Here is a 56,079-nt window from a genome sequence, read left to right as displayed (position 1 = left end):
AGGCAGGCGGCAGCAGCCATCGACAACTCGACCTGGTTACGGTACGCGCGGCTGCGCCATCCGGTCAAACCAGGGTCCGGAGGGGGACACTTGTCCACAGCCTGGGGACAACAACTTGAACCGCACCGGTCGCCCTGACTACCGTGGCTGAACTCCGATTCATTCCCTTATCCCTGCCCGACCCGATTTACATCCCGACCCGTCCCCGAACCACACGTTCGAGGGACCTGTGAGAGAGCGTGCCCTGTGGCTGATGTACCTGCCGATCTTGCCGCAGTGTGGCCACGCGTTCTGGAGCAGCTCCTCGGTGAGGGTCGTGGCCAGGGTGTGGAGGCGAAGGACGAGCACTGGCTCCGGCGCACCCAGCCGCTGGCGCTGGTGGCCGACACCGCCCTGCTCGCCGTGCCGAACGAGTTCGCGAAGGGCGTGCTGGAGGGCCGTCTCGCCCCGGTCGTGAGCGAGTCCCTGAGCCGCGAGTGCGGCCGCCCGATCCGTATCGCGATCACCGTCGACGACTCCGCCGGCGAGCCCCCGGCCCCGCCGGCGCCCCCGGCCCGCCCCCAGCCGCGCTACGAGGAGCCCGAGCTCCCGTCCGCCGGCCAGGGCCGCGACGACTACGAGGGGTACGGCCGCCACCGCGCCGACCCGCTTCCCACGCCCCGTCCCGCCTACCCGTCGGAGTACCAGCGCCCCGAGCCGGGCTCCTGGCCGCGCCCGGGGCAGGACGACTTCGGCTGGCAGCAGCAGCGGCTCGGCTTCCCGGAGCGGGACCCGTACGCGTCGCCCCCGCAGGAGCCGTACGGACCGCCGTCCCAGGACGGCTACCCCCAGACCGGCCAGGACGGATACGCCCAGGACGCGTACGGGGCACCGGACTACCCGCCGTCGCAGGACTACCGTCCGCAGTCGCTGGAGCGTCCGTCGTACGACGCGCAGCGCACCGACTACGAGCAGCCGCGCGGCGACTACGACCAGCGTGACGGGCGCCGCGAGCTGCCCGAGCCGCCGTCCGGTTCCGGGCATGTGCACCGCGGCGGCCCGGTCGGCCCGAACCTGCCCACCACGGGCGCCCCCGGCCCGCTGGCCGCGCAGCCGGCGCCGGCGACCGGTCCGGGCGAGCCGACCGCGCGCCTGAACCCGAAGTACCTCTTCGACACGTTCGTCATCGGCGCTTCCAACCGCTTCGCGCACGCGGCCGCGGTCGCCGTCGCCGAGGCGCCCGCGAAGGCGTACAACCCGCTGTTCATCTACGGGGAGTCGGGGCTCGGCAAGACGCACCTGCTGCACGCGATCGGGCACTACGCGCGCAGCCTCTACCCCGGCACGCGCGTGCGGTACGTGAGCTCGGAGGAGTTCACCAACGAGTTCATCAACTCCATCCGCGACGGCAAGGGCGACAGCTTCCGCAAGCGGTACCGCGAGATGGACATCCTGCTCGTCGACGACATCCAGTTCCTGGCGGACAAGGAGTCGACGCAGGAGGAGTTCTTCCACACCTTCAACACGCTGCACAACGCCAACAAGCAGATCGTGCTGTCCAGCGACCGGCCGCCCAAGCAGCTGGTCACGCTGGAGGACCGGCTGCGGAACCGCTTCGAGTGGGGTCTCATCACCGACGTCCAGCCGCCCGAGCTGGAGACGCGGATCGCGATCCTGCGCAAGAAGGCGGTGCAGGAGCAGCTCAACGCCCCGCCGGAGGTGCTGGAGTTCATCGCCTCGCGGATCTCGCGCAACATCCGCGAGCTGGAGGGCGCGCTGATCCGGGTGACGGCGTTCGCGTCGCTCAACCGGCAGCCGGTGGACCTGGGCCTGACGGAGATCGTCCTGAAGGACCTGATCCCCGGCGGCGAGGACACGGCCCCCGAGATCACCTCCACGGCCATCATGAGCGCGACCGCCGACTACTTCGGGCTCACGGTCGAGGACCTGTGCGGCACCTCGCGCGGCCGGGCCCTGGTCACCGCCCGCCAGATCGCCATGTACCTGTGCCGCGAGCTGACGGACCTGTCGCTGCCGAAGATCGGCGCGCTGTTCGGCGGACGCGACCACACGACGGTCATGCACGCCGACCGCAAGATCCGCAATCTGATGGCCGAGCGGCGCTCCATCTACAACCAGGTCACGGAGCTCACCAACCGCATCAAGAACGGCTGACGGCCGCCGTCCGCGCCGCCGAGGGCGCCTCTGGAGGAGATCCGGGGGCGCCCTTCGCATGTGCGGCGGCCGCGGACCGCGCCATCCGCTGTTCGAATTCATGCCGGGTCACGGCCGTCCTCCACAGATTTGGCGACTTTCTCCCGTCCACATCCTGGGGACCGGAAAGTTGTCCCGATGCTGTCCACAGGCAGAGCCGTTGAGAGATCATCGGGCCAGGTCATCCACGTGTGGATTGGTGGACAAACTTTTTCCACAGCCTGTGGACAACGAACTGGCCCACAGGGCGCGCGCCGAGTTGTCCACGGGCGACCCACAGGCTGGGGACGGTTGTCCCCAGCGATCCCCAGCTTCTCCACAGGCCTGTCCACTGTTCGGCAACGCCTCGCGCTTCCCCACTCCGTCGAGTGAAAGGCGTCACACCGAGGTGCAGGGTTGGGCTGTGGGAAAGAGGGGTAAAACTGGGGACGGCCCTGGGGAGAAGTCGCCCCACCCTGTGCACGGGGTGTGCAGAACTTTCCGTTCTCCACAGAGGGCCCCGGTTGTCCACGGCCGCCGCCCACAGGCCCCGTGGACAAAATCACCGTGCTGAGCTGGGCAAACGTGGTTATCCACGGTATCCACAGGCCCTACTACTACTCCCGACCAGAGAGAGCGCGGAATTCGCTTCGAAGTGGACCCTGTGCACAACTGGCCCTCGCCGGCTCGGCTGCCCCTCGTCACGACTTGACCCCGAGGGGCACCTACTGTCACTGCCGTGCGTCAGACTGGTTCCCGGTGTCCTTCCCTCCACAGGGACCGGCGGCACCGAGTCAGACGACGAAGGCGAAGCAGGGCGAGAACGCCGGCAACAGCAGGAGGCGGCTTACGGTGAAGATCCGGGTGGAACGCGACGTACTCGCGGAGGCAGTGGCCTGGGCGGCGCGCAGCCTCCCGGCCCGTCCGCCGGCGCCTGTCCTCGCCGGCCTGCTGCTGAAGGCCGAGGACGGCCAGCTGAGCCTGTCCAGCTTCGACTACGAGGTCTCCGCGCGCGTCAGCGTCGAGGCCGAGGTCGAGGAGGAGGGCACGGTGCTCGTCTCCGGCCGTCTCCTCGCCGACATCTCCCGCGCCCTGCCCAACCGACCGGTGGAGATCTCCACAGACGGTGTACGGGCGACGGTCGTCTGCGGATCCTCGCGGTTCACCCTCCACACCCTGCCGGTGGAGGAGTACCCGGCCCTGCCCCAGATGCCGAACGCGACGGGCGCGATCCCCGGCGAGGTCTTCTCCTCCGCCGTGCAGCAGGTGGCCATCGCCGCCGGCCGGGACGACACGCTGCCCGTCCTCACCGGTGTGCGCATCGAGATCGAGGGCGACACGGTCACGCTGGCCTCCACCGACCGTTACCGCTTCGCGGTCCGCGAGTTCCTGTGGAAGCCGGAGAACCCGGACGCCTCCGCGGTCGCCCTGGTGCCCGCTAAGACGCTCCTGGACACCGCCAAGGCGCTGGGCGCCGGTGACAGCGTGACGCTGGCGCTGTCCGGCTCCGGCGCGGGCGAGGGCCTGATCGGTTTCGAGGGCGCCGGCCGCCGTACGACCACGCGGCTGCTGGAGGGCGACCTCCCGAAGTACCGCACCCTGTTCCCGACCGAGTTCAACTCGGTCGCCACCATCGAGACCGCCCCCTTCGTGGAGGCCGTCAAGCGTGTGTCCCTGGTCGCCGAGCGCAACACCCCGGTGCGGCTCAGCTTCGAGCAGGGCGTGCTCGTCCTGGAGGCCGGCTCCAGCGACGACGCACAGGCTGTGGAAAGGGTCGACGCCCAGCTGGAGGGCGACGACATCTCGATCGCCTTCAACCCGACGTTCCTGCTGGACGGCCTGAGCGCGATCGACTCCCCGGTGGCGCAGCTGTCCTTCACGACGTCCACCAAGCCGGCGCTGCTCAGCGGCAAGCCCGCGGCGGACGCCGAGGCGGACGAGGCGTACAAGTACCTGATCATGCCGGTGCGGCTGAGCGGCTGAGTCCTCGGGACGGTTCCCGGTGGACGAGGCCGACGTGCGGGGACCGTTCCCCGCACGGCCGCGGCAGGCCGACGCGGCCGCCGTCCGGATGTCGCCGGGGGTTGTCCACAGGGTGAGGAAATCCGCAGGTGGGGGGCGTACGCCTGAGCGCGTATGCCCACAGCTGTGCATCGGCGCCCGGGTTTAGGCTCGGACGCGAGTACGAACGTGATCCGGCAGGCTTGCGCCGGGCGCGGACGTGCCGTCACGCCACCTCGGACACCTAAGGAACACAACTGATGGAGCTCGGTCTCGTCGGCCTCGGCAAGATGGGCGGCAACATGCGCGAGCGGATCCGCCGCGCCGGCCACACCGTCATCGGATACGACCGCAACCCGGACCTCGCCGACGTCCACAGCCTGCGGGAACTGGTGGACAAGCTCACCGGCCCGCGCGTGGTGTGGGTGATGGTCCCGGCCGGCGAGCCCACCCAGTCCACGATCGACGAGCTGGCCGAGCTGCTCCAGCCCGGCGACATCGTGGTCGACGGCGGCAACTCCCGCTGGACGGACGACGAGAAGCACGCCGAGCAGCTGGCGGCCAAGGGCATAGGCTTCGTCGACTGCGGCGTCTCCGGCGGCGTGTGGGGCCTGGAGAACGGCTACGCGCTGATGTACGGCGGCGACGAGGAGCACGTCGCCCGGGTGCAGCCGGTCTTCGACGCGCTCAAGCCGCAGGGCCCGTACGGCGCGGTGCACGCGGGCAAGGTGGGCGCCGGGCACTTCGCGAAGATGGTCCACAACGGCATCGAGTACGCCATGATGCAGGCCTACGCCGAGGGCTGGGAGCTGCTGGAGAAGGTCGACTCCGTGGAGAACGTCCGCGAGGTCTTCCGCTCCTGGCAGGAGGGCACCGTCATCCGCTCCTGGCTGCTGGACCTGGCGGTCAACGCCCTCGACGAGGACGAGCACCTGACGGGGCTGCGCGGCTACGCGCAGGACTCCGGTGAGGGACGATGGACGGTGGAGGCCGCGATCGACCACGCGGTGCCGCTGCCCGCGATCACCGCCTCCCTCTTCGCGCGGTTCGCCTCCCGCCAGGAGGACTCGCCGCAGATGAAGATGATCGCCGCGCTGCGCAATCAGTTCGGCGGCCACGCGGTCGAGAAGAAGTAAGCAGTCACCCGAACAGCTGGGGGAGGTCGGCGAAACGACCATGCACGTCACGCATCTGTCGCTGGCCGACTTCCGCTCGTACCCCCGGGTCGAGGTCCCGCTCGACCCGGGGGTGACGGCCTTCGTCGGCCCCAACGGGCAGGGCAAGACCAACCTCGTCGAGGCGGTCGGCTACCTGGCCACCCTGGGCAGCCACCGCGTCGCCTCCGACGCCCCCCTGGTCCGCATGGGCGCCGACCGCGCGATCATCCGGGCGCAGGTCCGGCAGGGCGAGCGGCAGCAGCTGATCGAGCTGGAACTGAACCCGGGCCGCGCCAACCGCGCCCGGATCAACAGGTCCGCGCAGGTCCGGCCCCGGGACGTGCTCGGCATCGTACGGACCGTGCTGTTCGCACCCGAGGACCTCGCCCTGGTCAAGGGCGACCCCGGCGAGCGGCGCCGCTTCCTCGACGAGCTGATCACCGCCCGCTCCCCGCGCATGGCCGGCGTCCGCTCCGACTACGACCGGGTGCTCAAGCAGCGCAACACCCTGCTGAAGTCGGCCGCGCTGGCCCGCCGCCACGGCGGCCGCGCCATGGACCTGTCCACCCTCGACGTGTGGGACCAGCACCTCGCGCGCGCGGGCGCCGAGCTGCTCGCCCAGCGCCTGGACCTGATCGCCGCCGTCCAGCCGCTGGCCGACAAGGCGTACGAGCAGCTGGCCCCCGGCGGCGGCCCGGTCGTCCTGGAGTACAAGCCGTCGGCGCCGGGCGAGGCGCACACGCGCGAGGACCTCTTCGAGCAGCTGATGGCCGCGCTCGCCGGCGCCCGCAAGCAGGAGATCGAGCGGGGCGTCACCCTCGTGGGACCCCACCGGGACGATCTGCTCCTCAGACTCGGCCAGCTGCCCGCCAAGGGGTACGCCTCCCACGGCGAGTCCTGGTCCTACGCGCTGGCCCTGCGCCTGGCCTCCTACGACCTGCTGCGCGCCGAGGGCAACGAGCCGGTGCTCGTCCTCGACGACGTCTTCGCCGAGCTGGACACCCGCCGCCGCGAGCGGCTGGCCGAGCTGGTCGCGCCCGGGGAGCAGGTCCTGGTGACCGCCGCGGTCGACGACGACGTACCGCATGTGCTGTCGGGGACACGGTTCGCCGTGTCCGAGGGGACGGTGGAACGCGTATGAACGACGACGGACCGGCTTCCGGGAGGACGCCGGAGCCCTCCGGGGTCGACCTCGCGCGCGTGGCGCTGCGGGCGGCGAAGGAGGCGGCACGCGCGCGGGGGGACGCGGCGTGGCAGAAGCGGCAGGCACGGCGCGGCGGCGGCCTGCGTTCCGGCGCGCGGGCCGACGGACGCGACCCCATGGCGCTCGGCGCGGCGATCAACCGCCTCATCACCGAGCGCGGCTGGGAGGCGCCGGCCGCGGTGGGCGGCGTGATGGGCCGCTGGCCGCAGATCGTCGGCGAGGACGTGGCCAAGCACTGCGTGCCGGAGAAGTACGACGAGGAGGAGCGCGTGCTGACGGTGCGCTGCGACTCCACCGCCTGGGCGACCAACCTGCGCCTGCTCGCCCCGACCCTGGTCGCCCGGCTCAACGAGGACCTCGGCCACGGCACGGTCCGGCTGATCAGGGTGCAGGGCCCCGGTGGTCCCGCCCGCCGCTACGGCCCGCTGCGCGCCCCCGGCAGCACGGGTCCCGGCGACACCTACGGCTGACCCGGCGCCCGGACCCGGTGACCGGACGTGACCGCGTCCGGGCGCCGGGTCCGGGGCCGCGCCCGGGTCCCGGAGCCGTGCGACCGGTCCCTCTCCCGCCCGTCACCGGGGCCTGGGAAGCCTTTATCCACACCTGTGGACAACAGGTGACTGACATCACATCAGGAGGTGTCGGCGGTGTTTCCGGACCGTCGGCGCCCTCCTCGCCGCGCCCTCGCACGCGGGTGCGAATCGTGCCCTCCCTCCTGATGGGCCACGGGTTGACGGCCGGAAGCGCTGAGTGCCGTCGTGAGCCTCTTGGGGCCCCCACCCGCATATCGGGAGTCGGCCGAGCACGGTTCAGGGCGGCACATGCGGACTCAGGTACCGGCAAACCCCCATCGATGTCAGTGCTACCGGTAGACTGGAAGACAATCCCGCCCCAATCGTGGGGACCGTCCGGGAAAAGCTGAGCAACGCTGATCAAGGCTTACCAACGCAACATGCCGCAGCCGCTCCGGCAACCCGCCGACGAGCCCGGCTCGTGCTGTGCCAGAAAGGGCGCTTCGTGGCCGATTCCGGCAACCCCAACGAGAACATCCCGTCCATCGACGCCGGTCAGAGCGGTGCGGTGACCTCGTCGAACGGTGAGGTCACCGCCTCGTACGACGCCAGTGCCATCACCGTCCTCGAGGGTCTGGACGCGGTCCGCAAGCGACCCGGCATGTACATCGGCTCGACCGGCGAGCGCGGACTGCACCACCTCGTGTACGAGGTCGTCGACAACTCCGTCGACGAGGCGCTGGCCGGCCACGCGGACACCATCGACGTGACGATCCTCGCCGACGGCGGCGTCCGCGTCATCGACAACGGCCGCGGCATCCCCGTGGGCATCGTGCCCTCCGAGGGCAAGCCGGCCGTCGAGGTCGTGCTGACGGTGCTGCACGCGGGCGGCAAGTTCGGCGGCGGCGGCTACGCGGTCTCCGGCGGTCTGCACGGCGTGGGCGTGTCCGTCGTGAACGCCCTGTCCAGCAAGGTGTCGGTCGAGGTCAAGACCGACGGTTACCGCTGGACGCAGGACTACAAGATGGGCGTGCCGACGGCGCCGCTGGCGAAGCACGAGGCGACGCAGGAGACCGGCACCTCGGTCACCTTCTGGGCCGACCCGGACATCTTCGAGACCACGGAGTACTCCTTCGAGACGCTGTCGCGGCGTTTCCAGGAGATGGCGTTCCTCAACAAGGGCCTGACGATCAGGCTCACCGACGAGCGCGAGTCGGCGAAGGCCACCGCCGGGGCGGACGAGGCGGGCGCCGACGAGAAGGGCGAGGCGAAGTCCGTCACGTACCACTACGAGGGCGGCATCGTCGACTTCGTGAAGTACCTCAACGCCCGCAAGGGCGAGGTCGTCCACCCCACGATCATCGACCTGGAGGCCGAGGACAAGGACAAGAGCCTGTCCCTCGAGGTCGCGATGCAGTGGAACAGCGGCTACAGCGAGGGCGTGTACTCCTTCGCCAACATCATCCACACCCATGAGGGCGGCACCCACGAGGAGGGCTTCCGCGCCGCGCTGACGTCCCTGATCAACAAGTACGCGCGCGACAAGAAGCTGCTGCGCGAGAAGGACGACAACCTCACCGGTGACGACATCCGCGAGGGTCTGACCGCGATCATCTCGGTCAAGCTGAGCGAGCCGCAGTTCGAGGGCCAGACCAAGACCAAGCTGGGCAACACGGAGGCCAAGACCTTCGTGCAGAGGGCGGTCTACGAGCACCTCAACGACTGGCTGGACCGCAACCCGAACGAGGCCGCGGACATCGTCCGCAAGGGCATCCAGGCGGCCACCGCGCGCGTGGCGGCCCGCAAGGCGCGCGACCTGACCCGCCGCAAGGGCCTGCTGGAGTCGGCGTCCCTGCCGGGCAAGCTGGCCGACTGCCAGTCCAACGACCCCGCCAAGTGCGAGATCTTCATCGTCGAGGGCGACTCCGCCGGCGGCTCGGCCAAGTCCGGCCGCAACCCGGAGTACCAGGCGATCCTCCCGATCCGCGGCAAGATCCTCAACGTCGAGAAGGCGCGCATCGACAAGATCCTGCAGAACCAGGAGATCCAGGCGCTGATCTCCGCGTTCGGCACGGGCGTGCACGAGGACTTCGACATCTCCAAGCTCCGCTACCACAAGATCATCCTGATGGCGGACGCCGACGTCGACGGCCAGCACATCAACACCCTGCTGCTGACCTTCCTGTTCCGCTTCATGCGGCCGCTGGTCGAGGCCGGGCACGTGTTCCTCTCCCGTCCCCCGCTGTACAAGATCAAGTGGGGCAAGGACGACATCGAGTACGCCTACTCCGACCGCGAGCGCGACGCGCTGCTGGAGATGGGCCGCCAGCGCGGCAAGCGCGTGCGCGAGGACTCGATCCAGCGCTTCAAGGGCCTCGGCGAGATGAACGCCGAGGAGCTGCGCGTGACCACGATGGACCAGGAGCACCGGGTCCTCGGCCAGGTCACCCTCGACGACGCCGCGCAGGCGGACGAGCTGTTCTCGGTCCTGATGGGCGAGGACGTCGAGGCCCGCCGCGCGTTCATCCAGCGCAACGCCAAGGACGTCCGCTTCCTCGACATCTGAGTCGGTCTCAGCTGACCGCACCAGGAAGGACCTTCACCAGCAATGACCGACGAGAACACCCCCGTCACGCCTGAAGAGGGCGGCCAGGCCGGCCTGCGCGTCGAGCCCGTCGGGCTCGAGACGGAGATGCAGCGCTCGTACCTCGACTACGCGATGTCCGTCATCGTCTCGCGTGCGCTGCCGGACGTCCGGGACGGCCTCAAGCCCGTCCACCGCCGCGTCCTGTACGCCATGTACGACGGCGGGTACCGCCCCGAGCGCGGCTTCTACAAGTGCGCCCGCGTCGTCGGCGACGTCATGGGCAACTACCACCCCCACGGCGACAGCTCCATCTACGACGCGCTGGTCCGCCTCGCCCAGCCGTGGGCGATGCGGATGCCGCTCGTGGACTCCAACGGCAACTTCGGCTCGCCGGGCAACGACCCGGCGGCGGCCATGCGCTACACCGAGTGCAAGATGGCGCCGCTGTCGATGGAGATGGTCCGCGACATCGACGAGGAGACCGTCGACTTCACGGACAACTACGACGGCCGCTCCCAGGAGCCGACCGTCCTGCCGTCCCGCTTCCCGAACCTGCTGATCAACGGCTCGGCGGGCATCGCGGTCGGCATGGCGACCAACATCCCGCCGCACAACCTGCGCGAGGTCGCGGCCGGCGCCCAGTGGTACCTGGAGAACCCCGAGGCCTCCCACGAGGAGCTGCTGGACGCGCTCATCGAGCGGATCAAGGGCCCCGACTTCCCGACCGGCGCGCTCGTCGTCGGCCGCAAGGGCATCGAGGAGGCCTACCGCACCGGGCGCGGCTCCATCACCATGCGCGCGGTCGTCGAGGTCGAGGAGATCCAGAACCGTCAGTGCCTGGTGGTCACGGAGCTGCCGTATCAGGTCAACCCCGACAACCTCGCGCAGAAGATCGCCGACCTGGTGAAGGACGGCAAGATCGGCGGCATCGCCGACGTCCGCGACGAGACGTCCTCGCGCACCGGCCAGCGGCTGGTCATCGTGCTCAAGCGGGACGCGGTCGCCAAGGTCGTCCTGAACAACCTCTACAAGCACACCGACCTGCAGACCAACTTCGGCGCCAACATGCTGGCGCTGGTGGACGGCGTGCCGCGCACCCTCTCCCTGGACGCGTTCATCCGCCACTGGGTGAGCCACCAGATCGAGGTCATCGTCCGCCGCACGCGCTTCCGCCTGCGCAAGGCCGAGGAGCGCGCCCACATCCTGCGCGGTCTGCTGAAGGCCCTGGACGCCATCGACGAGGTCATCGCGCTGATCCGGCGCAGCGAGACCGTCGAGATCGCGCGCGGGGGCCTGATGAGCCTCCTGGAGATCGACGAGATCCAGGCCAACGCCATCCTGGAGATGCAGCTGCGCCGCCTGGCCGCCCTGGAGCGCCAGAAGATCGTCCAGGAGCACGACGAGCTCCAGGCGAAGATCGACGAGTACAACGAGATCCTCGCCTCCCCGGTCCGCCAGCGCGGCATCGTCAGCGAGGAGCTGGCCGCGATCGTCGAGAAGTACGGCGACGACCGCAAGACGAAGCTGATCCCCTACGAGGGCGACATGTCCATCGAGGACCTGATCGCCGAGGAGGACATCGTCGTCACGGTCACGCGCGGCGGCTACATCAAGCGCACCAAGACCGACGACTACCGGGCGCAGAAGCGCGGCGGCAAGGGCGTGCGCGGCGCGAAGCTGAAGGAAGACGACATCGTCGACCACTTCTTCGTCTCCACGACCCACCACTGGCTGCTGTTCTTCACCAACAAGGGCCGGGTCTACCGCGCCAAGGCCTACGAGCTGCCCGAGGCCGGCCGGGACGCGCGCGGCCAGCACGTGGCGAACCTGCTCGCCTTCCAGCCGGACGAGGCGATCGCCGAGATCCTCGCGATCCGCGACTACGAGGCGGCGCCGTACCTGGTCCTGGCCACCAAGTCCGGCCTGGTGAAGAAGACGCCGCTGAAGGACTACGACTCCCCGCGCTCGGGCGGCGTGATCGCCATCAACCTCCGGGAGCGGGAGGACGGAACCGGCGACGAACTGATCGGCGCCGAGCTCGTCTCCGCCGACGACGATCTCCTGCTGATCAGCAAGAAGGCGCAGTCGATCAGGTTCACCGCCTCGGACGACACCCTGCGCCCCATGGGCCGTGCCACCTCGGGTGTCAAGGGCATGAGTTTCCGCGAGGGCGACGAACTGCTCTCGATGAATGTCGTCCGACCCGGTACGTTCGTGTTCACTGCCACTGACGGTGGATACGCGAAGCGGACCGCCGTCGACGAGTACCGCGTCCAGGGTCGCGGCGGCCTCGGCATCAAGGCCGCCAAGATCGTGGAGGACCGCGGGTCGCTCGTGGGCGCGCTGGTGGTCGAGGAGACCGACGAGATCCTCGCCATCACGCTGTCCGGCGGTGTGATTCGTACGCGAGTCAACGAGATCAGGGAGACGGGCCGTGACACCATGGGCGTCCAACTGATCAATCTGGGCAAGCGCGATGCCGTGGTCGGCATCGCACGCAACGCCGAGGCGGGACGCGAGGCGGAGGAGGTCGACGGCGACGTGGCCGTCGACGAGACCGCCGAGGATGCCGCGGCCACCGGCACGGACGAGGGTGAGGCGCCCTCGGCCGAGTAGCACGAGGAGTGAGTCAGCGTGAGCGGAGCCACGGGCGCCGGATCGGCCGGTACCTCGACGGGTACGGAAACGGACGGCGGCGGCCGTGGCTCCGCCGCGCAGGCGAGCGACCCGCACACGACCAACCTGAAGGCGGTCAAATCGCCGGCGAAGGGCTCGCCCTCGCCTGACACGCACGGATCCCAGGGGGGAACGGTGACGGACACCCGGGGCCCGCAGGCCCAGCAGTACGCGGCCGGAGCGGGCCCGGCCGCTCCGGGCGGCCAGCCGCAGGCCCCGGACCAGCCGGCCTCCCCGCTGCCCGGGGAGCGGCAGGCACAGCAGTCCTCCGGGCCCTACCACCCGCCGCAGGCCTACCAGACGTCCGCTCCGGCGAGCGGGGCGCGCCGGCCGCGCACCACCACCGGGGCGCGTACGACGCCCCGCGTCCGCAAGGCGCGGCTGCGGGTGGCGAAGGCCGACCCCTGGTCGGTGATGAAGGTCAGCTTCCTGCTCTCCATCGCCCTGGGCATCTGCACGATCGTCGCGGCCGCCGTGCTGTGGATGGTCATGGACGCCATGGGCGTCTTCTCCACGGTCGGCGGCACGATCTCCGAGGCGACCGGCTCCAACGAGTCGAACGGCTTCGACCTCCAGTCGTTCCTGTCGCTGCCCAACGTCCTGCTGTTCACGACGATCATCGCGGTCATCGACGTCGTCCTGGCGACGGCTCTCGCGACGCTCGGGGCGTTCATCTACAACCTGTCCGCGGGCTTCGTGGGCGGCGTCGAGCTGACGCTCGCGGAGGACGAGTGACGCGCCGCCGACGGGCGGGTTCCCGCCCGCCGGCGGTCCTCCCGACAGCCGATTTTGGGACTGCGCACGTCGTGCGCTAATCTTCAGGAGTCAGCGCGCGGGACACACACCGCAGAGCGCGGCGGGGCTATAGCTCAGTTGGTTAGAGCGCATCCCTGATAAGGATGAGGCCACAGGTTCAAATCCTGTTAGCCCCACCAGCGAAAAGACCCCCAGCCGGTACCGGCTGGGGGTCTTTGACATCCATGGCTGACATCAGCCGATGAGCGGATCTTCCAGAAGCTCGGCGAGCATGCCCACCGCTTCGCGCTCGCTGTCGCCGACGACGTGCGTGTAGACGTCCATGGTCATGCTGATCTGGCTGTGCCGGAGGATCGCCTGGGCGACCTTGGGGTGCGCCTTCAGGAAGGCGAGCAGGGTCCCGCAGGTGTGCCGGGCGAGACGGACCGTGATCCGGCGGACGCCGGCGCGCTTGACGAGCCGATCGAAGGTGCGGGAGAAGCCCACCGGGTCGATCATGCCGCCGTGCTCGGAGGAGAAGATCAGGTCATGATCCGGCTCCTGCGACCAGTGCTCACCGGCGATCTTCCGTTCCAGCTCTTGAAGCTCCCGGCGCTCCTCGAGGACGCGGGCGCAGAAGTCCGGGAGCGGGAGCACGGCCTGTGAGGACTCCGTCTTGAGGTCCTTGAGGACCAGGCCCACGCCCTTGACCCGCTGCACCTGCTTGACCGGAGTGAAGTGGCCGGCCTCGAAGTCGATGTCCTGCCGGCGCAGGCCGAGCACCTCGCTGCGACGGAGGCCGAGGACCAGGATGAGGACGCAGGCCGCGTAGAGCCGGTGGGCGCGGACCGAGCGGAGGAACGCGACCGCTTCCCGAGCGTTCCACGCCGTGCCCCTGTCCTTGGTCACCTTGGGCATGTCGACCAGGAGCGCGACGTTGCGCGTGACCAGCTCCTCGCGCATGGCCCGGTTGAGCGCGTTGCGGAGGACGCGGAGGACCTCGAAGCGGGCCGAAGCGCCGACTCTCTCCCGCGCCAGCGTGGCCATGAAGGCGCGAATCTGCGCCGGAGCGAGCTTGACCAGCGGTTTCTTCCCGAGGTGAGGCACCAGGTAGAGCCTCACCTTGGACTCGTACTTGACGTACGTGTTGTGCTCGCGTTCCGGCTTGACGATGTGCTCCAGCCAGTAGGCCAGCCACTCGCCGAGCGTCCAGGACCGGGACGGCACCGGGATGCCGTTGCGCTCCTGGTCCTGGAGCTTGCCGAGCTTCTCGTTCGCCTCGTCCCAGGTGGCGCCGTAGACGTACTTCCGGACGCGGTTGCCGTCGGTGTCGGTGACGTACGCGGCTCCGTGATACCGGCCGTCCTTGCGCTTGGTGATCGTTCCGCCGCCGTTGAGGCGTCGCTTGGCCATCAGGCGGCCTCCCCCGGCTCCATCTGGTTCCGTATGAAGTCGCGCAGGGCGTCGTCCGGGGTGCGCCGGCAGCCGTCGACCTTGAGGGAGGCGAGGCGACGGGTGCGGATCAGGTCGTAGACCTTGATCCGGCCGACCTCGAGCCGGGCCATGGCCTCGGGCACGGTGAGCAGTTCGGGCCGGGCAGTCATGCGGGGGTTCCTTCCAGGGCGATCAGGGCGGGGAGTTCTTCGCGGGCGGTTTCGCGGTTCTGGCGGATGTCCCGGGCGATGGAGGCGGCCAGCCAGGATTCGCCGGGGGAATGTCCGTGTCCGGCGTAGGACCAGTGGGCGAGGACGAGCGTGGAGCCCTCCGCGGCGTCCAGGTCCTCGGGCAGGCCCTTGTCCCGGCGTTCCTGGCGGGCGCGGAAGTCGGCGCGGGCCTGGCGGCGCTCGGCGAAGGTCGAGGAGTAGCGGCGGGACTTGGTGAGGAAGTGGTCGCGGAAGCCGAGCATGTGGGCCCAGGCCCAGAGCTTGCGGTCGGGATAGTTCTCGTCGAGGGCGTGACAGGCGTGGATCAGGCGTCGGGTGTGATCGGGCAGGCCGGACCGCTTGTCGAGTTCCGAGAGCTCCCCGATACGGCGGTCCACGGTGCCGGTGGACTCGGCGGCCTTGGTGGCGTACTTCGCCACGTACGCGGCCACGGTCTGCTCGGTGAGTTCCTGCCCGTCGGTGCCGATCGCGCGGACGTCGATCTGAGCACCCCAGCGCAGGACCCGCGCCGGGACGTCGCCGGAGGCCGGGACCGGGACGCGGACGCGAGCGGCGGCGGCGCGGATCGCGTCGCCGAGGAGGGCGGTGCCGGCCCACTCGGGCGGGGTGTCGTCGGGGCCGGCGGGACCGTCGAGACGGACGATGGCGTGGAAGTGGACCGCACCGCGCTTCTGGAACTCGGCGACCTTGCCGAAGGAGATCCGGCAGGCCTTACGCAGCGCGGCCTGGGTGATGCCCGCGCGGGTGGCGATCTCCCTGCGGAGGTAGATGGTGAACCGGCGCCAGAGGTCACCGGCGTGGTTGTTCCACCGCACCGCCCCGGCGTAGTCGTACGTGGCCGGATCGAGCGCCGTGCCGAGTTCGGGAGCGTCGTCGGCGTGGACCGCACCGCAGCGGCAGCGGCCGGATTCCGGACGGTTGTGGACCGCGCCGAAGGACGGGGCGGTCAGGGTGGCGAACACTCCGGGGTGGGCGCGTACGCGGTCGGGGATGCCCATGCGCGGGTCACCGGTCAGCCCGGCCCGTATCAGGTGGTAGGCGTCTCCGGCATACGTCCAGGCGCACGAGGGGCAGCGCGATGCCCGGCGGTTGCCGCAGGCCACCCGCAGACGGCCGCCCGGTTCGTGCTGCGTGGAGTAGGAGTGAAGGACGTCTCCGGTCCGTGCGTCGCGGATGACGGTCGTCCCCGACAGGTGGATCGGATCCGAGCAGCCACCCGTGCGGCGTACCTGCTCACGCCAACGGTCGAAGCCGGGCGCCGCGGCGACCCGCAGCAGGTCGGCCAGGGTCACGGGGTCGATGCCCGCGGTGGCCGCAGCGCCCGCCACGGCCTCGGGGGCGACGGGGAAGAACGTCATTCGCCCGCCCCCGGAGAGTCGATGATCTCGACCTCCAGGACCTTCGCCCCGCCGCAGTCCAGGCAGTACAGCTGGAACCCGGTGGTGTCGTAACCGCTGCCCGCGCAGGCCGGGCACTCCAGCCACTCGGTGGCGCCGAAGGCCACCCGGCAGGCGTTCGGGTCCTGGCACCGCGTCCTGCCGCACACCGGGCAGCTGCGGGCGGAACGGCGGACGATCTTCGGCACCAAACCTCCCTAGGGATGTCAACGAGGTCTGCGGATGGACGTGGGTGGGTCAAGTGATCGGGTACGCGTCGTGCGTCCGGAAAGGGCGGCAGGTAGGCTGACCACCCTAGGGAGCATCGAGGAGTGGAGAGACAATGCCCGAGACTGCGCGGCAGATCGCCGACGATCTCCGGGCGCGGATCGAGTCCGGTGAACTGCTGCCGGGCGATCGGTTGCCCGGTGAACCCTCGTTGGTGAAGACGTACGGCGTCGCCAAGATGACCGCCAACCAGGCGTTGAAGATCCTCGTGAGCGAGGGGCTGGCGGTCGCGCGGCCCGGTTCTGGAACCTACGTGCGGGAGTTCAGGCCGATCCGCCGGGTGGCCAACGACCGTCTCTCCAAGTCGCGCTGGAACGCCGGCCGGTCCATCTGGTCGGCCGACGTCGACCAGCGGCCGCTGGTGACCGACGTCCAGGTCTACGAGGCCGAGGCCCCGCACCAGATCGGGCGCCTGCTGAACCTCGAGCCCGGGGTACCCGTCATCGTGCGCAGCCGGAAGTTCGTCGTCGAGGACCGCCCGGTACGGATCGCCACGTCCTACCTCCCGGCCGACCTCGTACGGGACACCGCGATCGCCCAGCCGAACACCGGCCCCGGAGGCAGTTACGCCCGCCTGGCCGAACTGGGAGCCGAACCGGTGCACTTCGCCGAGGAACTGCGGGCCCGGATGCCGAGCGAGGAGGAGCGCGCCGCCCTCGACCTCGCCACGGGCACACCCATCCTGGAGATCTGCCGCACCGCCTTCACCGAGGACGAGCGCCCCGTCGAGGTCAACCAGATGCTCCTGGACGCCGGTTCGTACGTCCTGGAGTACCGCCTGAGCAGCTGAGCTGTTACAAGTTTCTCTACTTCATCAAGGGCCCGCGCGAGGCGCGGGCTGGCCCCTTGGGCTCGGCCCCTCTGCGCCTTCGGCGCCGGGGCCGGCCCATGGGGCCGCAGCAAAGCAACGGCCCGAGACTAGAGCCCGCATAGCGCGGTGACGGTCAAGGCGATGCCTCCGGCGGGGGATCGGCCGGCACCGGGATGGAGGGGGCGCCATCGCCGACTGCGGGCCCGTAGGTGGCGTGCGCGGGGAGCTCCCATCCCGTCCACCGTCGACTCAGGCAGAGCCGAGCAGACGCGGCCCCTGGCGTCCAGGTCGTTCGTACAGTGGCGCGCTCCACCTGGACGCCAGGAACCACGCCCGCTCCACGGTGTGTGGGTCGACGGCGGACGGGATGGGAGCTGGGGCGAGTGGTGGGCTGAGCTGTAGGAGCGACGCCGCGCCTGTAATCTTCCGCCGCAAGCGGAGGAGTGGGGGAAGCATGGATGTCTGGTATTTCTTCATGGCAGTACCGTTTGTCGGGATCGCCATGTTTTGCGCTTTCGGTGCATTTGTGGACTTTTTCAACCATGTTGATTCGCAAAGAAGTAGAAACCTGAAGATATATCCCGTCGTCGGTTTGGTGAGCTTGGCGGTGGGTCTGTTCCTTCTGTCGCTCTGAGAGCCCTTAGCGTCGGCGGCAGGGCTACTGCAGTTGACGGAGCTGCGCAAGGAGGGGTTGGCGTACACGCAACCCGACATCGAGGCATCCGTCACCGAGCCGCCCAAGCGGTAGTTGTCAAGCGGCCCACTGGTGTCTGACACCAGTGGATGACACCAACAGCCCCGTACACCGCCGCATCGAGGCGCACCAGGACGACCGGCAGAAGGCCGCCGAACAACCGAGAGCCAGGGGCGACAGGGTCCCATGATCGACCTGATAAGGATGAGGCCACAGGTTCAAATCCTGTTAGCCCCACCAGCACGAAGACCCCCAGCCGATCATGGTTGGGGGTCTTCGCGTTCCCGGGGGACATCGGCCGTCGGGGTTCCGCCGGATGACTGTTCGGCCTGGGCGCCGGGGAGCGCGTCCGCTCCACGGTGGGGGACGGCGGCGGGCGGGGCGGGATCCGGGACGGGCCGGGAGGGGTGGGGCCTTTGTGGCGTCGGCGGGGCGGCACCGGTTTCACGCCATGCGCCGCCGCACCGCTCCGGCGCTGCCTAAGCTCTGGCTCCATGACGGCAACGCATACCTACGACGTCACGGTCGAGTGGACGGGCAACCTCGGATCGGGCACGGACAGTTACCGGTCCTTCAGTCGGAATCACGAGGTGTCGGCGGTCGGCAAGGCCGGGATCGCGGCTTCCTCGGATCCGGCGTTCCGCGGCGATCCCGCGCGGTGGAACCCCGAGGAGTTGCTCGTCGCCTCGGTCGCCCAGTGCCACATGCTCTGGTACCTCCACCTCTGCGCTGTCGGCGGGGTCACCGTCACCGACTACCAGGACCACGCCCACGGCGTCATGACCATGGACGACAGCGGCGGAGGGGGCCGGATCACCGAGGTCGTCCTGCGTCCCGAGGTGACCGTCGCCGACGCGTCGATGGTGGAGAAGGCGCGCTCGCTGCACGGTGATGTGCCCGCCCTGTGCTTCATCGCCCGCTCGGTGAATTTCCCGATCACCCATCTTCCCGTGATCCGGGTCCAGGGGGACTGAGCGGCGTTCCCGCAGCATCCCGCTCCGGAGGAGCCGGCGGGCACTCCTGCCCGGGTTTCCGCGGAGCGGCCCCGGCTCGGGTGGGCCGCGTCTGCCGGGGGTGCCCTGAAAGCCCGGCCCCGGCGTCCGGCACCCGCACCGGGAAACAGCGCACGAGGCGTTCGAGGAGTCCGAGGCGTTCAAGCGGTGAACGACGGGAAGGCCCGGCGGCTCCTTCGAGCGGCCGGGCCTGGTGGTGGGCGGTGCTGTACGCAAGTTCGCCGTGACGACGGGGTGGCAGGGGATGAGGGTGGCTGCTGGTATCGGTGCTGACGGTGGGGCCGGAACGGGCCGGGGGACGGTGCGTGGGGCGTGCCGGGCCGTCAGCGCTGGAGGGGGACCGCGGGCGTGCGGGGCGCTGGGAGCGTGAGCGGGGCGCACGCGGCGGCAGGGGCGGCTTCGGCCGGGTGCGTCAGCGTGCTGTGGCGGCACCTGGGGGCCTTGCCGTGGGCCTCGGCGTGGATGCGTTGCTTCATCGTGGGGGGCAGGGACCTGAGGGCGGGCCGGGGGGACATCGCCGGTGCGGTCGTCAGCGTCGTGCTGTCGCTGTTGCGTGTCGTCTCGGTCTGCGGTACGGCCGCGGTGGCGGTCGTCGTGGCGAGTCCGAGCGCCGCGCACAGCGCGAGGAAGGCGGTGACGACGGCGGTCCACAGCTTCATGACCTTGTTGCGGGCCATGGCCCCTCACTTTCGGTTCTCATTCGGGTCGGGCGATTTGCGTACTTCCTCATGATGTGCGGGAGGGCTGCGAAGTGGGGGACCGACGCCCGTGGCGCGTCGATCTTCGGATGAACACCACTCGGATGGGTGCAAGGCGGGCGAAAAGTCGAAGAAGCGGGTGATTGCCGGTCGAAGTGACCGTCCGTGAGAGCGTGATCACCCTCTGGTCGGGACGGTTTCATCCGTTCCTACTGCGCTCCGTTCGCCCGGAGTTGGGCGGCCACGCAGATCACCGATCGATATCGGTCGGTGTGTATAGTCGGGCGCCAGAGGTCCCCTACGTCAAGGAAAGACGAGGTCGCGCGGTGAAGAAGCTTCTCCTGGTCGCACTGGCCGCCATCGGCGGGCTCCTCGTGTACCGCCAGATCCAGGCGGATCGCGCCGAGCAGGATCTGTGGACGGAGGCGACTGACTCCGTGACCACGGGTTCGTGAGCATCGACATCCGATTCTGAGCAGACCCCGGCCGTCGTTTCGGTCGGGGTTTTGTGTTGTGCGGATGGCGCCGGGGGTGGCGGGGCAGGATGGGCCACGGTTCCGCGATTCGGGTCGTCGGCGCCGAGACCGCCCCGGCGGTTTCCCGGTCCGGTTCGGCATGTTTCCGGTCTGGGACGGGCAACTCCGCTCCGGTCCGGTCGGCTCCGGTCCGCTCCACTCCGGTCCGGTCGGCTCCGGTCCGGGCGGGTGGTCCGGCGGTGCGGCTCGTGATGCGGTGCTGTTCCGGTTCGTGTCGCGGTTCGCTCTTCGATCCGTGTTTCGGTGCGTGGTCCGGCTGGTGTTCCGGATGGTGACGAGGGGGCGCGTGATGGGGCGGCGTACGGCGTGGTGGTGCGCGGGGGCGAGTCGAGGGGGTGCGCCGGGGCGCCGTCCGGCGGTCGCCCGGGTCCCCGCGGCCCTGCGGCGTCTGGGGGTCGTGGCCGCGGTGCTGTGCACGACGGCCGTCCTGCCGGGGCAGGCCGCCCGCGCGGCCGGGACGGCGAGCGGCGGCTACGCCTTCGCCGAGGACGCCCGGCGCGTCGACGGGTCCGGGAGCACCGCGGACGCCGTGCGTCTGGAGCCCGGCGCCACGTACCGGAGTTCCCTGCCCAGGAGCGGCAAGGTCTACTACCGACTCGAACTGGACGCCGCCCGGAGCGCGTACGTCTCCGTCACCGCCGTTCCCCGGCCCGGCAGCACGATCTCCGCCGTGGACGGGATCCGGGTCGCCGTACAGGACGCCGGCAGCCAGTCCTGCTCCTTCGACACCACGACGTTCGGGGCCGCGCGCAGCCCGCACCCGATCGCGGCCTGGGGCATGCGCGAGATCTCCCCCGCCAGGTCCCTGTGCCAGGACGCCGGCACCTACTACGTCGCCGTCGAGCGCGTCGACCCCGAGGCCTCCTCGCCGGACGCCTGGGACCTGGAGATCGCCACCGTGACCGAACCGCGCCCGGAGCGGGCCGGCGGGACCGACGCGCCCGAGGTCTGGGATTCCGCCTCGCCGGAACCCCTCACGGACGAGCCCGTACGCCGGCGGGGCGGCGCGGGTTTCGCCGACGCGGCCACCGTGGGACAGGGCGTCTGGCGCGACGACATCGAGCCCGGCCGGACGCTCTTCTACAAGGTGCCGGTCGACTGGGGCCAGCAGCTGTACGCCACCGCCGAGCTGGGCAGTTCCAGCGGCGGCTCCGGGTACGCGACGGGCGCGCTGGACCTGTCCCTGTACAACCCCGTGCGCGGACAGGCGCAGGACGTCGGCGCCGGTTACGACGGCGGTCAGCAGGCGATCGCGCTCGCTCCCGGGCCGCCGGTCGCGTACCGCAACCGGTACGCCGCCGCCGAACAGATCCGCGCGATGCGGTTCGCCGGCTCCTACTACCTGGTCGTGCATCTGGCGGAGCAGGTGGCCGACGGGTTCGGTGACGGCCCGTTCGGGCTGACGCTGCGCGTGCGGGTCGAGGGGGCGGCGCAGGAAGGTCCCCGGTATGCGGGGGAGTCCGTGCCGCGGGGCGTCTTCGAGGTCACCGAGGAGGACCGGGAGGCGGTGTCGGAGGGGGGAGCCGGGGGCGGCCTCGCGATGAGGGTGGTCGCGGTGAGCGGGATCGGCGCCGGGAGCGTGCTGATGGCGGGGCTCGGGGTGTGGACGGTGGTGGCCCGGCGGAGGGCGGCGGGACCGTCGTAGACCGCTCGGGCCGCTGAGCCGGTGAACCGGTGAGCCGACGGGTCGGTGGGTCGGTGGGTCGGTGGGCAGGCCCGGCTCACCGCCGGACGGCTCGGGCGGGATCGGAAGCGGTCGGGTACGGACCGGACGCGGTTCGGGCACGGACCGGACGCGGGTCAGATGCGGGTCAGGGCCCAGAACCCCACGGCGTAGCAGGCCAGTGCCAGCAGGAGGAGCGGGACCGCCACCTTGGCCGGGGGACCGGGGCGGCGGGGCCGCGCCGCGCGGTGCCGTGGGACCTGCGGGGCCTGGGCGGTGTACGAGGCGGTGGAGGCGTCGGCGCGGTGGTGCGGCGCCGGGGTGAGGGGCCGGTCGGGGCGCGGCGGTGTGGGCGGCCGGGGGGAGGACAGCACCTGGGTGTGGGCATCGGGGGAGACGCCCGGGGCCGGGGACGGCCGGGGGTGCGGCCGCGCTTGCGCCGGTGGCTGTGGGCGCGGCTGCGGCTGGGCCGGGCGGGGCCGCACGGCGGGTGGGCGGGAGGCGGTGCCGGTCGCCTGCGGGGGCGGCAGGTGGAAGCTGCCGGTGTCCGACATGCCGGCCGGTCTGGCGGGGGCGTCCGGCTCCGGGACGCCGGGGGGCGGGACGGGAACGGGCCCGGACGGGCCGGCGTCCGGCGCCGGGAGGGAGCCGGATCCGTGCGGCGGGCCGAAGCCGTGGCGTGGGTCGGCCGGTACGACACCGGCGGCGGACCCCTCGGCTCCGCCGAATCCGTCGAATCCACCGGTTCCACCGGTTCCACCGGATTTACCGGATTCCCCGGATCCCCCAGCCCTGCCGGACTCGCCGGACTCGCCGGGTTCCCCGGCCCTGCCGGACTCACCGGCCCTGCCGTCCCGGCCCTGCCGGGCGGGACCGCTCCCCTCCTCGGCCCCGGCCCGGGACGGCCCTCCTTCGCGGCTCGCGGGAGAGTCCTCCGCCTCGGAACCCTCCGCCTCGGAACCCGCCGTCCCAAGGCCCTCCGGCCGGGCGCTCCCCGCCCGGGAACCTCCCGTCCCGGATCCGCCCACGGTCACGCCCGGCGCGGGCCTGAGCGGCCCGTCGGGTCCGAAGCCCGGGGGCAGGGGGCCGAGTTGGTCGAAGATCTCGATCAGTTCGTCGTCGGGGCCGGGCTCCGGCAGGAGTTCGACGGCGGCGGCGAGCGCTTTGCGCGCCCCCGTCGCGGTGCGGAACCGCGCCGCGGGATCCGGCTGCAGCAGCGTCGCCACGACCTGCCACAGCGGCTCGGGGACGCCCCGGGGCGCGCCCGGCGTCCCGTGTTCGGCGAAGTACTGGACGAGTGCCTTGGTGTCCGGCTTGGCGCCCTGCAGCAGGTAGAGCGCGACCAGTCCGACGGCGAACAGGTCCGCGGGGAAGTCGGGTTCCGCGCCCATCATCTGCTCGGGCGCGATGTACCCGGGCGTCCCCACCACGAGGTTGGTCTCGGTCAGCCGCGGCTCGCCCAGCCGCATCGCGATGCCGAAGTCCGACAGCCGCAGCCGCGGCCGGCCGGTGCCGGTGGCTTCCAGCAGGACGTTGGCGGGTTTGATGTCGCGGTGCACGACGCCTTCCGCGTGCACCGCGGCCAGCCCGGCCAGGAGCTGGTCGAGCAGGGTGCAGACGAAGGCCGGTGGCAGCGGGCCGTAGTCCCCGACCAGGTGGACCAGCGAACCGCCGGCGACCAGGTCCATGGTGAACAGGACCTTGTCGTCGTCGGCGGCCCAGCTGGCGGGCGCGAGCACATGGGGGTGGTCGATCCGCAGCGCCTGTTCGCGGACGAAGCGCAGCAGCGAGTGCGCGTCGCTCTGCTGGAGCACCTTGGCGGCGACATAGCGCCGGCGACGGTGGTCCCAGGCGCGCCAGACGGCGCCGACCCCGCCGCGTCCGATCGGGTCGACCAGTTCGTACCGGCCGGCGAAGACCTCACCCATGGCTCTGCGTCGCTCCTCCCCCTGCGGTTCCCCCCGGTGCCTCCCCCTCGACGAGCGGTACGACTCCCCCTCGCGTCTTCCTTCCCCGCACGGTTCCGGCGCGGACTTCCTCCGACGCCCTTTCCCGCCGGGCGACACGGCCCCCTCGTGTCACGTCCGGGCGCGGGCCGGGCTGCCGAACCCCCTTCGGCGGCCGGGGCGTGGGATCAGTTCTGGTGGGACTGGTAGTGCGCGACCGCGTCGGAGGTGCGGCCGGCGCCGTACACCCGGAGGAACTCTGCCAGTTCGGGGTGGGTCGGGGCGAGGGTGTCCGCGGCGTCGATGATGTCGCCCGCGGCCGCCACCGAGCGCAGCAGCGACTGGATCTCCCGGACCACCCGCTTGACCGTGGGCGCGCCCGAACTGCTCGTCGTCTGCGTGGTGTTGCTGAGGACCGAGCCCCCCTGCGACTTCTTGATCTCCTCCATGCGCTCGGTGGCCTCGGCGGCGCTGACGCTGCCGTCGGCGACCTGCGCCGCCAGGTCCTGCAGCAGCTGCACCCGCTGGACCACCGCGGGATTGCCGATCTTCGCGCGCTGGCCGCTCATCAGCTGCGACAGCATCGGCGCCGACAGTCCCAGTACCCCCGCGAGACGAGCCTGGTTGAGACCAAGATCGTCGATGAGCCTACGGAAGAGCGCCCCCAACGGCTCCCCGTACCAGTTCCGCTGCAGTTCCCGCGCTCTCGCGGTGGCTTCCTGCTGTGCGGCGTCCATTGCGTCTCCCCATCGCTTCCCCGGATACCCCGGTTCGCTGTAGCGAACCACGCCGAGCATCTTACGGAGCGTGGTCGGCCACGGGGACCCCCAATCCTTTTGCGGAACCCGGGGGGAGACCCGGTACTCTGGTCTGCGGCATCCGCCGGTCGCGGTTCCTCCGGCCGGACGCCTCCCTTCCGGGGGCCTTAGCTCAGTTGGTAGAGCGCTGTCTTTGCATGGCAGATGTCAGGGGTTCGACTCCCCTAGGCTCCACTCGGTAAGACCCCTCCGACCTGCGAGAACGCGGTGGGAGGGGTCTTTTCGTCCCCCGTTTTGCGCGCCGGCGTGTCAGCAGGCGGCGCCGACGGGCGCCCGCCGGGGTCCTGGCACGCGGCGGGGCTTCGGGGCGGCGCCTTTCTCCTGTGAATCCCCTGGCACCGCGGTGTCCGACGGTGCTCGCGGCGGACCCGGGAGGGGACGGAGACGGTGAGCGGGAACGGCGGACGGCTCGCTTCCCGCCATCGGGGGAGTACCCGGTGCGGCCGGCCGGAGGGGGACGAGCGCCGGGGCCGGGGGACGGCCGCCGCCCGGCTGGAGGAGTGCGTACGGCGAGCAGCGGGGTGCCCTCCCCGCGGGAGCGGACGCGGTCGCCGGAGACCGCCCGGCCCCCGAGGCGCGGCCCGCCGGGGCGGAACTCCCCCGGACACGGACCGTGACCCGGCGTCCCGTGAAACGCCGTCAGGCGGCCCGCCCCGCCGGACGCCACCGCGCGGCGGGGGACCGCAAGTCCCCCGCCCCGCGGCCCGGTTCGCTTCGGTGGACGTCGGCGGTTCAGCCCCGCTCGTCGCGGTCGGCTGCCTCCTCCTCGGCCTGCTTGGCCTGGACCTCGGGGTCGAGCCCGGACTGGCCGCTGCCGTCGACCGAGGTCAGCCGGCCGGACTCGGGAACCTCCGCCGACGCGGGCGGCTCGACCAGCCAGTCCGGGTTGGCCTGCTTGTCCCACCACTTCCAGGCGGCGAAGACACCGCCCGTGACAACGCCCAGTACGGCCAGGGTCTTCACGGCACGGCCAGCCCTCGCCCGCCGCCGGTGCTTGCGGACCAGCTTCTCGATCTCCTTGGCCGAGACCTGCCCGCGCAGCGCGGCCAGCGCGGCGGCGCCGCGCGCGGCGGCCTCCTCCTTGACGGGCACGGCCGCGGCCACCGCCTGCTCGATCCTCGGCCGGGAGTACTCGGCTGCCTGCCGGGCGACCTTGCGCGTGCGGAGCGCCGCTTCCTGGGCGGCGTAGTCGATCTTCGGCGGCACATGGGCGAGAGCCTGGGAACGGGCCTGCTCCAGCCGCGGCGCCACATGGACGCCGTACTGGGCGCGGGCCTGCCCGGCGGCCTGCGTCACCTTGGGCGCCAGCCGTACGCGTGCCTCGTGCGCGTAGTGCGCGGCCCTGTCCTTGGCCGTGTCGGCGTAGGGCGCCACCACTTCCGCGGCGTGCAGCACGCTCTCCTTCGCCGAACCGGTGGCGGCGCGCACGCTGTCGATGCGGGTCACGGGTTCCTCCTCCTCGGTGGCGTACGGTGATTCGACTTTCCACCCTTTTACGGATCATGCCTGCCGACGCGCCGCCAGGCATGTGAGGGCGGGCATCCGGGGCACGGGAGCCGACTCCGGAATCATCCCGGTCAAGAGCCGATCCGGAGCCGATCGCGGTCGGCAGCGGATCAACGGCGGATGAACAGGGGAAAAGGATCGTTTCATCGACCATGCCACGGATCGCCGCCGCGCGCTTCCGAACGCGGGAGTACCCGGGCCGGACCCCGGCAAGCGGCAGACGCCGACGGCGGCCCGAAAACCGGCCGCCGGGCGACGTACGGCCCGGTCCGTGCGAGGATCGGGGAGGCACAGGAAGACAACGGAAGGCAGATCGTGGCTGAGCAGCTCTACGCCACCCTGAAGACCAACCACGGCGACATCGAGGTCCGGCTCCTGCCGAACCACGCGCCCGAGACGGTCCGGAACTTTGTCGAGCTCGCCAAGGGCGAGCGCGAGTGGACCCACCCCGCGACGGGCCAGAAGTCCACGGCGAAGCTCTACGACGGCACGGTCTTCCACCGGGTGATCAGCGGCTTCATGATCCAGGGCGGTGACCCGCTGGGCAACGGCACCGGCGGTCCCGGCTACCAGTTCAAGGACGAGTTCCACCCGGAGCTCTCCTTCGACAAGCCCTACCTGCTGGCCATGGCCAACGCGGGTCCGGGCACCAACGGCTCGCAGTTCTTCATCACCGTCGCCCCGACGACGTGGCTGAACCGCAAGCACACGATCTTCGGCGAGGTCGTCGACACGGCCAGCCAGAAGGTCGTCGACTCCATCGCCACCACCCAGACCAACCCGCGCACCGACCGGCCGCTCAAGGACGTCGTCATCGAGACGGTCGTCGTCGAGACCCGCGAGGGCTGAGACCGGAAGCCGTGGGAACCAATCGCCCCGCTCGTCCGTATGGACGGGCGGGGCGGCGCATTGACCACGACGACTGCGCGTCGACCACGACGATTTAGGGGATCTCATGGACCAGGCAGCAGGCGGCAGCCCGCAGGACGTCCGGAGCCTCCCCGTCTGCTACCGCCACCCCGACCGCGAGACCGGCGTCCGCTGCACCCGGTGCGAGCGCCCGATCTGCCCCGAGTGCATGGTCGACGCCTCCGTCGGCTTCCAGTGCCCCGACTGCGTCCGCAGCGGCGGCGGCACCGGGCACGCCCCCGGCGCCTCCCGGCCCCGCACGCTCGCCGGCGGCACCGTCACCGCCGATCCCCGCCTCCTGACCAAGATCCTGCTCGGGATCAACGTGGCGGTGTTCGTCGCCGTGCACGCCTGGCCGTCCCTGCTGGACCACCTGGTCCTGATCGGCGGGTGGCCCCCGGCGCCGTACGGGCCCACCGAAGGCGTCGCCGAGGGGGAGTGGTACCGCCTGGTGACCTCGGTGTTCACGCACGAGGCCGTCTGGCACATCGCCTTCAACATGCTCAGCCTCTGGTGGCTCGGCGGTCCCCTCGAAGCGGCCCTCGGCCGCGTCCGCTATCTCGCGCTGTACCTGGTCTCGGGTCTGGCGGGCAGCGCCCTGACCTATCTGCTGGCCACGCCCACCACGGCCTCGCTCGGCGCCTCCGGCGCCATCTTCGGCCTCTTCGGGGCGACGGCCGTCCTGATGCGCCGGCTCAACTACGACATGCGCCCGGTGATCGCCCTGCTGGTGATCAATCTGATCTTCACCTTCGGGTGGAGCAACATCGCCTGGCAGGCTCACATAGGCGGCCTCGTCGCCGGTGTCGTGATCGGCTACGGCATGGTGCACGCCCCGCGTGAGCGGCGCGCTCTCGTCCAGTACGGCACCTGTGCGCTGGTCCTGGCCGTGGTCGTGCTCCTCACCCTGTTGAGGACGCTCCAGCTCACCTGAGCGCGACGTTGTCCACAGCCTGTGCCGGATCTTGTGCATACCGTGGGGGAACGACCGCGCCCCCTGGCACCGACTAGTGTTTCCACAGGTCAGGCAGGGGGCGAACGGGTTTTCGGGGGATGCGGGTTCGCTCCGTCCGGCGCTTGCGTTCGATGAGTTATCCACAGATCGTCTTCCTTTTCCCCATGTGGAAAAAGGCTGTGGATAACTCAGCGGATAGCCCTGGGCAGAGCCGTGGTCACCGCGCGGCGGCCGTCACTTCCACTGGGTGGAAACGCCGAATCCGGCGGCGATGAATCCGAATCCCACCACGATGTTCCAGTTGCCCAGCTTGTCGATGGGCAGCGAGCCGTCGGTGACGTAGAAGACGACGATCCACGCCAGACCGATGAGGAACATGGCCAGCATGACGGGCGCGACCCAGGCCCGGCTGTCGAGCTTGATGGCGGTCGCCTGCTTCGCCGGCGGCGGCGTGTAGTCGGCCTTCTTGCGGATACGTGACTTCGGCACGAGGGTCTCTCCTGTCGATGCGCTGCGTGGCCGCGCAGGGAACTGGGTCGGGGCTCGGGGCAGCGTACAAGGGACGTACACGGGGACTCCGAGCGCTCCCCCGGGCGTCCGTTAGCGTAGTGCTTCCGTGGCGCCGAAGGAGATAAGGGTACGTTGAGCAATTCTGCCGACTCCCCCGGGACGGTTTCCAGCCCTGCCCGCAGGCACCGTTTCCGGCCCGTGCGCGTGCTCACCGCGGGCGTCTTCGCCCTCGCCGGGCTCATTTTCTTCACCAGTTTCAACACCGCCAGGGGCACCGACATCCGCACGGACGCCTCCCTGCTCAGACTGTCCGACCTCATCCAGGAGCGCAGCCGCGAGAACGGCGAGCTGGTCGAGTCCAACGCGGCCCTGCGCGAGGACATCGAGTCCCTCGCCGAGCGGGACGACGGCAGCACCGCGGCGGAGGACGACAAGCTGGCGGAACTGGAGAAGCGGGCCGGCACCCAGAAGCTCACGGGCGAGGCGATCACGGTGACGCTCGACGACGCCCCGCCGGACGCCACCGCCAAGCTCCCCGGCTACCCCGAGCCGCAGCCGGACTACCTGGTGATCCACCAGCAGGACCTCCAGGCCGTGGTGAACGCCCTCTGGCAGGGCGGCGCCCGGGGCATCAAGGTCATGGACCAGCGGCTGATCTCCACCAGCGCGGTGCGCTGCGTGGGCAACACCCTGATCCTCCAGGGCCGCGTCTACTCACCCCCGTACAAGATCACGGCGGTCGGCGACCCGGAGCAGCTGAAGCAGGCGCTCGCCGCGTCCCCGGCGATCCAGAACTACATGGTGTACGTCAACGTCTACGGCCTCGGCTGGGAGGTGGAGGAGAAGGGGACGGTGACCCTCCCCGGCTACTCGGGCGCGGTGGACCTGCACTACGCCCGTCCCGTGGAGTGAGACCGCGCCCCGTTCCGCCTCCACGCGGCCCGGTTTCACGTGGAACGAACCGGCGCCCGGGCGCCGGCGTCCCGCAGCAGCGTCCAGGTACCGGATCGGCGGAGGCGGGGGCCCGTGCGGGGCCGTTCCGCCGGGCGCCGAGGTGATCGACCCTGCGTCGCGCAGGACGGGGTACCCGCGTTCCGGGCGCCGTCCGACGCTGCCGGAGACCGGGAAACCGGGGGCTCCCCGCCGCTAGTCTGGTGGCGTACGGCGTGAGTCTGGTGCCGTGGTGCGACGGAAGGGACGGCATGTACGGCTGGATCTGGCGGCATCTGCCGGGGAACGCATGGGTGAAGGCGCTGATCTCACTCCTGCTGATCGTTGCCGTGGTCTACGTCCTGTTCCAGTACGTCTTCCCGTGGGCCGAGCCGCTGCTTCCCTTCAACGATGTGACGGTGGACAACCAGTGAGTGCGCGGATTCTCGTCGTCGACAACTACGACAGCTTCGTCTTCAACCTGGTGCAGTACCTGTACCAGCTGGGCGCCGAGTGCGAGGTGCTGCGCAACGACGAGGTGTCGACGGCGCACGCCCAGGAGGGGTTCGACGGCGTACTGCTGTCGCCGGGCCCCGGCACCCCCGAGGAGGCGGGCGTCTGCGTCGACATGGTGCGGCACTGCGCGTCGACCGGCGTACCGGTCTTCGGCGTGTGCCTGGGCATGCAGTCGATCCAGGTGGCGTACGGCGGTGTGGTGGACCGCGCGCCGGAGCTGCTGCACGGCAAGACCTCGCCGGTCGAGCACGCGGGCAAGGGCGTCTTCACCGGGCTGCCCTCGCCGTTCACCGCGACCCGCTACCACTCCCTGGCCGCCGAGCCGGCGACCGTGCCGGCCGAGCTGGAGGTCACGGCACGGACCCCGGACGGCATCGTGATGGGCCTGCGCCACCGCGGACTCCCCGTCGAAGGCGTGCAGTTCCACCCCGAGTCGGTGCTGACCGAGCACGGGCACCGGATGCTGGCCAACTGGCTGACGGAGTGCGGCGACCAGGACGCGGTGGCGAGGTCGGCGGGGCTCGCCCCGGTGGTGGGCAGGGCCACGGCGTGACCGCGCTGCGCCCCGAGCGCGAGCCCGGCGCCGCCTACGGAGGGGCCGGCGGGGAGCCCTTCACCGGAGCCCCGGCCTTTGCCGAGGGCGGTGCGGACCGGCGGGGGAGCTCGTACGGGCAGCAGCCGTACGAGGAGCCCGGCGCGCTCGGGGACTGGTACACGCAGCAGGCCCCCGCCGGGGCCGCGTACGAACAGCCGTACGAGCAGCCGTATATGCCGCCCGGCGACGACGAGACGGTGGCGCTGCGGGTCCCCGGCCCGCCGCCCGCGCGCGAGACGGGCCCCGCCGCCCCGCCGGCGGCTTCCGCGGCCCCGGCGGTGCCGGGCGGTCGCGCGGCACGCAGAAAGGCCGCCAGACGGCGGCACGGGCGCCGTGGCGGCGCCGCCCGGCGGGAGGAGAGCCCGCGGCGGCCCCAGGCGCCGCTCTCCCGCGTGGAGGCCCGCCGGCAGGCGCGGGCGCGCAGGCCCGGCCCGGGCGTCGTCGCCAGCCGGGTGATCGGCGAGCTGTTCATCACGACCGGTGTGCTGATGCTGCTGTTCGTCACCTACCAGCTGTGGTGGACGAACGTCCGGGCGCACGCGCAGGCGGACAAGGCGGCCAGCAGCCTCCAGGACGACTGGGAGAGCGGCAGGCGCAACCCGGGCGCCTTCGAACCGGGGCAGGGCTTCGCCCTCCTGCACATCCCGAAGCTGGACGTGGTGGTGCCGATCGCGGAGGGCACCAGCAACGAGAAGGTGCTCGACCGGGGGATGGTCGGCCACTACGCCGACGGCGCGCTGAAGACGGCGATGCCGGACGCCGAGACGGGCAACTTCGGGCTCGCGGGCCACCGCAACACCCATGGCGAGCCGTTCCGGTACATCAACCGTCTGCAGCCCGGCGACGCGATCGTCGTCGAGACGCAGAACAAATACTTCGTCTACAAGATGGCCTCGATGCTGCCGGTGACGTCACCGAGCAACATCAGCGTTCTCGACCCGGTCCCGAAGGGGTCGGGCTTCACCGCACCGGGCCGCTACATCACGCTGACGACGTGCACGCCGGAATTCACCAGCAAATACCGGTTGATCGTCTGGGGCAAGATGGTCGAGGAACGGCCGCGCAGCAAGGGCAAGCCGGATGCGCTCGTCAGTTAAGGGCGGAAGACCAGTGGCAGCGACCACCGAAACGGACCACGAAGAGCACACCGGCGCGCCCGGGTCACCGCCGGCCGCGGCACGCCGCCGCGGCGCCGGCCCGGTCGCCGCGGCCGTCGGCGTCTTCGGCGAACTCCTCATCACCGCGGGCCTGGTCCTCGGCCTGTTCGTCGTCTACTCGCTGTGGTGGACGAACGTCGTCGCCGACCGCGCGGCGGACGAGCAGGCCGACAAGGTCCGTGACCACTGGACCCACGAGTCCGACGACGGGCGCCCCGCCTCCTTCGACAGCAAGAACGGCATCGGCTTCCTGCACGTGCCCGCGATGGCCAAGGACGAGATCCTGGTCGAGAAGGGCACCTCGATGAAGGTGCTCAACGACGGGGTGGCCGGCTACTACACCGACCCCGTCGAGGCGACGCTGCCGACCTCGGGGAAGAACGGCAACTTCTCGCTGGCCGCCCACCGGGACGGCCACGGCGCGAAGTTCCACAACATCGACAAGATCGAGAAGGGCGACCCGATCGTCTTCGAGACGAAGGACAAGTGGTACGTCTACAAGGTCTACGCCATCCTCCCGGAGACCTCGAAGTTCAACGTCGAGGTCCTCGCCCCGGTCCCGAAGGAGTCCGGCCGGAAGAAGGCCGGGAAGTACATCACCCTGACGACCTGCACGCCGCTCTACACCAGCCGCTACCGCTACATCGTCTGGGGCGAACTGGACCGCGTGGAGAAGGTGGACGGCGACCGGACCCCGCCGGAGGAACTGCGCTGACGGCCAAGCCGTGAAGCCCCGGCACCGGTGAACGGCTCCCCGGCCGCGGAGGCCGGTGCCGGACCCGTCGGCGCGCCTGCCCTCGGACCGATGCGCCTGCCGCCGTACCGGTGTGCCTGCCGCCGTGCTCGGCGCCGTACCGATGCGCCTGCCGCCGTGCCGCCGTGCCGGCGTGCTCGGCGCCGTGGGTGGCGGTACGGGACGCCGCGGCCGGCGGGGCGCGACCGCCGCGGGACTCGGATTCCATGCCGCGGCGCCCCGCACAGCAGTGCGCCCCGGCGGTGGATCCCGCCGGGGCGCAACCGGATCGCGTACGGCGGTCAGCCGGTGAAGCCGCCGAAGAAGCCGCCGTTGTCGTTCCTGCCGTTGTTCCCGTTGTTCCCGTTGTTGCCGCCGAAGCCCACGGTCGTCAGGGTGACCGTCGTGCCGGCCGGGTCGTCGACCTCCTGGTCGCCCTTCGGGTCCTGGTCGGTGACGATCGCGGTGTCGCCCTGGTCGCTGCCGCCGGCGAACTGGATGTTGGTGAAGCCGGCCGCCTGCAGGGTCTGCTTGGCCTGCGCCACCGTCCTTCCGCGCACGTCCGGCACCTTGGTCTTCTGCTTCTCCACGACCTTGCCGATCTGGATGGTCACCTTGGAGCCGGGGTCGACCTGCGTGCTCGCCGACGGGACGGTCTGGATGACCTTGCCGTCCTGGTTGGCGTCGGTGGTGTCGACCTCGGTGCACTCACCGACCAGGCCGCTGGCCGTCATCTGCGCCTTGGCCGCGTCGCAGCTCTGGCCGAGGACGTCCGGAACGGTCGACTGCTGCTTCTCCTTCGCGACCGTCAGCGTGATCGTCGACCCCTTCTGCACCTCCTCGCCCTTGATCGGGTCCTGGTCGAGGACGGTGTTCGGCTCCTCGGAGGACTCCCGGGTCTGCGTCTTGACCGTGAACTGGTAGTCGTCGCCCTCCAACTTGGACCTGGCCTCGTCGAGGCTCAGCCCGATCACGCTCGGCACCGCCACCTTCGGCGCGCCGGTGGAGACCACCAGCTTGATCGTGCTGTTCTTCTCGACCTCGGTCCGGGGCTGGACGTCCTGGTCGCAGATCCTGCCCTTGGGCTGGTTCTCGCACTCCTTCTGCGTGAACGACAGCTGCAGGTCCGAGTTGGCGGCCTGCTTCTCGGCGTTCTCCCGCGTCTCGCCGACGAAGTTCGGCACGGGGACCATGTCGTTGCCCACACCGCCGTTGCCGCTGAACACCCACCGGCCGATCAGGATGGCGCCGACCAGGACGAGGACGCCCGCCACGACCAGCAGGACCGTGGACGTGCTGGACTTCTTCTGGCGGCGCCGGTCGGGCCGGTCGTCGTAGCCGTAGCCGCCGTCGTCCGGGTTCATCGGCGGCAGCATCGTCGTGGCGCCGGCTCCGGCGTCGGAGCGCAGGGCCGTCGTCGGCTGGTCGTCGGGGTAGCCGCCGTAGCCCACCGAGCCCATCGCGGCGGTGGCCGCGACCGGCTGGCCGTCGAGGCAGGCCTCGATGTCGGCGCGCATCTCGTCGGCCGACTGGTAGCGGTAGTCGGGGTCCTTGACCAGCGCCTTCATCACGATCGCGTCCATCTCGGGCGTGATCTCGGGGTCGAAGACGCTCGGCGGCTGCGGCTCCTCCCGCACATGCTGGTAGGCGACCGCGACCGGGGAGTCGCCGACGAAGGGCGGGCGGACGGTCAGCAGCTCGTACAGCAGGCAGCCGGTCGAGTACAGGTCGGAACGGGCGTCGACCTGTTCGCCCTTGGCCTGCTCCGGGGAGAGGTACTGGGCGGTGCCGATGACGGCCGCCGTCTGCGTCATCGTCATGCCGGCGTCGCCCATCGCGCGGGCGATGCCGAAGTCCATCACCTTGACCTGGCCGTTGCGCGTCAGCATGACGTTGGCCGGCTTGATGTCGCGGTGCACGATGCCGTTGCGGTGGGCGTACTCCAGGCCCTGGAGGATGCCGATGGTCATCTCCATGGCCCGCTCGGGCAGCAGCTTGCGGCCGCTGTGCAGCAGCTCGCGCAGCGTGGAGCCGTCGACGTACTCCATGACGATGTACGGGATGGAGACCCCGTCGATGTAGTCCTCGCCCGTGTCGTAGACCGCGACGATCGCGGGATGGTTGAGCGAGGCGGCCGACTGGGCCTCCCGGCGGAACCGGGCCTGGAAGGACGGGTCGCGCGCCAGGTCCGCGCGCAGCGTCTTCACCGCCACGGTGCGGCCGAGGCGGGTGTCGTGCGCGAGGTAGACCTCCGCCATGCCACCACGACCGAGCACCTGGCCCAGCTCGTACCGGCCGCCGAGGCGACGCGGCTCTTCCATAAGCTACCTACCAGCCCTCTCCGTCGGTCCCGACCGCACCCTCGTGTGGTCCGGCGGTGTGCTGTCCGGGCCTACGCTACCGGGCGCGCCCACCCTGTTCCGCACCGCGCCGAAACCTGATATCGGACCGGTATCGCGCATTAGACCGGAAGCGTCGGGCGATCCCGCGGTTATCGATCACTTAGGGTCTCTAATTGTAGCGTGCGGTAGTGAATCGGTTGCGGAATCCCCGGGCAACAGAAGGGGAAAACCGGCAGAAACCGGCCGATTCCAGAATCGTCGCCGAAAAGGTTTTGTGAGCCGGCTTACCGCGCGGAGTGTGATGAATTCCGCCCGGGTGGCCGGAAAACCCGCGCGGTCGGAAAGCCGATCGCGCCCTGCCGTGCGACGGGGAACAGGGCGGGTGCGGGGCGGCCGGCCGCGGTGCCGCCGGTCGCTCGCCCGGGTGCGGGCCGGGCCGCCGCCCCGCCGGACGCGTCGACCCGCGGAGGTCCCGAAGAGGCCGGGTCCGCGTATGCGCGGCGGTGGTCCGGGTTTCCCCGGGCCGGGCCGTCCGGCGTCCGGACGAGCGTCGGCTCCGGTGTTTTCGTACACCGGAGCCGACATCGTCATCGCCGCGGCCGACGCACCCGGGCGCGGCTTGTTTGTTTTTCTCCCCCGTTGGCATGGACGGTGAAAAATTAATACGTCCGGGCCGGCGGGAGCGGGCCTTTACGCCTTCCCGCTCGGGAGCCGCGGCCGCCTCCCCGGGGGCCTCACGACCCCGACTTGCCCTTCACCACGGCCTCCATCACGGCCTTCGCGATCGGCGCCGCGAGGCCGCCGCCGGAGATGTCGTCACGGTTGGCGTTCTCGTCCTCGACCACGACGGCCACGGCCACCGGCGAGCTGCCGTCGCCGCTCTTGGCGTACGAGATGAACCAGGCGTAGGGGTTCTCGCTGTTGTCGACGCCGTGCTGGGCGGTACCCGTCTTGCCGCCCACGGTGACGCCCGGGATCCGCGCGTTCTTGCCCGTGCCCTCCTCGACGACCGTCTCCATCATCGACTGCAGGATCTGGGCGTTCTCCGCCGACAGCGGCCGGCTCAGCTCCTCCGGCTCGGTCTTCTCGATGGTGTCGAGGCTCGGGGCCTGCAGCTCGTCGACCATGTACGGCTTCATCAGCGTGCCGTTGTTGGCGACGGCCGAGGCGACCATGGCCATCTGCAGCGGGGTGGCCGCGGTGTTGAACTGGCCGATCGAGGACAGCGCGGTCTGCGACTGGTTCATGTCGTCGGAGAAGACGGAGGCGGTGGTGCGCACCGGGATGAACTGTTCCTCGGTGAAGCCGAACTTCTTGGCCGTCTCCAGCATCTTGTCGTTGCCGAGGTCGGAGCCGATCTTGCCGAAGACGGTGTTGCAGGAGTACTGGAGGGCGACCCGCAGGGTGGCGTTCTCGCAGGGGATGTTGCCCTCGTTCCGCAGCGGGGTCGTGGTGCCCGGCATGATCCACGGCAGCGGGGTCTCGGTCTTCTCGTCCGCGCTCGTGTACTTCCCGTGCTCCAGGGCCGCCGCCGCGGTGACCACCTTGAAGGTGGAGCCGGGCGGGTAGACCTCGCGCAGCGCCCGGTTCAGCATCGGGTCGTCCGGGTTGTTCTCCTTCTGGAGCTTCTTCCAGGCGTTCTCGTCCGACTCGCTGCCCCCGGCGATCGTCGAGGGGTCGTACGACGGGTAGGACGCCAGCGCCAGGATCTTGCCGGTGGACGGCTCGATGGCGGCGACGGCGCCCTTGCCGCCCTGCGCCTTCAGACCGTCGTACGCGGCCTTCTGCGCGGCGGCGTCCAGGGTGGTGACGACGTTGCCGCCCTCCTTCTTCTTGCCCGTGATCATGTCGAGCGTGTTGCGGAAGAAGAGCCGGTCGTCGTTGCCGGTGAGGATGCCGTCCTCGATGGACTCCAGCTGGTTGGCACCGTAGGCCTGCGAGACGAAGCCGGTGACCGGCGCCCACATGGCGCCGTCCTTGTAGGTGCGCTTGTACTTGAAGTCGCCCGAGGTGGTGGTGTGGCCGGTGATGGCCTTGCCGTCGACGATGATGTCGCCGCGCGGCGTGGCGTACCGCTCGATGGCCACCCGGCGGTTGTTCGTGTCGTTCTTCAGACTGTCGGCCTTGACGTACTGCAACCAGTTGTCACGGATCAGCAGGGTGAGGACCAGCAGGCCGCAGAAGACCGCGATCCGACGCAGGGGTTTGTTCACGGGCGCACCACTTGAGTCATCTCGGCATCGGGGTTGGCGGCGGGAGCGGGTGCCGGGCGGCGGGCGGTGTCGCTGATGCGCAGCAGCACGCCGATCAGGACCCAGTTGGCGATGACCGCGCTACCGCCGGACGCGAGGAACGGCATGGTCATACCGGTCAACGGGATGAGTCCCATGACACCACCGGCGACCACGAAGACCTGGAGCGCGAAGGCACCGGACAGGCCGACGGCCAGCAGCTTGCCGAAGGGATCACGGGCGGCGAGGGCGGTGCGGATGCCGCGCTCGACGATCAGGCCGTACAGCAGCAGGAGGGCCATCACGCCCGCCAGGCCCAGCTCCTCGCCGAAGGTGGCGAGGATGAAGTCGGAGTTGGCGGCGAACCGGATCAGGTCGGAGTGGCCCTGGCCCCAGCCGGTGCCGAGGGTGCCGCCGGAGCCGAACGCCCACAGCGCCTGCATGGCCTGCTCGGAGTGGACGATGCCGTCGCTGGCCCCGGAGCGGCTGAGCTGGTACTCGCGCATCGGGTCGAGCCAGGCCTGCACACGAGTCTGGATGTGCGGTTCGAAGCTGGCCACGCCGACCGCGCCGGCCGCGGACATCAGCAGGCCGAAGACGATCCAGCTGGTCCGCTCGGTGGCGACGTACAGCATGATCACGAACATGCCGAAGAACAGCAGCGACGTTCCCAGGTCCGTCTCGAAGACCAGGATGAGGATCGAGATCGCCCAGACGACGAGGATCGGGCCGAGGTCGCGGCCGCGCGGCAGGTACAGGCCCATGAAGCGGCGGCTGGCCAGCGCCAGCGCGTCCCGCTTGACCATCAGGTAGCCGGCGAAGAACACCGCGAGCACGATCTTGGCGAACTCACCGGGCTGGATGGAGAACCCGGCGACCGAGATCCAGATCTTCGCGCCGTAGAGGTCCTTGCCGAGGCCCGGTACCAGGGGCAGCAGCAACAGGATCAGGGCGCCGGCCATGGAGATGTACGTGTAGCGCTGCAGGACGCGGTGGTCCTTGAAGAAGATCAGCACCACGACGAACAGTCCGATGCCCATCGCCGTGTACAGCAGCTGGCGTGGCGCGGCCCCGCCGGCCTGGTCGATGGACTGCAGCAGCGGCGACTGGTCCAGCCGCCAGATGGCGACGAGCCCGAGCCCGTTCAGCAGCGTGGCCAGCGGCAGCATCAGCGGGTCCGCGTACGGCGCGAACTTGCGGACCACGAGGTGGCCGACGCCGGCCAGCAGGCCGATGCCCAGGCCGTAGCTCAGCAGCCCGGAGGGCACCTCGCCGTTGATGGCCAGGCCCACGTTGGCGTAGGCGAACACCGGGATGACGACGGCGAACACCAGCAGTGCGAGCTCGGTGTTGCGCCGGCTGGGCGCTCCGATGGCGCCGATCGTGGACGTGTGGTGCGTCGGCGAGTTCGTAGTACTGCTCATCGTGTGACGGGGGCCTCTCACGGCTTGCCTACTGCTTACCGCACAGCGAGACGACCTTCTGCTCCTCCTCCGAGAGGCTGGGGCCGGGGCTGGGAGTGGGTGCGGTCGTGGACGGGTTCGGGTTCGGGGTGGCCGACGTCGAACCGGACGGGGCACCGCCCGGCGGGGTCGGCGTCGGCGTGGCCTTGGACGTGAAGGAGGCGGGTGTGGTTCCCGTGGTGCCTCCGGCCTCGCCCTGGCCCGTCTCGGCGTTCCTCTCGCTCTGTGCGGCGCGCCGCTGCGCCTCCTTCTTGCACGCGGAGGCCTGCACCGACAGTTCCTCGATCTTCGCCTGGGCGTTCTTCAGACCGCCCTCGGCGATGGTCGCCTTGACCAGTTTCTGCTGGTAGGGCGGCAGGTACTTGAGTTCGATCTCGGGGTGGTCCCGCTCGACCTGCGACAGTTTCACCCAGGCCAGGTCCTGGCTGATGCCCCGGTACAGCGCGACGTGCTCGCCTTTGGCGCCGACGTAGTACTGGGTCTGCGTCCAGCGCCAGCCGCCGTACAGGCCGCCGCCGATGACGGCGAGGGCGAGGCCGCCGTAGAGGGACCTCTTCAGCCACTTGCGGCCCTTGCCGGGCTTGGTGAAGTCGTCGTCGCCGTAGCCGAGGCCGGCCGCCGGGATGTAGCCGGTGGTGTCGCCGCTGCCGGGCGGGCCGAACTCGCCGCCCCGCCCGGATCCCCGGCGGCCCAGGCCGGCGGCGCGGCCGGCGGGCGTCTGCAGGTAGCCGTTGTCGTTCAGCTGGCTCTGGTTCTCGGCGACCGCGCCGACCACGACCGGGGTGTCGGACAGCTGCCCCGCGAGGGTGTCGCCGGTGTCCAGGTCGAGGACGTCCGCGACGATCACGGTGATGTTGTCGGGGCCGCCGCCGCGCAGCGCGAGCTGGATCAGCTCCTGCACGGTCTCCTCGGGGCCCTGGTAGCTGGCGAGGGTGTCCTCCAGCGTCTGGTGGGAGACGACCCCGCTCAGCCCGTCGGAGCAGATGAGGTAGCGGTCGCCGGCCCGGACCTCGCGGATGGACAGGTCGGGCTCGACGTGGTCGCCGCTGCCCAGCGCACGCATCAGCAGGGACCGCTGCGGGTGCGTGTTGGCCTCCTCCTCGGTGATCCGCCCCTCGTCGACGAGGCGCTGCACCCAGGTGTGGTCCTGCGTGATCTGCGTCAGCACGCCGTCCCGCAGCAGGTACGCCCGCGAGTCGCCGACGTGGACCAGGCCGAGCCGCTGGCCGGTCCACAGCAGCGCGGTCAGCGTGGTCCCCATGCCCTCCAGGCTGGGGTCGTCCTCGACCATCTGGCGCAGCTGGTCGTTGGCGCGCCGCACGGCCGTGCCGAGCGAGGTGAGCAGGTCGGAGCCGGGCACGTCGTCGTCGAGCGCGACGATGGTGGAGATCACCTCGGAGGAGGCGACCTCGCCGGCCGCCTGGCCGCCCATGCCGTCCGCGATGGCGAGCAGGCGCGGGCCGGCGTAACCGGAGTCCTCGTTGCCCTCCCGGATCATGCCCTTGTGCGATCCGGCGGCGAAGCGCAGTGACAGACTCATGCGCACCTCGCCTGTCGGCTCCGGGTACAGCCGGTCGTGTCGAGCCACACTGCCCACCCTCCGGTCGGGAGCGCGCCGGGGCCCGGGGTGGGGACCGCCGCTGCGTGCTCGCTCCGCTCGCTCATTGTCGTACTACTTCCGCAGCTCGATGACGGTCTTGCCGATGCGGATCGGCGCGCCCAGCGGAATCGGTGTGGGGGTCGTCAGCCGGGTCCGGTCCAGGTACGTGCCGTTGGTGGAGCCCAGGTCCTCCACGATCCACTGGCCGTCGCGGTCCGGGTAGATCCTGGCATGGCGGCTGGAGGCGTAGTCGTCGTCCAGCACGATCGTCGAGTCGTGCGCCCGGCCCAGCGTGATGGTCTGGCCCTGCAACGCGACGGTGGTGCCGGTGAGGGTGCCCTCGGTCACGACCAGCTTGGTGGGGGCGTTGCGGCGCGCGCGTCCGCCCGCGGGCTGCTGGCGCTGTTGCGGCGGCGCCTGGCGCGCGGCCTGCGATGCGCGGCCCGCGTCACGCCGCGACCCGCGCTGGGTGACGCGCGTACCGAACAGATCGGTGCGGATGACCTGCACGGCCACGATCACGAACAGCCACAGAACGGCCAGAAAACCCAGCCGCATGACCGTGAGGGTCAGCTCTGACATTGCCCCCGGATCACCCTTCGGCTTGCCTGTAGATAACGGTGGTACTGCCCACGACGATCCGCGAGCCGTCGCGGAGCGTAGCGCGGGTGGTGTGCTGCCCGTCCACCACGATGCCGTTGGTGGAGCCGAGATCCTGGATCGTCGAGGGCGTTCCGGTCCGGATCTCGCAGTGCCGGCGGGACACGCCGGGGTCGTCGATCCGCACGTCGGCGTCGGTGCTGCGGCCCAGCACCAGCGTCGGGCGGGAGATCTGGTGGCGGGTGCCGTTGATCTCGATCCAGTAGCGGGTGCGTCCGCCCGGCGCGCCCGCGGCGCCGGGCCGCTGGGCGCTAACGGGCGGCGGGTAGCCGTAGCCGCCGGGCCGCCCGGCCGGGACGCCGGGCGGCGGCGCGGCGGGCATCGGCGGGGCGCCCGCGGGAGCCGCGGGCGGGTAGCCGTAGCCGCCGGGGCTGCCGGCCGGGGCGGCGGGCGCGGCGGCCTGCTGGCTGCTGGAGGAGGCGAGCGTACGGCTGCGCACCCGGTACAGGCCGGTGTCGAGGTCGTCCGCCTTCTCCAGGTGGACCTTGATGGGGCCCATGAAGGTGTAGCGCTGCTGCTTGGCGTAGTCGCGCACCATGCCGGCGAGCTCGTCGCCGAGCTGGCCGGAGTAGGGGCTGAGCCGCTCGAAGTCCGGAGCGCTCAGCTCCACGATGAAGTCGTTGGGCACGACGGTGCGGTCGCGGTTCCAGATGGTCGCGTTGTTGTCGCACTCGCGCTGGAGCGCTCCCGCGATCTCCACGGGCTGCACCTCGGACTTGAACACCTTGGCGAAGGTGCCGTTGACCAGACCTTCGAGACGCTGCTCGAATTTCTTCAGGACTCCCATGGGGCACCTCCTCCGTCGCTGCCGTCCTGTGTACTGCCCGCAGTACCGCTTCGCGTACTGCCTACCTGGTACTGCTTACTGATCGTATCCACGCGCCGGTGAATCGGGTGGTTCCCCCTGTCGGCCCGGTCGACCGGTGTCGACGGGTGCCGACGCCTGCCGAGGTTCCCTGCGGAGTCGCCCTTCGAACTCCACCGGCAGTACGCGCGCGTACTGCCGTGCGCACTTCTGCCATGGATCGTAGAGGCGGCCGTAGACCAGTGTCCCGCACCCGGCTGTGGACCCCGACCGGCTCCTGGCCGGACGGGGGGACCGGTACGAGGTTGATACGTGAACCGGTTGCCGCCGGGGCGGGGGTTGGTTGCCCCTGCGGCGCGCGTCCGGCCCTCTTTTTCCTCTGCGGCGCGGCTCGTCCCCGCGGCGCGGCTCGTCCCCGGGACGCGTGCCTCGGGACGCCGGGGCCGGCCGGGTGCCTTCCCGGCGGGGCCGGGGGCCGGTTTGGGACGGCGGTGCTGGTGGGCGGCTGTTCGGCGCCTGCATGGGGGTGTCGTCCGGGGGTGGTCGGAAGGGGGATCCGGTCCGGAGCCTGCCCGGCGACAAGGGATGTGAACCCACCCCGTTGAGCGTGCTAATGTTCTCGATGTCGGAAGGCGCCAGCCCGAAAGGGCCGGAGCCGGAGGACACACCCAATGCGCGGGTGGCGGAATAGGCAGACGCGCTGGATTCAGGTTCCAGTGCCCGCAAGGGCGTGGGGGTTCAACTCCCCCCTCGCGCACCAGGGAGCACCTGTGAAAGTGCTCCTGACGCACCGAAGGAACGGGCGGCATCGTGATCACGATGCCGCCCGTTCCTGTTTCCACGAGTGTGATGCTTGTCTCCGGCGCCGCGGAAACGGGCCGTCGAGCGGGGCGGAGAGCCGGAGAGCCGGAGAGCCGACGGGGCGCCGGCGATCCGCGCGGTGACGCGGGGCCCCGGCCGGGCCGTTTCCGGAGCGCGTTCTGTGACGAAGCTCTCAAGGCGCGGTGATGCGGCCCGCGGGGTTCGGCAGCCCGGGAGCAGGGGGACTCCGGCGTCGGCGTCCCCGCCGCCGGCGCGCGACGGGAGGAGCGCCCGCCCCGCCGGGCCCTCGCGCGGTGTCCGCCGGTCCGTGTCCGCCCCGCGGCAGGCCGCCGGGCAGCAGGTCCGGGCCGCCGTCCCCGGAGCCGCAGGTGAGGATGCCGGAAGCCGGACGCGCGGGTGCGTGGCTCACGCCTCCTGGTCCAGCAGGAGCGCCAGCACGCCGACGAGCGTCGCACTGCTGACGATCTCCCTCCGGGCGATCATGCCGCGGATGTCGCTCAGCGCGATCCACTCGAGCCGGTCGGACTCGTTGCGTTCCACGGGCTCGGCGACGCGCCGCGCGCCGTCCGCGCGGAACACGAAGTGCTGGGAATCGGTGATCCCCGCCGCGGGCTGCGCGTAGATCAACTCCCGCATCCCGTCCGGGCGCCACCCGGTCTCCTCCTCCAGTTCCCGGGCGGCGGCGGCCGCCGGGGTCTCGCCGTCCTCGACCAGGCCCATGGGCAGCTCCCAGGCCCAGGTGTCGGTGACGAAGCGGTGGCGCCACATCATCAGGACGCGCCGCCGGTCGTCCACGGCCGCTGCGACGGCGACGTCCCGCAGCCGCACCACGTGGTAGTCCGTCCGGGTGCCGTCCGGCTGCTCGGCGTCCAAGGAGCGCACCCGCACCCAGGGGGTGTCGTACAGCGCGTGCTCGCCGTGGACGGTCCATCGCATGTCGTGCCTGCTCTCGTCCGGGGACGGGTGCGTCCGGTGGTCCTCGTCCGGCGATCGTCCCAGCAGGGAGGCGTCCGGCGTACCGGGCCCGGCCGTCGGCGCGACGCGGTGAGCGCCTTCCGCCCCGCCTTGCCGCTGTCGGCGGGGCGGGGCGGGGCGTGACGGAGCCTCGGTGGAGTCCCGTCGGGGCTCGTCGGGGACTCCTGCCCTGTGCGGCCGTCCTTGCGCGGTCGTGGCTTGTGCGGTCGTGCCTTGTGCGGTCGTGGGGCGTGGGGGCGCTTCGCCGGTTCTTTTCCTCCTGCGCGTGTCGGCGGACCTACGCGGCGAAGCGCTGGGCCAGCTCCTTGGCCTTGGCGGCGGCGTCCTGGAGGGCGCGTTCGCGGGACGCCTCGAAGAGCGGGATCAGCTGGGCCATCTCCGGGTTGTGCGGGGCCATGGTGAGCTCCGGGACGATGAAGTCGAGGTCGGCGCCGAGCGCGTCGGCGAAAACCGCCGTCAGGTAGTTCTGCACGTATTCGTAGGGTTCGCGCGGGGTGCCGGGCGCGTAGGAACCGCCCCGGCTGGCGACGACGGTGACGGGCGTGCCCTTGATCTTCGACTCCTCGGTCGCGGCGGTGCGGCCGAGGAGGATCACGTTGTCCAGCCACGCCTTGAGGGTCGACGGGATCGAGAAGTTGTACATCGGGGCGCCGATCAGCACCGCGTCCGCCCGCTCCAGCTCCTCGATCAGACGCACGCGCTCGGCGAAGGCGGCGGCCTGCCCGGACGTGTGCGTGGCCGGATCGGCGAAGCCGGCGCTGTGGGCGTCGGCGGTGATGTGCGGGACCGGGTCCGCGGCGAGGTCCCGGTAGATCACCGTGCCCTCCGGGTGCTGCTCCTCCCAGGCGCGGCGGAAGGCGTCCGTCACGGCCCGGGACGCGGAGACGTCGGCGGGAAACACGGACGAGTCGATGTGCAGGAGCGTGGCCATGCGGTTCTCCAGGTGAACGGTGAGGTGGGCGGTGGACTCATGGGCCGCGGTCCGAGTGGCGCGGTCCGGGTGGCGCGGTCCGGGTGCCGTGAGCCGAACAGCCGTCGGCCGGGCCGGGCGGGGCGGTCCGAGCAGGGCGAGCCCGGCCGCGCCGCCTCGGTGACGTGGCTAATGATTCGTACAGAACTATTGATAGCACAGTAGCTTACTTTTTTTCAGCCACCTGTGGCGGGGCAGTACCCTGAGGGCATGGCGGTCGAGCGGAGTCACGACGTGGCGGGGTGCAAGCGGGTGGACGGCGGCATCACCCGCGTCTTCCAACTGCTCGGCAAGCGCTGGACCGGCCCGATCGTGTCCGTCCTGACCGGTGGACCCGCGTACTTCGTGGACCTGCGCAGGGCGATCCCCGGCATCAGCGAGCGCATGCTCTCCGACCGGCTCACCGAACTGGCCGCAGCGGGCCTCGTCGTGCGCGAGGTGGCCGAAGGGCCGCCGCTGCGGGTCTCCTACCGGCTGACGGAGGCGGGGGCCGCGCTGAAGCCGGCCCTCAGGGAGCTGGCGGTGTGGGCGGAGAAGCACTTGCCCGAGGAGGCGCTCGGGCCCGGGTGCTGAGGCGTCCGCGGACGGGACGGCTCGGGGTTCCGGATACCGAGCGGGGCGGGTGAGGCGGCCGGCCCCGGTCGGGCGGACGGTTGTTCCGGTGACGCCGACGGCTGGGGTGCCGACGGTCCGAGCGCCGATGGTTTGAGCTCCGACGGCTTGAGCGCCGATGGCTTGGGCTCCGCCGGCTTGGGTGCCGAGGGTCTGAGTTCCGGTCGTCCGGCTCCGGGTGGTCTCCCCGGGTGCCGGAACCGGCCGGTTTCCACACCTGTGGGGTTGTCCACAGGGTCTGACGCGTTCCGGCCGTCGGCTGTACGGTCTGCACGAGTTGATGTTCGTGCGGGTGCGGGGGAGGCAGTCGGTATGACCAGAAGTGGTTCGGAGGCGACGACTCGGACGCCGTCGGCATGGGAGCGTCGGCTGCCGCGGGTTCCGGGCTTCGCCGAATGGCCCGCCGCGGGGTCCCCCAAGGAGGAGGGCAAGGCGCTGCGGAAGCGGGTGCCGCGCCGGGCGCACGCCGCGCTGGACCCGGACGCGGCCCGCCCCGACGCGGTGCGCGCGGTCGAGGAGTCGAACCGCGGCCGGATTCCGGAGCTCGTCCCCATGAGGATCGGCCGGATGGCGGCCACCCCCTTCGCCTTCCTGCGCGGAACGGCGGGACTCATGGCGTACGACCTGGCGCGCACGCCCACGACCCGGATCGGCGCCCAGATCTGCGGCGACGCCCACGCGGCCAACTTCGGCCTGTACGGCGACGCGCGCGGCGGCCTCGTCATCGATCTGAACGACTTCGACGAGACGGTCCGCGGCCCCTGGGAATGGGACCTCAAGCGCCTAGCGGCCTCGCTGGTGCTCGCGGGCCGTGAGGCGGGCGCGGACGAGGACGCCTGCCGCCGGGCGGCCCACGACGCGGTGGGCGCCTACCGCCGCACCATGCGGCTGCTCGCCAAACTGCCGGTGCTGGACGCGTGGAACGCCATCGCCGACGAGGAACTCGTCTCCCACACCGACGCGCACGACCTGCTCGGCACCCTGGAACGGGTCTCCGAGAAGGCCCGGGCCAACACCAGCGGGCGCTTCGCGGCCCGATCGACCGAACCCACCGAGGACGGCGGACGCCGCTTCGTCGACGCCCCGCCGGTGCTGCGACGCGTTCCGGACGCGGAGGCGGCGGCGGTCGCGGCCTCCCTGGAGCAGTACCTGACGACGCTCCCGGACGACCGGCTCCCCCTGCTGGCCCGGCACGCGGTGCACGACGTCGCGTTCCGCGTCGTCGGCACCGGCAGCGTCGGCACCCGGTCGTATGTCGTGCTGCTCCTGGACCACCGCGGCGAAGCACTCGTGCTCCAGGTGAAGGAGGCCCGTCCGTCGGCCCTGGTGCCGCATCTGGTGACGGCCGGCTTCGAGACGCCGTCCGCCGAGCACGAGGGCCGACGGGTGGTCCTCGGCCAGAAGCGCATGCAGGTCGTCAGCGACATCCTGCTGGGCTGGACGACGGTCGAGGGACGGCCCTTCCAGGTGCGGCAGTTCCGCAACCGCAAGGGCAGCGTCGACCCCACGGCGCTGACCACCGACCAGATGGACGACTACGCCCGCATGACCGGCGCCCTCCTGGCCCGCGCCCACTCCCACAGCGCCGACCCACGCCTGATCGCCGGGTACTGCGGCAAGAGCGAGGAGCTGGACGAGGCCGTGGCCGCCTTCGCCGTCGCCTACGCCGACCGCACCGAGGCCGACCACGCCGACCTGGTGACGGCGGTACGGGCGGGGCGGATCGCGGCGGAGCCGGGTGTCTGAGGGGAGGCGACCGCGTGCGTGAGTGCGCAGGGCCACGGGCGATCGTGCCCCCCACCCGCGCCTCGACGGCCCGGGACACGGGACGCTCCTCTCCGCACCGAGCGGCGACCCCGCCCGGGCGGCGACGGCCGCACGGCCGGCCCCGGAGGAATCCGCACCGGACCTCCCGGCCCCCGGTGCGAGCCGAGCACGGCGGTCCCGTGGCCTACGCTGGTCGGGTGACGACCCCGGAAGCTGAGCAGGGTGGTGGCGGCGCCGGTGAGGAGCGGGTGACGCCCCAGAGCGGCGCACGGCCCGAGGAACGGCTGGAGCAGGCCGTTCGGACCGCCGAGCGGGCACTCATCGAGTACGAGATCGCGGTGGAGACCTTCCGCGTGGAGGTCGAGAACTTCTCCCGGTTGCACGAACAGAGACTCGGCCCGATGTACGCGCGGCTGGAGGAGCTGGACGCCCAGATCCTGGAGGCCAGGGCCGCCCGCACCGGTGACCCCGAGGACCGGCGCCGGGCGGACGAGGCGCGGGCCCGGCTGATGCCGATCCCCGGTGTCGAGGAACTGCTGCACGGCTGGATGGACGGCAGCGGGCTGTTCCCCGAGGCCACGGCGATGCTCACGGACCAGGCGGTACGGCCTCCGCAGCGGGTGCGGCCCAGCGAGGAGGCCCGCAAGCTCTACCGCGAGCTGGCCCGCAAGGCCCATCCGGATCTGGCGCAGGAGGAGGGCGAGCGCAAGCGGCGCGAGGAGTTCATCACCCGGGTCAACGCCGCCTACGCGCGCGGGGACGAGAAGGAGCTGCGGGAGCTGGCCGAGGAGTGGGCCGCCGGACCGCAGCTGCGGCGGGGCCCGAGCCGCGCCGAGGAGCTCTACGCCCGCCTCGAATGGCTCGCCCAGCGCAAGGAACTGCTGACGCTGGTGGCGAAGGAGCTGGAGGAGAGCGCGATCGGCGCGATGCTCCGGCTGGCTCCGGACGACCCCGACGGCCTGCTGGACGAGATCGCCGAACAGCTGAAGGCACAGATCACGGAGCGGGAGTCCGAGCTGGCGGCGGTGCTGGGACAGGTGTGAGCGCGGTGGCCTCCGGCGCTGCCGCCGGGGCGGCCTCCGGCGCGCTCGGGACGAACCGGCCCCGGGGCGCCGGGCGGTTCCGAACGCCGCGGGCGGTGCCGGCGTCGGCCCGTGGTGGTGGGGCGGACGGTGCGCCGGGCAGGTCGGGTAGCGTCGAAGGCATGAGTTTCGGAGCTGGTGTGCCCACGGTCGAGGTCGCGGACCTCAAGGACGGCGACTTCCTGCTGGACGTCCGTGAGGACGACGAATGGCAGGCGGGTCACGCCGAAGGAGCGCTGCACATCCCCATCAGCGAGTTCGTGGCCCGGTACGGGGAGCTGACCGAGGCGGCACCGCAGGACGGCCGGGTCCATGTGATCTGCCGCTCCGGCGGCCGGTCGGCGCAGGTCACGATGTACCTGCTCCAGCAGGGCATCGACGCGGTGAACGTCGACGGCGGCATGCAGGTGTGGGCAGCAAAGGGCCGCCCCGTCGTGAACGACGAGGGCGAACCGGGATACGTCCTCTAGGACGGCCCTTCCCCGCCGGCCGCCCCGGCGGGTCCGTTGCCGGTGGCCGGCCCGGTGGGCGTGTTCCGCCGGCCGGACCGACGGGTCTGTCCCCTGCGGTCGGCTCGGTGGGCGTGTTCCGCCGGCCGGGCCGGGAGGCACTCGGAGGGAGCGCCGCCACCGGGTCGTCCAAGAGGTCCTCGTGCGCTTACGGCCGTGCTCGAGTGACAGCGGGCCCTCCGGCAACCGGGATCAGGCGGGCGACGGGCCCTTCGGGGACGGTGCGCGCCCACAGCGGAAACGGCGTCTTTGCAAGGGGGCTCCCAGACGCCCGGAAGGATGCTCGGGCGTCCGGAAGGGGTCCCGGAGGTGCGGGAGGGGCTCCGGGCTCCGGGCGTCCGGGACGTCCGGTGTGCCGGTGCGGCGCGGTCCTCACCTGTCGAAGTCCAGCTCCACCTTCTCCGTCACCGGATGCGACTGGCAGGCGAGCACGTATCCGGCCTCCGTCTCCTCCGGTTCCAGCGCGAAGTTGCGGTCCATCCGTACCTCGCCCGAGACCAGGAAGGCCCGGCACGTGCCGCACACCCCGCCCTTGCAGGCGTAGGGCGCGTCGGGCCGGTTGCGCAGCACCGTCGCCAGGAGCGACTCGCCCTCCCGTACCGGCCAGGTCCCGCCGCGGCCGTCGAGACGGGCGGTCACCGTGCTGTGGGCGGGAGCCGGGGACGGGGACGGGGAGGCCGTGCCGGCGTCCACGTGGAAGATCTCCTCGTGGATGCGGGTGCGCGGCACACCGAGTCCGCGCAGCGCCCGCTCGGCCTCCTGGACCAGCCCGAACGGCCCGCACAGGAACCATCCGTCCACCCGCTCCACCGGCAGCAGCGACGGAAGCAGCCCGGTCAGCCGCTCCCGGTCCAGCCGGCCGGACGGCAGCCCCGCCTGCTGCTCCTCGCGGGAGAGGACGGTGACCAGCTGCAGCCGCTCCGGGTAGCGGTCCTTCAGGTCGGCGACCTCTTCCAGGAACATCGTCGAGGCGGACGTACGGTCGCTGCGTATCAGGCAGAACCGGGCCCCGGGCTCGCGCGCCAGCAGGGTCGAGACGATCGACAGCACCGGGGTGATGCCGCTGCCGCCGACGATCGCGGCGTACCGGCCGGGCGCGGGCTCCAACGTGAAGCGGCCGGCCGGGGTCATCACCTCCAGTTCGTCACCGGCGTCGATCTCCTTCAGGGCGTACGTGGAGAAGGCCCCGCCCTCGACCAGCCGCACGCCCACCCGCAGTTCCCGGGGTCCCTCGTCGTCCGGCGCGGGGGAGCAGATCGAGTAGGTGCGCCGTATCTCCCGCCCGTCGGCCGTGCGGCGCAGGGCGAGGTGCTGGCCCGGAGCGTGCCGGTACTCCTCGCGCAGGTGTGGGGGCACGGCGAGGGTGAGGGCCACGGAGTCGTCGGTGAGCCGGTCGACCGCGGCCACCCGGAGCCGGTGGAAGCGGGCCATCACAACTCCTTGAAGTGGTCGAACGGCTCACGGCACGACAGGCAGCGCCGCAGTGCCTTGCAGGCGGTGGACGAGAAGCGGCTGAGCAGCTCGGTGTCGCAGGAGCCGCAGTGCGGGCAGCGGACCGGGCCGGTGGCCACGGGCGTCCCGGCGGGGCCGGGTTTCCGCGCGGCCGCCGGGAGCGTGCGGGGCGGGCCCAGTGTCACGGGGACCGGGCCGGCCGCCCGCCGGGCGCGCGGCGGGGCTATGCCGTGCTCCCGCAGTTTGCGCCGCCCCTCGTCGGTGATGTCGTCCGTCGACCAGGCGGGTGTGAGCACCGTGCGGACCGTGACCTGCCGCATGCCGTGCCGGCGCAGTACCCGCTCTATGTCGAGGGACATCGCCTCGATCGCCGGGCAGCCGGTGTAGGTCGGGGTCAGCTCCACCTCGGCCGTGTCCGTGCCGTGGACGTGCACCGCGCGCAGCACACCCAGTTCGCGCAGGGTCAGCACGGGCAGTTCGGGGTCGGGCACCGACCCGGCGAGCTGAAGGAGTTCCGCCTCCAGCGGTGTCGTGGCCGTCACCATGACGCTCCCGGGTGGCTGCGGTGCAGGTGCTGCATCTCGGCGAGCATCCGCCCGAAGGGCTCGGTGTGCAGGCCCTGCCGGCCCGCCCCTGCCGACCACGCTCCCGAGCGCGGCCCCTCGGGCACCGTCAGCGTGGCCCGGCGCAGTACGTCCCCGACCGTCTCCAGCCAGGCCGTCTCCATCCCCGCCCAGTCGGCGTCGAGGCCCTCCACCGGCTGGAACATCTCGCCGGTGTACCGCCACAGCGCCGCGCACGCGCGTTGCATCCGCTCATGGCTGACGTCCGTGCCGTCGCCGAGGCGCAGGGTCCACTGCTCGGCGTGGTCGCGGTGGTAGGCGACCTCCTTGACGGCCTTCGCGGCCAGGGGCGCGAAGGGGCCCTGGCCGGCGGCCAGTTCGGCGTACAGCAGCTGCTGGTAGGCCGAGAAGTACAGCTGGCGGGCGATGGTGTGGGCGAAGTCGCCGTTCGGCTGCTCGACGAGCTGGAGGTTGCGGAAGGCGCGCTCCTCGCGCAGATACGCCAGCTCGTCCTCGTCACCGGCCATGGACAGCAGCACCCGGGCCTGGCCGAGCAGGTCGAGGGCGATGTTGGTGAGGGCGACCTCCTCCTCCAGGGCGGGGGCGTGACCCGCCCACTGCGCGAGGCGGTGGGAGAGCACCAGGGCGTCGTCGCCGAGGGCCAGGGCCGCCGCCGTGGGGACGGCGGTCGTCTCCGGTGCCGTCACAGGTGCCGCACCCCTTCCGGGATCTCGTAGAACGTCGGGTGCCGGTACGGCTTGTCGGCGGCCGGTTCGAAGAACGGGTCCTTCTCGTCCGGCGAGGACGCCGTGATCGCCGACGACGGGACGACCCAGATCGACACGCCTTCGCCGCGCCGGGTGTACAGGTCGCGGGCGTTGCGCAGGGCCAGCTCCGCGTCCGGCGCGTGCAGGCTGCCGGCGTGGGTGTGGGACAGGCCGCGGCGTGACCGCACGAAGACCTCCCACAGGGGCCAGTCGGTGGTGCTCATGCCCGCGCCTCCTCGCGCTCGCCGGAGTCCCCGCCGGTGTGTCTGGCCGCGTACGCCGCGGCCGCCTCCCTGACCCAGGCGCCCTCCTCGTGGGCCCGCCTGCGCTGGGTCAGCCGCTGTTCGTTGCAGGGGCCGTTGCCCTTGAGGACCTCCCGGAACTCCGTCCAGTCGATCGGGCCGAAGTCGTAGTGCCCGCGCTCCTCGTTCCACTTCAGGTCCGGGTCGGGGAGGGTGAGGCCGAGGGACTCGGCCTGCGGGACGCAGATGTCGACGAAGCGCTGGCGCAGCTCGTCGTTCGAGTGCCGCTTGATCTTCCAGGCCATCGACTGGGCCGAGTGCTGTGAGGCGTCGTCGGGCGGGCCGAACATCATCAGGGACGGCCACCACCAGCGGTTCACCGCGTCCTGCGCCATGGCGTGCTGTTCGGGCGTGCCGCGGCTGAGGGCGAGCAGCAGCTCGTACCCCTGGCGCTGGTGGAAGGACTCCTCCTTGCAGATGCGGACCATCGCGCGGGCGTACGGGCCGTACGAGCAGCGGCACAGGGGGACCTGGTTGGTGATCGCGGCGCCGTCCACCAGCCAGCCGATCGCGCCGACGTCCGCCCAGGTCAGGGTGGGGTAATTGAAAATCGAGGAATACTTCTGGCGGCCCGAGTGGAGCTTGTCGAGCAGCTCGTCGCGGCTGACGCCCAGGGTTTCGGCGGCGCCGTACAGGTACAGGCCGTGCCCCGCCTCGTCCTGGACCTTCGCCATCAGGATGGCCTTGCGGCGCAGGGAGGGCGCGCGCGTGATCCAGTTGGCCTCCGGCTGCATGCCGATGATCTCGGAGTGCGCGTGCTGGGCGATCTGCCGGACGAGCGTCGCGCGGTAGGCGTCGGGCATCCAGTCGCGCGGCTCGATGCGCTCGTCGGCGGCCACGGCGGCGTCGAAGGCGCGCTGGTACGCGGCGGTGTCGTCGGCGCCGTCCGGGGTGCCGTACGCCGTGGTGCCGGCCCCGGCCGTCTGCTGCGCGGCTGCTGTCGCCATGCGGTCCCCCTCGCCCTGGGCTCTGCCGGGAACACCCTCCCGACCGATCGTTCGGTTGATGTGACTCCATGGTGAGCCGGGGGCCGGGAGGTGTCAACCGCTGTGGACGGTCCGCGGGGCCGCCCGGACGGCGGCGCGGCCGCGGCGGTCCGCGGCGGCGATGTGGCGACGGCCACACGAGGCGGGTCCGCCCGGGGTTGTGTCCGGGCGGGCGGTCCTGAGTACCGTTCCCGTTCGAGTGCCGCGCAGCGGTGCGCGCGGGCGGCACGGGCCCCGCGGACGGGTGGGCGGGCGACACGGCGGACCGGGATCGGGAACGGGCGGAATGGACGCGTACGACACGGGCTCGAACGCCCGGCACGGCCCGGACGGGCCGGGCGGCTCCGTCCGGCCCGAGGGCGTCCGGCCCCCCGCGCCCAGGGCACCGCACGACCCCGCGCTCCCCGTCCTCGCCCCGCTCGCCGGGCCCCGCACCGGCGTCGCCGCGCTCTCCCTGCGCTGCCGGATGGTCGCCGCGCTGGCGCTCGCGGTCGTCGCGGGCGTGGTCTGTGTGCATCTCGGCATGACGTTCCTGCACGTCGCTCCGCCGAACACGGTCAGCAAGCGGCACGGCGCCGCGATCGACGACTGGATCTACCCGGAGTTCGAGCAGAACTGGAAGCTCTTCGCGCCGAACCCGCTGCAGCAGAACATCGCCGTACAGGTCCGCGCCGAGGTGCGGACGGCGGACGGCGGGGTGCGCACGACGGGCTGGTACGACCTGTCCGCCCAGGACGGGCGGGCCGTCGACGGCAATCCGCTGCCGAGCCACACCCAGCAGAACCAGCTGCGCCGCGCCTGGGACGTCTTCGTCGCCACGCACGACGGCGACAACCGCCCGGTGGGCCTGCGCGGCGCCCTGGCCGAGACGTATCTGCGCCGCCTGGTGGTGCTGCGCCTGGACCGCGTGGCCGCGGCCGGGCCGGGCGGCGTCGTCGACCGCGTCCAGGTCCGCTCCCGCACCACCCCCGTGCCGCCGCCCGCATGGAGCCGGGAGCGGGTCCCGGGCCGGCCGGTGTACCGGACGCTGTCCTGGTGGCCGGTGCCGGCGGGCGAGGCCGAGGGGGGTGCCGGGTGAACCGCGTCGCCCTGGCGGTCTCACGCGGCATCGCCCGGGCCACCGAGGCCGCCCTCGGCCCGTACCAGACCGCGGTGATCCGCATCGGCTTCAGCGCGACCTGGCTGCTGTTCCTGCTGCGCGAGTTCCCCCACCGCCAGGAGCTGTACGGACCCGACGGTCCCTGGAGCCGGGAGCTCGCCGAGCAGCTGATCGCGGCGAACGGCGCCTTCACCGCCCTGATGTGGTCCGGCGGCCGGCTCTGGTTCGAGGCCGTCTACGCGCTGGCCGCGCTGGCCGCCGCGCTGCTGTTACTGGGCTGGCGCACCCGCACCCTGTCGGTGCTCTTCATGGTGGGCGTGCTCTCGCTGCAGAACCGCAGCGTCTTCGTGGGGGACGGCGGCGACAACGTCCTGCACCTGATGTGCGTCTACCTGGTCTTCACGCGCTGCGGCCAGGTGTGGTCGCTGGACGCCCGCCGGGGGCGGCGGGCGGCTCGGGCACGCGCGCGTGGCGAACGGGTCGTCGACCGGACCGGGCCCGTCCTGTGGTGCGTGCTCGGCGTCGCGCTGGTCGCGGTGACCCTGACGGGCCGGATGGACGGCGACCGGTTCGTGCCGGCGCTGCTGTGGACGGTGTGGCTCGGGCAGGGCCTGTGGTGGCTGGCCGGGCGCCGCGCCGGGATCGCCGAGCCGCGGCTCCTGCTCGACGTCGTGGCCAACATCGTGCACAACGGCGCACTGCTGGTGATCATGGCCGAGACCTGCCTGATCTACGCGACCGCCGGCTGGTACAAGGTCCAGGGCTCGCGCTGGCAGGACGGCACCGCCGTCTACTACCCCCTGCACCTCGACTCCTTCTCGCCCTGGCCCGCGCTCGCCGACCTGCTGTCCGCCAGCGGCACGGTGGTGATGCTCGTGACGTACGGCACGGTCGTCGTCCAGGTCGCCTTCCCGTTCACCCTGTTCAACCGGCGGGTGAAGAACGTCCTGCTGGCCGCCATGATCACCGAGCACGCGGCGATCGCCGTGGTGCTCGGGCTGCCGTTCTTCTCGCTGGCGATGATCGCGGCCGACGCGGTCTTCCTGCCGACGTCGTTCCTGCGCCGCCTGGGCGGCTGGGCGGCGCGCGCGGGGGGAGTGCTGATCCCGGGCCGGGGCCGGGCACCGGCGCCCCGGCGGCACACCCCGAAGGACACCGGGCATCCGCACGTAGGCTTCACGTCATGACCGATCCCGTACGCGTCTGGCGCCGGCTCGCCGACGCCTCCGTGCTGCTCGACGGCTTCCACGCCCTCAAGCACGCGGTGCGTTTCGGCGCCGAGGTGCCGGTGGCGGTCACCGACGACCGCCGGGCCGCTCTCGCCCTCGCCGACGAACTGGCCCCGGACGTGCGGGACGCGCTGGACGCGCTCCTGGCCGAGGTCCCGACGGCGACGTACCGGAGCCTGGTGCCGCGCCCGCACCCCACCGCGGTCGCCGCCCTGGCGGTACGCCCCCCGCGCGCGGCCCACCTCGGCAGGCTGGCGCACCTGCCCCGCACCGCGCCCGTGGTGGTCCTCGACAACCCGCGCAACCTGGGCAACGCGGGCGCCGTGATCCGGCTGGCCGCCGGTTTCGGGGCGACCGGCGTGGTCACCACCGGCACGCTCGACCCGTGGCACCCCACGGTCGTGCGCGGCGGGGCGGGGCTGCACTTCGCGACCGCCGTGGAGCGGCTGGACGTGGACGAACTGCCGCCGGGCCCGGTCTTCGCCCTCGACCCGGAGGGCGAGGACATCCGGGGGCTGAAGCTGCCGGACGAGGCGCTGCTCGCCTTCGGTTCGGAGCGCAGCGGGCTGTCCCGGGCGCTGCGCGCGCGTGCCGATCACCTGGTGGCGCTGCCGATGCGGCCCCAGGTCTCCAGCTACAACCTCGCGACCAGTGTGGCCATGACGCTGTACCACTGGAGCGCCACCGGGGGCGCACCGCACCCGCGTTAGGCCTCCCGGCGCACCTCCACCACCCGGAACCGGTTCGCCACGAACGCGCCGTCGCACAGGGCGGCGTTGGCGGCCGGGTTGCCGCCCGAGCCGTGGAAGTCGGAGAAGGCGGCCGTCTGGTTGACGTACACCCCGCCGGTGAGGTTGAGGGACAGCTGGGCGGCCTCCTCCAGGCAGACCTCCTCGACCGCCTGCTCGACCCCGGCGTCGGTGGTGTAGGCGCCGACCGTCATCGCGCCCTTCTCCCGGATGCTGCGCCGCAGCAGCTCCACCGCGTGCGCGGCGGAGTCGACCGCCACGGCGAAGGAGACCGGTCCGAAGCACTCGCTCATGCAGACGGCCTCGTCCTCCGGCTTGGCGCCGTCCAGCTTCACGATCACGGGCGTGCGGACGACCGCGTCCGGGAACTCCGGGTTGGTCACCTCCCGCGAGGCCAGGGCGACCTCGCCGAGGCTCGCCGCGGCCTCCAGACGGGCCTTGACGTCCGGGTTGACGATGGCGCCCAGCAGGGCGTTCGCGCGTGCGTCGTCGCCGAGCAGGCCCTCCACCGCGCGGGCCAGGTCGGCGACCACCTCGTCGTAGGACTTCGGGCCCTCGTCGGTGGAGACGCCGTCCCTGGGGATCAGCAGGTTCTGCGGCGTGGTGCACATCTGGCCGCTGTACAGCGACAGGGAGAACGCCAGGTTGGCGAGCATGCCGCGGTAGTCGCCGGTCGACTCCACGATCACCGTGTTGACGCCGGCCTTCTCCGTGTAGACCTGCGCCTGGCGG

General features: G+C 71.5%; 50 protein-coding genes and 3 tRNA genes (1 of these 53 running past the window's edge). 30 read left to right on the top strand and 23 right to left on the bottom strand.

Annotated elements, in window-relative coordinates; genetic code table 11:
* Positions 1 to 246 precede the first annotated feature (246 nt).
* From dnaA to ABD363_RS06745, 9 genes are all read left to right on the top strand, one after another.
* Entirely contained in the window at positions 247 to 2,154 is a 1,908-nt protein-coding gene (dnaA, locus tag ABD363_RS06785) for a chromosomal replication initiator protein DnaA (RefSeq protein ID WP_344600629.1), read from the top strand.
* An 870-nt stretch (positions 2,155 to 3,024) separates the two neighbouring features.
* The gene (dnaN, locus tag ABD363_RS06780; protein WP_344600627.1) at positions 3,025 to 4,155 is read left to right on the top strand and encodes a DNA polymerase III subunit beta; all 1,131 of its coding nucleotides are present in this window, start codon (positions 3,025 to 3,027) and stop codon (positions 4,153 to 4,155) included.
* 278 nt (positions 4,156 to 4,433) lie between these two features.
* Positions 4,434 to 5,309: a phosphogluconate dehydrogenase (NAD(+)-dependent, decarboxylating) gene (gene gnd, locus ABD363_RS06775; RefSeq protein ID WP_344600625.1), complete on the top strand. Its 876-nt coding sequence runs from the start codon at positions 4,434 to 4,436 to the stop codon at positions 5,307 to 5,309.
* A 40-nt stretch (positions 5,310 to 5,349) separates the two neighbouring features.
* Entirely contained in the window at positions 5,350 to 6,471 is a 1,122-nt protein-coding gene (recF, locus tag ABD363_RS06770) for a DNA replication/repair protein RecF (RefSeq protein ID WP_344600623.1), read from the top strand.
* Positions 6,468 to 7,004, top strand: coding sequence for a DciA family protein (locus tag ABD363_RS06765; RefSeq protein WP_344600621.1), 537 nt, complete (start codon positions 6,468 to 6,470; stop codon positions 7,002 to 7,004). Before recF ends, ABD363_RS06765 begins: the two co-directional genes overlap by 4 nt.
* A 523-nt stretch (positions 7,005 to 7,527) precedes the next feature.
* The gene (gene gyrB / locus ABD363_RS06760) at positions 7,528 to 9,612 is read left to right on the top strand and encodes a DNA topoisomerase (ATP-hydrolyzing) subunit B (protein ID WP_344600619.1); all 2,085 of its coding nucleotides are present in this window, start codon (positions 7,528 to 7,530) and stop codon (positions 9,610 to 9,612) included.
* 42 nt (positions 9,613 to 9,654) lie between these two features.
* On the top strand, positions 9,655 to 12,249 hold the full coding sequence (gene gyrA, locus ABD363_RS06755; protein WP_344600617.1) for a DNA gyrase subunit A: 2,595 nt from the start codon (positions 9,655 to 9,657) through the stop codon (positions 12,247 to 12,249).
* A gap of 18 nt (positions 12,250 to 12,267) precedes the next feature.
* On the top strand, positions 12,268 to 13,044 hold the full coding sequence (locus tag ABD363_RS06750) for a DUF3566 domain-containing protein (protein WP_344600615.1): 777 nt from the start codon (positions 12,268 to 12,270) through the stop codon (positions 13,042 to 13,044).
* 123 nt (positions 13,045 to 13,167) lie between these two features.
* Positions 13,168 to 13,244: transfer RNA gene (locus tag ABD363_RS06745), tRNA-Ile, on the top strand.
* 55 nt (positions 13,245 to 13,299) lie between these two features.
* On the opposite strand, the gene ABD363_RS06740 is transcribed toward ABD363_RS06745, so the two are convergent.
* Genes ABD363_RS06740 through ABD363_RS06725 form a run of 4 tightly spaced genes read right to left on the bottom strand, consistent with a single transcriptional unit; the run spans position 13,300 to position 16,293 of the window.
* Entirely contained in the window at positions 13,300 to 14,457 is a 1,158-nt protein-coding gene (locus ABD363_RS06740) for a tyrosine-type recombinase/integrase (protein WP_344600613.1), read from the bottom strand.
* The gene (locus ABD363_RS06735; protein ID WP_344600611.1) at positions 14,457 to 14,648 is read right to left on the bottom strand and encodes a helix-turn-helix domain-containing protein; all 192 of its coding nucleotides are present in this window, start codon (positions 14,646 to 14,648) and stop codon (positions 14,457 to 14,459) included. Before ABD363_RS06735 ends, ABD363_RS06740 begins: the two co-directional genes overlap by 1 nt.
* On the bottom strand, positions 14,645 to 16,066 hold the full coding sequence (gene repSA / locus ABD363_RS06730; RefSeq protein ID WP_344600609.1) for a replication initiator protein RepSA: 1,422 nt from the start codon (positions 16,064 to 16,066) through the stop codon (positions 14,645 to 14,647). The genes ABD363_RS06735 and repSA overlap by 4 nt, the downstream gene beginning before the upstream one ends.
* Positions 16,063 to 16,293: a hypothetical protein gene (locus tag ABD363_RS06725; RefSeq protein WP_344600607.1), complete on the bottom strand. Its 231-nt coding sequence runs from the start codon at positions 16,291 to 16,293 to the stop codon at positions 16,063 to 16,065. Before ABD363_RS06725 ends, repSA begins: the two co-directional genes overlap by 4 nt.
* 134 nt (positions 16,294 to 16,427) lie before the next feature.
* Between ABD363_RS06725 and ABD363_RS06720 the strand changes: the two genes are divergently transcribed.
* The 3 genes from ABD363_RS06720 (at position 16,428) to ABD363_RS06710 (ending at position 18,851) form a co-directional block, all read left to right on the top strand.
* Positions 16,428 to 17,162: a GntR family transcriptional regulator gene (locus tag ABD363_RS06720; protein WP_344600605.1), complete on the top strand. Its 735-nt coding sequence runs from the start codon at positions 16,428 to 16,430 to the stop codon at positions 17,160 to 17,162.
* A 475-nt stretch (positions 17,163 to 17,637) separates the two neighbouring features.
* Complete coding sequence (locus ABD363_RS06715) at positions 17,638 to 17,817, top strand: hypothetical protein (RefSeq protein ID WP_344600603.1); 180 nt, start codon at positions 17,638 to 17,640, stop codon at positions 17,815 to 17,817.
* Positions 17,818 to 18,371: 554 nt separating this feature from the next.
* The gene (locus ABD363_RS06710) at positions 18,372 to 18,851 is read left to right on the top strand and encodes an OsmC family protein (protein WP_344600601.1); all 480 of its coding nucleotides are present in this window, start codon (positions 18,372 to 18,374) and stop codon (positions 18,849 to 18,851) included.
* Positions 18,852 to 19,213: 362 nt separating this feature from the next.
* Here the strand turns inward: ABD363_RS06710 and ABD363_RS06705 are convergent, their stop codons facing one another.
* Complete coding sequence (locus ABD363_RS06705) at positions 19,214 to 19,567, bottom strand: DUF6344 domain-containing protein (RefSeq protein ID WP_344600599.1); 354 nt, start codon at positions 19,565 to 19,567, stop codon at positions 19,214 to 19,216.
* Positions 19,568 to 19,914: 347 nt separating this feature from the next.
* Here ABD363_RS06705 and ABD363_RS06700 point away from each other — a divergent pair, with 347 nt between their 5' ends.
* The gene (locus tag ABD363_RS06700) at positions 19,915 to 20,043 is read left to right on the top strand and encodes a DLW-39 family protein (protein ID WP_217649982.1); all 129 of its coding nucleotides are present in this window, start codon (positions 19,915 to 19,917) and stop codon (positions 20,041 to 20,043) included.
* A gap of 370 nt (positions 20,044 to 20,413) precedes the next feature.
* The gene (locus ABD363_RS06695; RefSeq protein WP_344600597.1) at positions 20,414 to 21,769 is read left to right on the top strand and encodes a hypothetical protein; all 1,356 of its coding nucleotides are present in this window, start codon (positions 20,414 to 20,416) and stop codon (positions 21,767 to 21,769) included.
* A 155-nt stretch (positions 21,770 to 21,924) separates the two neighbouring features.
* Here the strand turns inward: ABD363_RS06695 and ABD363_RS06690 are convergent, their stop codons facing one another.
* On the bottom strand, positions 21,925 to 23,715 hold the full coding sequence (locus ABD363_RS06690) for a serine/threonine-protein kinase (RefSeq protein WP_344600596.1): 1,791 nt from the start codon (positions 23,713 to 23,715) through the stop codon (positions 21,925 to 21,927).
* A 206-nt stretch (positions 23,716 to 23,921) separates the two neighbouring features.
* The gene (locus ABD363_RS06685; protein WP_344600595.1) at positions 23,922 to 24,470 is read right to left on the bottom strand and encodes a helix-turn-helix domain-containing protein; all 549 of its coding nucleotides are present in this window, start codon (positions 24,468 to 24,470) and stop codon (positions 23,922 to 23,924) included.
* A gap of 182 nt (positions 24,471 to 24,652) precedes the next feature.
* Here ABD363_RS06685 and ABD363_RS06680 point away from each other — a divergent pair.
* Positions 24,653 to 24,725: transfer RNA gene (locus ABD363_RS06680), tRNA-Ala, on the top strand.
* Between the two features lie 558 nt (positions 24,726 to 25,283).
* Here the strand turns inward: ABD363_RS06680 and ABD363_RS06675 are convergent.
* Complete coding sequence (locus ABD363_RS06675; protein ID WP_344600594.1) at positions 25,284 to 25,997, bottom strand: DUF5324 family protein; 714 nt, start codon at positions 25,995 to 25,997, stop codon at positions 25,284 to 25,286.
* A gap of 375 nt (positions 25,998 to 26,372) precedes the next feature.
* Between ABD363_RS06675 and ABD363_RS06670 the strand changes: the two genes are divergently transcribed.
* Together ABD363_RS06670 and ABD363_RS06665 are read left to right on the top strand one after the other, a co-directional pair.
* Positions 26,373 to 26,906, top strand: a complete 534-nt coding sequence (locus tag ABD363_RS06670) for a peptidylprolyl isomerase (protein WP_344600592.1) — start codon at positions 26,373 to 26,375, stop codon at positions 26,904 to 26,906.
* Positions 26,907 to 27,012: 106 nt separating this feature from the next.
* The gene (locus tag ABD363_RS06665) at positions 27,013 to 27,900 is read left to right on the top strand and encodes a rhomboid family intramembrane serine protease (RefSeq protein ID WP_344600590.1); all 888 of its coding nucleotides are present in this window, start codon (positions 27,013 to 27,015) and stop codon (positions 27,898 to 27,900) included.
* A gap of 255 nt (positions 27,901 to 28,155) precedes the next feature.
* On the opposite strand, the gene crgA is transcribed toward ABD363_RS06665, so the two are convergent.
* Positions 28,156 to 28,410: a cell division protein CrgA gene (gene crgA, locus ABD363_RS06660; protein WP_344600588.1), complete on the bottom strand. Its 255-nt coding sequence runs from the start codon at positions 28,408 to 28,410 to the stop codon at positions 28,156 to 28,158.
* A gap of 153 nt (positions 28,411 to 28,563) precedes the next feature.
* Between crgA and ABD363_RS06655 the strand changes: the two genes are divergently transcribed.
* From ABD363_RS06655 to ABD363_RS06635, 5 genes are all read left to right on the top strand, one after another.
* Entirely contained in the window at positions 28,564 to 29,343 is a 780-nt protein-coding gene (locus ABD363_RS06655) for a DUF881 domain-containing protein (RefSeq protein WP_344600586.1), read from the top strand.
* A gap of 254 nt (positions 29,344 to 29,597) precedes the next feature.
* Positions 29,598 to 29,795 (top strand): hypothetical protein, encoded by a 198-nt coding sequence (locus ABD363_RS06650; protein WP_344600584.1) that lies wholly within the window; start codon positions 29,598 to 29,600, stop codon positions 29,793 to 29,795.
* Positions 29,792 to 30,430: an aminodeoxychorismate/anthranilate synthase component II gene (locus tag ABD363_RS06645; protein WP_344600582.1), complete on the top strand. Its 639-nt coding sequence runs from the start codon at positions 29,792 to 29,794 to the stop codon at positions 30,428 to 30,430. Before ABD363_RS06650 ends, ABD363_RS06645 begins: the two co-directional genes overlap by 4 nt.
* A complete protein-coding gene (locus ABD363_RS06640) occupies positions 30,427 to 31,569 on the top strand; it encodes a class E sortase (protein WP_344600580.1) in 1,143 nt (380 codons plus the stop codon). Before ABD363_RS06645 ends, ABD363_RS06640 begins: the two co-directional genes overlap by 4 nt.
* A 13-nt stretch (positions 31,570 to 31,582) precedes the next feature.
* The gene (locus tag ABD363_RS06635) at positions 31,583 to 32,344 is read left to right on the top strand and encodes a class E sortase (RefSeq protein WP_344600578.1); all 762 of its coding nucleotides are present in this window, start codon (positions 31,583 to 31,585) and stop codon (positions 32,342 to 32,344) included.
* A 320-nt stretch (positions 32,345 to 32,664) separates the two neighbouring features.
* Here ABD363_RS06635 and pknB read toward each other — a convergent pair whose 3' ends face one another.
* The 6 genes from pknB to ABD363_RS06605 all read right to left on the bottom strand — a co-directional run bounded on the left by pknB (position 32,665) and on the right by ABD363_RS06605 (position 41,445).
* Positions 32,665 to 34,683, bottom strand: a complete 2,019-nt coding sequence (pknB, locus tag ABD363_RS06630) for a Stk1 family PASTA domain-containing Ser/Thr kinase (protein WP_344600576.1) — start codon at positions 34,681 to 34,683, stop codon at positions 32,665 to 32,667.
* A 755-nt stretch (positions 34,684 to 35,438) separates the two neighbouring features.
* Positions 35,439 to 36,917, bottom strand: a complete 1,479-nt coding sequence (locus tag ABD363_RS06625) for a peptidoglycan D,D-transpeptidase FtsI family protein (protein ID WP_344600574.1) — start codon at positions 36,915 to 36,917, stop codon at positions 35,439 to 35,441.
* A complete protein-coding gene (locus ABD363_RS06620) occupies positions 36,914 to 38,359 on the bottom strand; it encodes an FtsW/RodA/SpoVE family cell cycle protein (RefSeq protein ID WP_344600572.1) in 1,446 nt (481 codons plus the stop codon). The genes ABD363_RS06625 and ABD363_RS06620 overlap by 4 nt, the downstream gene beginning before the upstream one ends.
* 28 nt (positions 38,360 to 38,387) lie before the next feature.
* Positions 38,388 to 39,938, bottom strand: coding sequence for a Stp1/IreP family PP2C-type Ser/Thr phosphatase (locus ABD363_RS06615; protein WP_344600570.1), 1,551 nt, complete (start codon positions 39,936 to 39,938; stop codon positions 38,388 to 38,390).
* 132 nt (positions 39,939 to 40,070) lie between these two features.
* The gene (locus ABD363_RS06610; RefSeq protein ID WP_344600568.1) at positions 40,071 to 40,580 is read right to left on the bottom strand and encodes an FHA domain-containing protein FhaB/FipA; all 510 of its coding nucleotides are present in this window, start codon (positions 40,578 to 40,580) and stop codon (positions 40,071 to 40,073) included.
* Between the two features lie 10 nt (positions 40,581 to 40,590).
* On the bottom strand, positions 40,591 to 41,445 hold the full coding sequence (locus tag ABD363_RS06605; RefSeq protein WP_344600566.1) for an FHA domain-containing protein: 855 nt from the start codon (positions 41,443 to 41,445) through the stop codon (positions 40,591 to 40,593).
* Between the two features lie 691 nt (positions 41,446 to 42,136).
* Here ABD363_RS06605 and ABD363_RS06600 point away from each other — a divergent pair.
* A tRNA-Leu gene (locus ABD363_RS06600) sits at positions 42,137 to 42,223 on the top strand.
* Between the two features lie 467 nt (positions 42,224 to 42,690).
* Here ABD363_RS06600 and ABD363_RS06595 read toward each other — a convergent pair.
* Positions 42,691 to 43,221, bottom strand: coding sequence for an NUDIX domain-containing protein (locus tag ABD363_RS06595; RefSeq protein WP_344600564.1), 531 nt, complete (start codon positions 43,219 to 43,221; stop codon positions 42,691 to 42,693).
* Positions 43,222 to 43,537: 316 nt separating this feature from the next.
* On the bottom strand, positions 43,538 to 44,191 hold the full coding sequence (locus tag ABD363_RS06590) for an FMN-dependent NADH-azoreductase (protein WP_344600562.1): 654 nt from the start codon (positions 44,189 to 44,191) through the stop codon (positions 43,538 to 43,540).
* Positions 44,192 to 44,440: 249 nt separating this feature from the next.
* Here ABD363_RS06590 and ABD363_RS06585 point away from each other — a divergent pair, with 249 nt between their 5' ends.
* The 4 genes from ABD363_RS06585 to ABD363_RS06570 all read left to right on the top strand — a co-directional run bounded on the left by ABD363_RS06585 (position 44,441) and on the right by ABD363_RS06570 (position 48,161).
* On the top strand, positions 44,441 to 44,803 hold the full coding sequence (locus tag ABD363_RS06585; protein WP_344600560.1) for a winged helix-turn-helix transcriptional regulator: 363 nt from the start codon (positions 44,441 to 44,443) through the stop codon (positions 44,801 to 44,803).
* Between the two features lie 351 nt (positions 44,804 to 45,154).
* The gene (locus ABD363_RS06580) at positions 45,155 to 46,588 is read left to right on the top strand and encodes a DUF2252 domain-containing protein (protein WP_344600558.1); all 1,434 of its coding nucleotides are present in this window, start codon (positions 45,155 to 45,157) and stop codon (positions 46,586 to 46,588) included.
* A 218-nt stretch (positions 46,589 to 46,806) separates the two neighbouring features.
* Complete coding sequence (locus tag ABD363_RS06575) at positions 46,807 to 47,652, top strand: hypothetical protein (RefSeq protein WP_425577945.1); 846 nt, start codon at positions 46,807 to 46,809, stop codon at positions 47,650 to 47,652.
* A gap of 179 nt (positions 47,653 to 47,831) precedes the next feature.
* On the top strand, positions 47,832 to 48,161 hold the full coding sequence (locus tag ABD363_RS06570; protein WP_344600802.1) for a rhodanese-like domain-containing protein: 330 nt from the start codon (positions 47,832 to 47,834) through the stop codon (positions 48,159 to 48,161).
* 411 nt (positions 48,162 to 48,572) lie between these two features.
* Here the strand turns inward: ABD363_RS06570 and paaE are convergent, their stop codons facing one another.
* The 5 genes from paaE to paaA are packed head-to-tail and all read right to left on the bottom strand — an operon-like array spanning position 48,573 to position 52,231.
* Positions 48,573 to 49,631, bottom strand: coding sequence for a 1,2-phenylacetyl-CoA epoxidase subunit PaaE (paaE, locus tag ABD363_RS06565; RefSeq protein WP_344600556.1), 1,059 nt, complete (start codon positions 49,629 to 49,631; stop codon positions 48,573 to 48,575).
* The gene (gene paaD, locus ABD363_RS06560) at positions 49,631 to 50,197 is read right to left on the bottom strand and encodes a 1,2-phenylacetyl-CoA epoxidase subunit PaaD (RefSeq protein ID WP_344600554.1); all 567 of its coding nucleotides are present in this window, start codon (positions 50,195 to 50,197) and stop codon (positions 49,631 to 49,633) included. Before paaD ends, paaE begins: the two co-directional genes overlap by 1 nt.
* The gene (gene paaC / locus ABD363_RS06555) at positions 50,191 to 50,922 is read right to left on the bottom strand and encodes a 1,2-phenylacetyl-CoA epoxidase subunit PaaC (RefSeq protein ID WP_344600552.1); all 732 of its coding nucleotides are present in this window, start codon (positions 50,920 to 50,922) and stop codon (positions 50,191 to 50,193) included. Before paaC ends, paaD begins: the two co-directional genes overlap by 7 nt.
* Complete coding sequence (paaB, locus tag ABD363_RS06550; RefSeq protein WP_344600550.1) at positions 50,919 to 51,206, bottom strand: 1,2-phenylacetyl-CoA epoxidase subunit PaaB; 288 nt, start codon at positions 51,204 to 51,206, stop codon at positions 50,919 to 50,921. The genes paaC and paaB overlap by 4 nt, the downstream gene beginning before the upstream one ends.
* Positions 51,203 to 52,231: a 1,2-phenylacetyl-CoA epoxidase subunit PaaA gene (gene paaA, locus ABD363_RS06545; RefSeq protein ID WP_344600548.1), complete on the bottom strand. Its 1,029-nt coding sequence runs from the start codon at positions 52,229 to 52,231 to the stop codon at positions 51,203 to 51,205. The genes paaB and paaA overlap by 4 nt, the downstream gene beginning before the upstream one ends.
* Before the next feature lie 325 nt (positions 52,232 to 52,556).
* Between paaA and ABD363_RS06540 the strand changes: the two genes are divergently transcribed.
* Genes ABD363_RS06540 through ABD363_RS06530 form a run of 3 tightly spaced genes read left to right on the top strand, consistent with a single transcriptional unit; the run spans position 52,557 to position 55,308 of the window.
* The gene (locus ABD363_RS06540; RefSeq protein WP_344600546.1) at positions 52,557 to 53,348 is read left to right on the top strand and encodes a DUF5819 family protein; all 792 of its coding nucleotides are present in this window, start codon (positions 52,557 to 52,559) and stop codon (positions 53,346 to 53,348) included.
* Positions 53,345 to 54,556: an HTTM domain-containing protein gene (locus ABD363_RS06535; RefSeq protein WP_344600544.1), complete on the top strand. Its 1,212-nt coding sequence runs from the start codon at positions 53,345 to 53,347 to the stop codon at positions 54,554 to 54,556. Before ABD363_RS06540 ends, ABD363_RS06535 begins: the two co-directional genes overlap by 4 nt.
* Entirely contained in the window at positions 54,553 to 55,308 is a 756-nt protein-coding gene (locus ABD363_RS06530; protein ID WP_344600542.1) for a TrmH family RNA methyltransferase, read from the top strand. The genes ABD363_RS06535 and ABD363_RS06530 overlap by 4 nt, the downstream gene beginning before the upstream one ends.
* Here ABD363_RS06530 and paaN read toward each other — a convergent pair.
* Positions 55,305 to 56,079, bottom strand: the 3' portion of a protein-coding gene (gene paaN, locus ABD363_RS06525) for a phenylacetic acid degradation protein PaaN (RefSeq protein WP_344600540.1). It continues 917 nt past the right edge of the window; 775 of the gene's 1,692 nt are visible here — the last part of the coding sequence; its start codon lies off the right edge, out of view; its stop codon occupies positions 55,305 to 55,307. The genes ABD363_RS06530 and paaN overlap by 4 nt on opposite strands.

The organism is Streptomyces glaucus, from assembly GCF_039533365.1.
Classification (GTDB): Bacteria; Actinomycetota; Actinomycetes; order Streptomycetales; family Streptomycetaceae; genus Streptomyces; species Streptomyces glaucus.
This window is presented reverse-complemented; position numbering and strand designations above follow the sequence as displayed.

Coding starts and splice junctions, on each gene's coding strand:
- gnd (WP_344600625.1), top strand. CDS start 4,434: ATGGAGCTCGGTCTCGTCGGCCTCGGCAAGATGGGCGGCAACATGCGC.
- ABD363_RS06710 (WP_344600601.1), top strand. CDS start 18,372: ATGACGGCAACGCATACCTACGACGTCACGGTCGAGTGGACGGGCAAC.
- ABD363_RS06685 (WP_344600595.1), bottom strand. CDS start 24,470: ATGGACGCCGCACAGCAGGAAGCCACCGCGAGAGCGCGGGAACTGCAG.
- ABD363_RS06695 (WP_344600597.1), top strand. CDS start 20,414: ATGGGGCGGCGTACGGCGTGGTGGTGCGCGGGGGCGAGTCGAGGGGGT.
- ABD363_RS06595 (WP_344600564.1), bottom strand. CDS start 43,221: ATGCGATGGACCGTCCACGGCGAGCACGCGCTGTACGACACCCCCTGG.
- ABD363_RS06580 (WP_344600558.1), top strand. CDS start 45,155: ATGACCAGAAGTGGTTCGGAGGCGACGACTCGGACGCCGTCGGCATGG.
- recF (WP_344600623.1), top strand. CDS start 5,350: ATGCACGTCACGCATCTGTCGCTGGCCGACTTCCGCTCGTACCCCCGG.
- ABD363_RS06620 (WP_344600572.1), bottom strand. CDS start 38,359: ATGAGCAGTACTACGAACTCGCCGACGCACCACACGTCCACGATCGGC.
- pknB (WP_344600576.1), bottom strand. CDS start 34,683: ATGGAAGAGCCGCGTCGCCTCGGCGGCCGGTACGAGCTGGGCCAGGTG.
- ABD363_RS06765 (WP_344600621.1), top strand. CDS start 6,468: ATGAACGACGACGGACCGGCTTCCGGGAGGACGCCGGAGCCCTCCGGG.
- ABD363_RS06585 (WP_344600560.1), top strand. CDS start 44,441: ATGGCGGTCGAGCGGAGTCACGACGTGGCGGGGTGCAAGCGGGTGGAC.
- ABD363_RS06690 (WP_344600596.1), bottom strand. CDS start 23,715: ATGGGTGAGGTCTTCGCCGGCCGGTACGAACTGGTCGACCCGATCGGA.
- paaD (WP_344600554.1), bottom strand. CDS start 50,197: ATGGTGACGGCCACGACACCGCTGGAGGCGGAACTCCTTCAGCTCGCC.
- paaE (WP_344600556.1), bottom strand. CDS start 49,631: ATGGCCCGCTTCCACCGGCTCCGGGTGGCCGCGGTCGACCGGCTCACC.
- ABD363_RS06530 (WP_344600542.1), top strand. CDS start 54,553: ATGACCGATCCCGTACGCGTCTGGCGCCGGCTCGCCGACGCCTCCGTG.
- ABD363_RS06740 (WP_344600613.1), bottom strand. CDS start 14,457: ATGGCCAAGCGACGCCTCAACGGCGGCGGAACGATCACCAAGCGCAAG.
- ABD363_RS06615 (WP_344600570.1), bottom strand. CDS start 39,938: ATGAGTCTGTCACTGCGCTTCGCCGCCGGATCGCACAAGGGCATGATC.
- ABD363_RS06540 (WP_344600546.1), top strand. CDS start 52,557: ATGGACGCGTACGACACGGGCTCGAACGCCCGGCACGGCCCGGACGGG.
- gyrA (WP_344600617.1), top strand. CDS start 9,655: ATGACCGACGAGAACACCCCCGTCACGCCTGAAGAGGGCGGCCAGGCC.
- paaA (WP_344600548.1), bottom strand. CDS start 52,231: ATGGCGACAGCAGCCGCGCAGCAGACGGCCGGGGCCGGCACCACGGCG.
- ABD363_RS06715 (WP_344600603.1), top strand. CDS start 17,638: ATGGATGTCTGGTATTTCTTCATGGCAGTACCGTTTGTCGGGATCGCC.
- ABD363_RS06705 (WP_344600599.1), bottom strand. CDS start 19,567: ATGGCCCGCAACAAGGTCATGAAGCTGTGGACCGCCGTCGTCACCGCC.
- ABD363_RS06590 (WP_344600562.1), bottom strand. CDS start 44,191: ATGGCCACGCTCCTGCACATCGACTCGTCCGTGTTTCCCGCCGACGTC.
- ABD363_RS06735 (WP_344600611.1), bottom strand. CDS start 14,648: ATGACTGCCCGGCCCGAACTGCTCACCGTGCCCGAGGCCATGGCCCGG.
- ABD363_RS06610 (WP_344600568.1), bottom strand. CDS start 40,580: ATGTCAGAGCTGACCCTCACGGTCATGCGGCTGGGTTTTCTGGCCGTT.
- paaB (WP_344600550.1), bottom strand. CDS start 51,206: ATGAGCACCACCGACTGGCCCCTGTGGGAGGTCTTCGTGCGGTCACGC.
- repSA (WP_344600609.1), bottom strand. CDS start 16,066: ATGACGTTCTTCCCCGTCGCCCCCGAGGCCGTGGCGGGCGCTGCGGCC.
- ABD363_RS06665 (WP_344600590.1), top strand. CDS start 27,013: ATGGACCAGGCAGCAGGCGGCAGCCCGCAGGACGTCCGGAGCCTCCCC.
- ABD363_RS06605 (WP_344600566.1), bottom strand. CDS start 41,445: ATGGGAGTCCTGAAGAAATTCGAGCAGCGTCTCGAAGGTCTGGTCAAC.
- ABD363_RS06720 (WP_344600605.1), top strand. CDS start 16,428: ATGCCCGAGACTGCGCGGCAGATCGCCGACGATCTCCGGGCGCGGATC.